Genomic DNA, 57671 nt, shown 5'->3' on the forward strand with positions numbered 1-57671 from the left:
GGGCGCCCACCCACCGGGGGGGGCCCCCCCGACGTGCTGTTTCCCGGGGATGTACGACGCCGGAACGCGCCTTGCGCCGTCCGGCACCCTTCGGCGGAGCGCCGGCGGGCGCGCGGCCCGCACCGCGCACGGCGCATAACACTGCCGTGCGCAGTGATCGCGCAGGGCCCGGCGCGGAACGGGACGGCTACTTGGCCACAGGCGCCGCGGGCATGCCGAACAGTCCGCCGGACTTCGAGGACTTGGGCTTGCGCACGTGCGTCCCCCAGGCATAGGCGAGCAGTGTCAGCCCCAGCTGCGCGGGGAAGGCGATCGCGGGCACGCCGCCGGAGATCAGGCAGATCAGGACCGGGAGCAGCGAGATCAGCGTCAGGTCCGGGCCCACCAGCAACGCCCGCACCGCCCCGGTGGGGATCGGGCCGGACGCCGTGGCGACGGCCGGCATGTTCCAGTCAGGTGCCGGGCGGAATGCCGCGCGCAGGGTGGCGGCGCCCAGCCCCGGCCCGGCGAGGACGGCCAGGACCAGCAGTGCCGGGGAACCAACTCCCAGCGCCAGCAGCAGCGCAAAGCACACAAGCGCCCAAACCGTCATGCCGATGGCCGGGATCGCGTAGTGCACCCGCCGCACAATCCGGGCCGGCAGGGGCATGAGCATGTCCACGGCCGGATTGCCGTTGGCAAAACGCGCGGTGGAGCCCAGCGACGTCGCGGCAAAGTGGGCGCAGAAATAAAGCACCACGGCAATCAGCACGGCGTTGCCCAGGAACTGCACCGCGGCCAGGCTGGCCGGAATCGCCGCGAGCACCAGCACGCGCAGCAGGGACATGGGGGAGCGCAGCGCCATGGTGGCGTGGGTGCTCAGCAGCGTCTTGACACTGCGGGAAAAGACCGTGCCGCTGTGGAAGACGAGGGGCAGCCTTACCATTGACGTCCCCGAGGAACGTCCGCCCCCCAAGGAACGCGAGAGTTCCGAGGCGTCCATGGACATCAGGGAACCGGCCACATAGGCCCCCGCGGCGGCGCCCTCCTTCAGCTTGGCGGTGGTGATCCGCTCCAGGTTCCAGTACACGGCACCCAGTAGGAACAAGGCGGCAGGCACCATGGCCAGCGGCCACAGGGCGCCGTCGGCCACCAGCAGCGGCCAGCTCGTGGGCAGGTATTCCAGCCACGCCGTCCGCGCGCCCGTGATGGCCCCTGTTCCCGCAGTGTTGTTGTAGAGGGCCGTGGCGACAAGGGTCAGCGGGGCCACCAGTGTCACGATTCCTGTCAGCACCTTCAACCAGGAGCCGGTGTTGGTGATCTGGCACCACGCGGCAATCCCGTACAGCAGCCACGCCAGGCCGATCCCACACAGCACCGCGAGGAATATCCGGCCGGGCGTGGGCGCCGACGCCATGCCGAGTGCCACCGGCACCACCACCACAACGGCCGCGGCCGCCGGCCAGATGAGGGACTTCAGGAAGCCGGGCTGGATGAAGCCGCGGCGCTTGACAGGCAACCCCAGCCACCAGGCGGTCTGCGGCAGGGTCATGGTGATGGGTCCCACGGTCATCTCGACGGCCAGCAGTGACGCCGCGAGAGTGAGCAGGACCGTGGCGCTGGCCTGGAGCAGGGTGACGGAGTGGAAGCCGGGAGCCACCACGGTGGCGGCGAGCGCTGACTCGTGTCCCACGCCGAGGCTGTTGCGCAGTCCCACGATGATGGCGCCGGCCATGGTGAGCAGGGTCAGCCCGCCCAGCACAAAGGTGTAGGCCTCGGAGACAAGCTCCATGACGCCGCCCTCGGTGCGGCTCAGGCCGGCACGAAAGGTGTACTGCCTGATTTCCCGGGCGCTGAAGCGGTCGCTGGTTTCCATGGCCACGGGACTAGTCAACGTGCGGGTTTTCGGAAGAGATCGCCACGGCGGCCTGACCCGGCGTCATGGCATGGATGGTTTCCGCAATGAAAAGGGCCTTGGTGGCCACCGTGGAGAGGAAGTCAGGGTCGTGGGTGACCACCAGCAGGGCCAGCCCGGCATCCACCTCGGCACGCAGGCGTTCGGCCAGCCGGTGCCGCATGCCGGTGTCCAGGCGCTGCTCCGGCTCGTCCAGCACCAGCAGGGAGCGCGGCCGCACAAAGGCCGAGGCCAGCAGCATGCGGCGGCGCTGGCCGGAGGAGAGATTGTAGGGCCGGGACTTGGCCAGCCTGCCCAGCCCGAAGAACTCCAGCTCCGCGGCAATCACGTCCTCGACGTCGTGCACACCGTGTCCGGCCGAAACTATCGCCAGATGCTCCTCCACGGTCAGGGCGGGGAAGAAGGCGTCGTCGTCGAACACCACCGCCACCTCGCGGCGGAATCCCAGGGTCCTGTCGTCGACCTCGTCGCCGTTGATCAGCGTGGTGCCGGAGACCGCCTCAAGCTGGCCCACCACCGTTTTCACGACGGTGGACTTGCCGGCGCCGTTGGGCCCCACCAGGGCCAGGGCTTGGCCGGAGTGGAGGCTGAAGCTGACCACGCCGCAGACTGCCTTGGTGCCGTAGCCGGCCTGCAGCTTTTCGGCACGGACCACGTCCTTGCGCCGTTCGGGACTTTTTGGGGAGGGTTTCTTAGGGTTGCTCATCAATTCGAAGTATAGGCTGGCCGTCCGGCCGTCAGCCCAACATTCAGCCTCAAGTTGAGGGTCAAGGCTCAAAATGGAAAGCCCGCAAATGTTCAAAACATGCCGCGCCCACCCGGTAACGTAGGGGGTGGCAGCGGCAGATATACAAGCGAATCAACACAGCGGCGAAAGTGTGGACTGACAGGTGAGCAACGAGCAGGGTGCAACGGCACTCGTGGGCGACGACGTTTTGGGACCCACCGGACGTCCCCTGACCGATTTCCCGGAGCCGCCGGTCCTCACCTCGCACGGCCCTGCCCGCGTCATCGCCATGGTGAACCAAAAGGGCGGGGTGGGCAAGACGACGTCGACCATCAACCTCGGCGCCGCCCTGGCCGAGGCCGGACGCCGGGTGCTGCTGGTGGACTTCGACCCCCAGGGCGCGCTGTCCGCGGGCCTCGGCACCAACCCGCATGAACTGGACATCACGGTCTACAACGTGTTGATGGACCGCAAGGTGGACATCCGCGACGCCATCCTGGCGACCGAGATAGAGAACGTCGACATCCTCCCGGCCAACATTGACCTCTCCGCCGCCGAGGTGCAGCTGGTCAATGAGGTGGCCCGCGAACAGGTCCTGGCCAGCGCGCTGCGCAAGGTTGAGGACGACTACGACGTGGTCCTGATCGACTGCCAGCCGTCCCTGGGACTGCTGACCGTCAACGCGCTCACGGCAGCCCATGGCGTGATCATCCCGCTGATCTGCGAATTCTTTGCCCTGCGCGCCGTGGCGCTGCTCGTGGAAACCATTGACAAGGTCACCGACCGGCTGAACCCGGGCCTGCAGGTGGACGGCGTCCTGGCCACCATGTACGACGCGCGGACCCTCCACGGGCGCGAAGTGCTGGCCCGCCTGGTGGAAGCCTTTGGCGACAAGGTCTTTGAAACGGTCATCAAGCGCACCATCAAGTTTGCAGACGCCTCGGTGGCGGCCGAGCCCATCACGTCGTTCGCGAGCAACCACCAGGGCGCCGACTCCTACCGCCGCCTGGCGAAAGAGCTGATCGCCCGTGGGGGGGCACCCTAAGCTGGCCAGCCACGAACTGGATCCCCGGGCAGGGGGCGCGGGGACTGCGGACGGCAGGGCTGCTGAAACATCGCGGGGCACGGCCCGGTTCGAGGTCCGGTTGGAGAATTTCACCGGCCCCTTTGACCTGCTCCTGGGCCTGATTTCCAAGCACGAGCTCGACATCACGGATGTGGCCATCGCCACCGTCACGGACGAGTTCATCGCCTACCTCCGGGCCCTGCAGGAGCTCGGCGGGGAGTGGGCGCTGGATGAGGCCAGCGAATTCCTGGTCCTCGCCGCCACCCTCCTGGACCTGAAGGCCGCCCGCCTGCTGCCGGCCGGCGAAGTGGAGAACGACGACGACCTGGCCCTTCTGGAGGCCCGTGACCTCCTGTTCGCGAGGCTTTTGCAGTACAAGGCGTTCAAGGAGGTGGCCTTCCTGCTGGGCGCGGAGCTGGACCGCGAGGCCCGGCGATATCCCCGCATGGTGGGCCTGGAGCCGCATTTTGCCGCGCTGCTGCCGGAGCTGGTCTGGCGCCACACGCCCGCGCAGTTCGCGGAGCTGGCCGCACGGGCCATGGAGGCGAAGGAGGCCGCCCCCACCGAAGTGGGGCTGGCGCACCTGCACATTGCCCCGGTCAGCGTCCGCGAACAGGCCGCAATCATCACGTCCCTGCTGACCGCCGGCATGCCGGATCCCGATGATCCGAAGGCCGACGGATGGACCGGGCGGCCCCTGTCCTTCCGCACCCTGAGTGCCGACGCCGGGAACAACCTGGTGGTGATCGCCCGGTTTCTGGCCCTGCTGGAGCTCTTTCGCGACGCGGTCATTTCCTTCGACCAGGCCAGTCCGCTGGGGGAGCTGCTGGTGCACTGGAGCGCCGGAGTCCGCCACACGCAGCTGACGGACAGCGACTTTGACGATGAGGACCACACCCGGTCAGACCATGGCCGGCAGGCGGCAGGAAAGGACGCGCCGTGAGCGATGAAGAGTTCCAGCCCGGGGCAGCGGCAGACGGCGACCTGGCCGCGGACCCGCACGCGGCGGAAGCCGCCGACGGCCCCGGCGGCGTCAGGGCGGCGCTTGAAGCCGTGCTGATGGTGGTGGACGAGCCCGTCCCGGAAGAGCGGCTGGCCGCCGTGGTGGGCCTGCCGACGGCCCGGGTGCGTGAGCTGCTGCACGAACTGGCCCGTGAGTACGACGGCTATACTAGGGACGGTGGCACCTTACCGGTGCGCGGCTTTGAACTGCGGCAACTTGCCGGGGGATGGCGTGTTTATTCACGGGCCGCATATTCCGGGATCGTGTCACAGTTTGTTGTGGACGGCCAAACGGCCAGGCTCACGCAGGCGGCCTTGGAGACCTTGGCGGTGATCGCTTACCGCCAGCCGGTCGCGCGGGCCCGTGTTTCCGCCATCCGTGGCGTGAACGTGGACTCGGTGGTGAGGACGCTGGCGCAGCGCGGCCTGATTGAGGAAGTGGGCACCGATCCGGTGTCAGGGGCATTCCTGTACCGCACCACAGCGTACTTTTTGGAACGGCTGGGGATTGGGAGCGTGGAAGAGTTGCCGCAAATTGCACAGCACCTGCCTGGCCTGGAAAATCTTCACGACTTTGATGACGCCAGCCTCTAGACCCGCCCCTGTCAAGCACGGCCCGTTCACTGACGGCCTGCCCATGCACCGCCCCTGAGCCGCTCAGGGCCACACGTACAGCAACGCAACTCAAGAAGCATTAAGGACATACCAATGACACCGTCGCCCCGTTCCGGGAGCTCGTCCGGGCAGAACCAGCCGCGAGGCGGAAATCCGCGCTCCGGCGGACCGCGCTCCGGCGCGCCCAAATCGGCCGGAGCCAAGTCCGGCGCGCCCAAATCGGCCGGTGCCAAGTCCGGCGCGCCCAAGGCCGGCGGCAAGTTCGGCGGCCCCAAGGGCGGCGGCTACAAAGGTGCCGGCGCGCCCAAGGCCGGCGGCAAGTTCGGCGGCCCCAAGGGCGGGGCCACCTCCGGCGCCGGCAAGTTCGGCGCCAGGGCCGCGGCCCGCGCCGGTTCCGGCACCCGCAAGCCGTCCCAGACGGGGGCCCGCCCGTTCAGGAACGACCAATACGGGCGCAACCTGGGACCGGTCAAGAACCGCCCCACAGAGCAGAACCGCCGCCCGGAGCGCACCACCGACGACGTCGACATCCACAACGCGGACGGCGTGCGCCTCCAGAAGGTCATGGCCATGGCCGGCGTGGCCTCCCGCCGCCTGTGCGAGGACATGATCCTCGAGGGCCGCGTGCAGGTCGACGGCGTCACCGTCACCCAGCTGGGCCTGCGCGTGGACCCGGAAACGGCCGACATCGCCGTGGACGGCATGACCATCCAAACCAACGAATCCATGATCTACATGGTTTTCAACAAGCCCAAGGGCGTTGTGTCCACCATGGACGACCCCGAAGGCCGCCCCTGCGTCAGCGACTTCCTGAAGAAGCGCCAGACCCGTGAACGGCTCTTCCACGTGGGCCGCCTTGACACGAACACCGAGGGCCTGCTGCTCCTGACCAACGACGGCGAGCTCTCCAACCGCCTCAGCCACCCCAAGTACGGGGTGCAGAAGACGTACCTGGTCCAGGTCCGCGGGCCGATGGCGCACGGCGTCGGCGCCCAGCTGAAGGACGGCGTCGAGCTGGAGGACGGCTGGGCGAAGGTCGACTCCTTCCGCCTGGTTGACTCCACTCCGGGCCACGTGCTGGCCGAGGTGGTGCTGCACTCCGGGAAGAACCGCATTGTGCGCCGCATGTTTGACGCCGTCGGCTACCCCGTGGAGCGCCTGGTCCGCGTCAAGTTCGGGCCCATCGCCCTGGGCGACCAGCGCCAGGGCAGCATCCGCATCCTGGGCCGCCACGAGGTGGGCCACCTGCTCGCAGAAGTGGGGATGTAGGCCGGGGATGAATCCGACGCATTTGACGGGCCCCATCCTGGTCCTGGGCAGCGGGCTGCTCGGGGCCAGCATCGGGCTGGGCCTGCGCGCCCACGGCATCGACGTGGTCGTCTCCGACCCGTCGCCGTCGGCGCAGGCCGTGGCCGTGGACATCGGCGCCGGCCGCGCCCTTGACGCGGCGCAGGACCTGAGCCCCGAGCTGGTGGTCGTGGCGGCACCGCCCGACGTCACCGCGTCCGTGGTGGCCGGCGCCCTCCAAAGGTATCCCTCCGCCGTCGTGGTTGACATCGCCAGCGTCAAGGTGGCCGTGGCCACGGAACTGGCGGAAATATTGGGCCCCGACCGCCAGGGCATGCTGGAGCGCTACGTGGGGACCCACCCCATGGCCGGGCGTGAGAAGTCCGGGCCGGTGGCCGCGCTCGGCGAGCTGTTCAACTCCATGCCCTGGGTGCTGTGCCCGTCCGACGTCAGCTCCAAGCATGCGGTGAAGGTGGCGCACGCCCTCGCGATCGACCTCAACGCCGTGGTGTTCCGCTTCACCCCCGACGAGCACGACGCCGCCGTGGCCCTGGTCAGCCACCTGCCGCAGGTCATGAGCTCGCTGGTGGCCAGCCGGCTGCAGGAAACGCCGCCGCACGCACTTTCGCTGGCCGGCAACGGCCTGCGCGACGTGACCCGGATCGCCGCGAGCGACCCCGCCCTGTGGGTGCAGATCCTCGGCGCCAACGCGCCCAAGCTGCTGGAGATCATGCAGGACGTCCGGGCGGACCTGGACCGGCTGATCAACACGCTGCGCGCGCCGACCGCGCCGGGCGCGAGGCTGGACCTCGCCCAGCTGATGGCGGAGGGGAACGCCGGGCAGACCCGCATCCCCGGCAAGCACGGCGGGCCGGCGCAGCAGTACACCTGGCTCACAGTGCTGGTCGACGACAAGCCCGGGCAGATCGCCAGGCTGCTGACGGAGATTGGCCACATCGGCGTCAACGTGGAAGACCTGCGCATGGACCATTCGGCCGGGCTGCAGGTGGGCATGGTGGAGATTTCGGTGCTGCCGTCCAAGCGCGCACGCTTGGTGGAGGACCTGACGGAGCGTGGATGGAAGGTAATTCTGTGACGGACATGTTTGTTACTTTTCCCGAACCGGTGATCCCGGAGCGGATCCGCCTGGGCAAGCCCCTGGTGGTGGCCGTGGACGGACCGTCCGGCTCCGGCAAGTCCAGCGTCAGCAAGGCGGTGGCGCGCCGGCTGGGCCTGGCCTTCCTGGACACCGGGGCGATGTACCGGGCGGTGACCTGGCACTGCCTGAACGGGCGGATCAACCTGGAGAACGCCGCGGCCGTGGAGGCCGCCGCCCGCACCCTCGACATTGAGCAGAACCTGACGCCGGACGGCGAGTTCGTCCGGGTGAACGGCATCAACGTCACGGAGGCCATCCGCCGGCCGGAAATCTCCCAGGCCGTCAGCGCCGTCGCGACCAACCTGGGCGCCCGCCGCGAACTGGTCCGCCGCCAGCAGGAGATCATCGACAAGTGCCACAGCCGCATCGTGGTCGAGGGCCGCGACATCACCACCGTCGTGGCGCCGCTGGCCGAGGCGCGCCTGATCCTCACCGCCAGCGAGGACGCGCGGATGCGCCGCCGCGGACTCCAGCTCGGCAGCACCCAGACACGGGCGCAGCTGCACGAACAGGTGGTGGGACGCGACGCGAAGGATGCCACCGTGGTCGACTTCCAGCGCGCCGCCGACGGCGTGTACACCGTGGACTCCTCCGACCTCGATTTTGCCGAAACCGTGGACGCCGTGGTCAACGTCGTGCGCCTCTCGGTGAACGAGGGCCCGGCAGCATGAAAGCGGTTGATGCGGACGGGGGCAGGCCGCTGCGGAGCGTGGCGGCCGCCCCTCCACGGTGGAAGACGTGGTGGAGCAGGCCGGTGGGGCGGGTGCTGGACCACGTGGTCTACCGCACCTCCGTGGCCGGGCGGGAAAACATCCCCGCCGACGGCCCCGTCATCTTTGCCGCCAACCACCTGAGCTTCCTGGACGGACCGGTCATGGTGGGCGCCGCCAGCCGGTACATGCACGTGATTGTCGCCCACGAAATGTTCAAGGGCTTCCTGGGCTGGGTCCTGGCCGCCTCCGGGCAGATCCCCGTGGACCGGGCGGGGGACCGCCGGGCGCTGCAGCTTGCCAAGGAGGTGCTGGACCGCGGCGGCTGCGTGGGTATCCTGCCCGAGGGCACCCGGGGGACCGGGGACGCCGCCCACGTCAACGGCGGGGTGGCGTGGCTGGCACTCAACTCGGGTGCCGCCGTCGTGCCTGTCGCCATCCTCGGCACCAGGGTGGGCCGCGAGCCGCGCAACACAATTCCCAGGCCGCGCCGCCATCTGCACGTGGTGTTTGGGGAGCCCCTGTCGATTGTGCGCGAGTCCGGGGTTTCCGGCCGTGTTTCAATGGACAGGGCAACCGAAAAGATCCAGCTCCGGCTGGCCGGGCACATACATGCCGCCAAGGCCGCCACGGGGCAGGATTTGCCTGCGGATGACCACCCACCTTCAAAGCACAAAGGACACCAACCATGAGCGACTCCACGTCCGCCACGCACCCCGGCGAGGGTGATCTTGGCCACCAGGACTACGTGCCCACGGGTGACGACCATGTTGCCGAGAGGCTGGCGGAAATCTCCGACGAGGACGCGGAGGCACGCGCCGCGGGACTGCTGGCCGGCCTGGCCAGCTACGAACTTGACGATGAGGACGCCGCCCTGCTGGCCGGCGGGTTCGACGACGGCACCTCCGAGGACGCCCTGCGCCAGAACCCCGTCCTGGCCATCGTGGGGCGCCCGAACGTGGGCAAGTCGACCCTCGTCAACCGCATCCTGGGCCGCCGCGAAGCCGTCGTGGAGGACACTCCCGGCGTGACCCGCGACCGCGTCCAGTACACGGCCCACTGGAACGGGCGCGACTTCACGCTGGTGGACACCGGCGGCTGGGAGCGGGACGCCCGCGGCATCCACCTGCGCGTGGCCGAGCAGGCCGAAATTGCCGTGGAGATGGCCGACGCCGTGCTGCTGGTGGTGGACGCCATGGTGGGCATCACCGCCTCCGACGAGGCCATTGTGCGCATGCTCCGCCGCATCAAAAAGCCCGTCATCCTGGTCGGCAACAAGGTGGACGACCTGGTCCAAGAGGCCGAGGCCGCCACACTGTGGGGCCTGGGACTGGGCGAGCCGTACCCCGTTTCCGCCGTCCACGGCCGCGGCGTGGCCGACATGCTGGACAAGGTGATGGACGTGCTCCCGGAATTCTCCGCCGTCGCCGGCGTGGAGCGCACGGGCGGCCCGCGCCGGATCGCGCTGATCGGGCGCCCCAACGTGGGCAAGTCCTCGCTGCTGAACAAGCTGGCCGGCACCGACCGCGTGGTGGTGGACAATGTTGCCGGGACCACGCGCGACCCCGTTGACGAGCTCATCGAGCTGGGCGGGCGGACCTGGCGGTTTGTTGACACGGCCGGCATCCGCCGCCGCCAGCACATGGCCCAGGGTGCCGACTTCTACGCCTCCCTGCGCACCCAGACGGCGTTGGAGAAGGCCGAAGTGGCCGTGGTGCTCCTGGCGGTGGACGAGATCCTCAGCGAGCAGGACGTGCGCATCCTGCAGCTCGCGATTGAATCCGGCCGCGCCCTGGTGCTGGCCTTCAACAAGTGGGACCTGCTGGACGACGAGCGCCGCAAGTACCTGGAACGCGAAATCGAGCAGGACCTGGCCCACGTGTACTGGGCGCCGCGGGTGAACATTTCCGCCAAGACCGGTTGGCACAAGGACAGGCTGGTGCCGGCCCTGGACCTGGCCCTGGAAAACTGGGACCGCCGCATCCCCACCGGACGCCTGAACGCGTTCCTGGGCGAGCTGGTCTCCGAGCACCCCCACCCCGTCCGCGGCGGGAAGCAGCCACGGATCCTTTTCGGCACGCAGGCCTCCAGCCGCCCGCCGAAATTCGTGCTGTTCACCACCGGCTTCCTGGACCCGGGGTACCGCCGCTTCATCACCCGGCGCCTGCGCGAGACGTTCGGCTTCGAGGGCACGCCCATCGAGGTCAGCATGCGCGTGCGTGAAAAGCGCAGCCGCAAGAAAAAATAGGACTGTCGTGGGGCCCGTCCCCGGTGGTTGAGCTTGTCGCCGGTGGTTGAGCCTGTCGCCGGTGGTTGAGCTTGTCGCCGGTGGTTGAGCTTGTCGAAACCCGGTGGTGGGGCCTGTCGAAACCCGGTGGTTGGGCCTGTCCCCGGTGGTTGATCTTGTCGAAACCCGGTGGCCGCGGTTGAGATCCCCGTCACGGCGGGAATGGTCACCCCGGCCGTTTTTATGGGGTAAGCTTTTTCAGGTGGTTCGGCCGCGGGAGATGGCTCCTGGAGGCGGAACTTTCGGGCTGTAGCGCAGCTTGGTAGCGCACTTGACTGGGGGTCAAGGGGTCGCAGGTTCAAATCCTGTCAGCCCGACCAACAAAGGCCGGAATTCCGCAGAAATGCGGGGTTCCGGCCTTTAGTCGTTTCTGGGCTAATTCGCTATTGGGGACATTCTGGGGACATGCAAAACGGTTGCTTTGTTCCTGAGCGCTTCCGCCCTGGCGGCTTCCAGCGCGTTGGACACCTCGTCCAGCCTGTCCGGCCATAGGTGCCCGTAGGTGTTGAGCGTTTCCGTGGCGTCCTTGTGGCCGAGCATCTGCTGCACGACCTTGACGTCCGCGCCGGCGGCTATGGCGGCGCTTGCTGCCTTGTGGCGTAGCTTGTGCGGTGTGATGCCCAGTGCGTCGAGGTCCGCGTCTTTGGCTGCAATGTTGAACTCGCGGGTACGCCAGTTGCCGTCGTCCATGGGCCCGCCCCGAGCTGCTTGGAACACGTAGGCGGCCGGCGGCTGGCCGGCGGTGACCTTTACCAGCTCGTCCACCAAGAACCGCGGCAGCGGCATGCTGCGCCGCTCGTGAGTTTTCGGGGTACCAAGTACCCGCTTGCCGGCCTTGTCGACGGTTCATGTTTGCAGGATCTGGGCGCGGGCCTGAACAAGTTCAGGTCCCCGACTGTGAGGGCTAGGGCTTCATCGATGCGCAGCCCTGTGTACGCCAAGAACTGGAACAGGGCCCGGTCCATTTCGGCGTCGGTGACGCCGTGCGCGGCCGTGGCCAGGTCGTCTACCTGCTCGTGGCTGAGGTACACGTGGTCGGCGGGTATGACGCGCGGCAGCTTGACGCCGGCGGCCGGGTTGCGGCCTATGCGGTCCGTCTCCACTGCCCAGCCCATGACGGCTGAGAACACGGTGTGCAGGTGGTCCACTGACGCCGGCGTGAGCGGCCTGCGCATGGTGCCGGCCCGGTGATACTGCGCCGGCTCTGTTCCGCGGATCTTGTATCGGGCAGGGGCGGTGCTGGCGGATAGGTGCGCTATCCAGCCGGCGACCTGGGCTTTGGTAATCGTCCCAATCTTGACGCTCTCCCATTTCGGCAGGACGTAGGAGCGCAGCTCCCGCTCGTATCGGCGGTAGGTTGCCGGCTTTATGTTCAGCCGGGTTGCCAGCCATTCGGCCGCGACGACGGCGACGAGTGTTTCGGCGTTCTCCGGCGGCCGATACGTGCGGGCACGCAGGTCGTTTTCAATCTTGGTTACGAACTGTTCCGCGTCTCCCTTGCGGCCGAACTGCTGGGACCGCCGGCGTTTGGTCCGGCCCTGTGCGTCCGGGACTATCGCTTCCCACCAATAGGCGCGCCAGCGCTTGCCCACGCCGTGCTTGGCTGTCTGCTGCTTGTCCGCGGTCAGCCACTCGTACTCAATCCACGCGCGCGCCACGGCTCCCGCTCTCACTGGTGGCGGTCGTCGGCGTACTCATGGCTGTGGCTCGCATTGCGTCTGTGCTGACTAACCATCCGTCCGGCGTGTCGCCAATGATGCGCGCCGCCTGTGCCGCGGCGTCCCCGACCGGCTTGCCGACCACGGGTTCCCTGTTGTCGTTGGTGACGGCTTCCAGTGCGTGCTACTGCGTTTGTGTTGTCCATTCTACCGCCTGCAGCTGGGACTCAACGGCCCCGAGAGTCCGCGCGTAAGCTGCCGGGTCTTTCGACGCGTATGCCCGGTTATCCCCTATGCGCTGCGGGAGTTCTTCCCGGGCGGCTTCCATCCGTCCCCAGTTGTCACGCAAGTTCGCAATCGTGCGCCGCGCGGAAGCGTAAGCGTGATCGGCAGCCGTCTGCACCTGCTGCGCGAAAACGCGACGGCCGGCCAGTACCTGATGGGCTCGCCCGGCGGCGACACGTCCCAGATGCTCTGGACCATACCCCGAGTCATCACCAACGCGGTGAGCGCCGGAACAGGCATCCTTGCCAACTGGGACATGGCCGAGGTCGTGGTCCACGACGACGGCGTCGACCTCCGTGTTGACGCCGGCGGCGAACTCTTCGACAAGAACCAGCTCAAGATGCGCGTCGAGGGCCGCTTCGGGCTCGCCGTCCAGCAGCCGACCGCGTTCGTCAAGGTCGCACTGGCCGGGGCATAAGCCCCATGCGTCAGCCTCACCCGCACCGTCACCAATTCCAGCGGGACGGGATGGATGGACGGCGGAGCCACTCATAGGCGCAAACGCTGACGAGCGCACACAGAAGCCCCCCGGGCACCAAGGGTTCTCCCACCGTAGGAGGGCCCTTGGTCGTCTCTGGGAATCAACTACGTCCCAAGCAGAAACACAGACTAGAAAAGCCCGTCCATCTTTCGATGGACGGGCTTCTCGTTCAGCTGCCTAGCGCAGGCGTATCCAGCGATTGCCTTGGCTGTCGTAAGCAACACGGTAAGGCTTTGTCCTTGGCAGATCAGCTATTACGAGAACAACTTCGCCGTCGTACGGACTGGCAGGGAGACAGCGTGGGTTGATCACTTCGACCCCTTGCCCTTCTGTGCCAAGACGCTTCCGGCAAGGCTCTTGGCCGCGCTGCTGCTACGCTTATTGGCCAAGACCCGGCTTGCCAGTGATGCAGTCTTCGATGATGACTGCTTGGAGTTCTTGCTCATAATGCCTACATCCAATCTGTTGGTAACGATCAGACGCGAGACAGCTACAAGTAGCCACACCATGCGTGCGGAGGTCTATGTAGGAAAATTGACACCGACACACACACGTGGATAGTCTTTGAACACAAATTGATCGTGGAAGATAAAATTTGTAATCCAATTAAGAGACGGCCAACCCATCTGGGGCTGGCTGTCTCTTTGACGTCGTCACATCTAACTCCCAGTATACAGTGAGCGCGACGCCTGTGCACTGGGAGAAGGGTGTCGAATTACAAGTATGTCATTTACCACCGTGTCGTCCACAGGCAATCGAACCTTCGTGTGTTAGAAACCGGTAGTTCTGCCCCCGCTATCCACAGCCTGTGGATTACTTGCACACAAAAAAACGGCGGCGTGTCGGCTCCGCTCGGCGTGTCGACCTAGCGGGTGCGGTGTTCAATGAGCGCCACATCCCTGTTTGCACGCAGATTATCAAAATCATTGGATTCGCCCAGCTGGAACGCAACGAGTCCCGCGTCAATTCGACGAACTGCGGACCGGCACGGACCGGGCGGGGGTGAATCTCGGCCACCGTCCGATTCGTGCCGGTAGGGGCGTCGCAATCACTGCCACCGGGGCCGGAATACCCGAGTGGCCGGAAGTGGCCTTCCCCCCTGCGCCTTGAGGGGGTCGCGTGTACGCACGTGCGCGACGGACAACTAGCAATAAAACGTAGACACTGGCCTGGATACGGCCGACGACTATCTCCTCTCAAGATGCCAGAGGGCCGCTGACGCGGTACAAGTGAGTTAGCGTGGGGAGGTGTCGCCCGGTGACAGCTTCTCTTGGGACATTTCCCCCGTTGTCAGCTGTACGGATACGGCGTGCCGGCTGCGTTGTTTCACTGGGGCCGTCAGGTACGTCATGCGGACCGACGCGTGGTCCTGCATTGTTTGCAGCGTCGCCGTTGGGTCATTCTCCGGTGGCGGGTCAATGTTGACCCTGATCTGTACAGCTTGGCCCGGCTCAATCCGAGAGAATGTTTGTATGCCGTCCCCCATGGCAATAATGGCGCAGCCGGTGCCCTTGGCCTGGGCGTGGATAGCAGCAGCGTCCCCTACATTAGTTAGCGTGACCGTGAAGGCGCCTGGCGCGCCTATAGTGTTGCGCTCCGGCAGCCACTCCACTTGGGGCCTGTCCTGGTGGTATCGCCAAATGACCCAGCCGCCTGTGCCTGCTGCTGCTGCAGCGAGTCCTGTTGTGATGATCCACCCTGTGAAGTTCTGCCACCATTGCATGCTGTGACTGTAAGCCGGTCAACGGCAAGCGCACCAGTGGTGGCAGGGCCGGTCGGACAGGGTTTGAGGGCTGGCGGATGTTCCTTTAGGGACATTTTGGGGACATGCCGACAGAATGGGCCGATATTTGGGCGCACCCTGAGGCTCAGGAAATGTTCTATTTAGCCGCGTGGTTCCGGCGTTTTTTGGCTCTATCGTATCTACGGCCATGTGCCGATATTTGGGCTTTTTGCGCCAAGGGGTCGCAGGTTCAAATCCTGTCAGCCCGACCGAAAACGTGAGGCAGTGTCCAGCTGGACACTGCCTCACGGTGTTTAAGGACCCGGTGGGCTCAGCTTCGGACCCGCCCGGCCTCCCCGGCCAGCTGGCCGGCGTCCAGGGCGAACAGGTCGCGGGAGCCGGCCGTGGCGGCACCCAACAGGCTGGCGCACTGCGGGAGCAGCTGCTCCGCGTGGAAACGTGCCAGCACCAGCTGGCTCTCGGCCAGCACCGGGTCGCCGGTGGCGGCCGCCGCCAGCGCCGCGCGCGCGAGCATCCACGCCCCGGCACAGAGCCCCCACATGCGCAGGTAGGGCGTCGAGCCGGAAAGGGCGGCGTCGGGATCGTCCCGCCCCGCGGCCAGCATCCAGCAGGTGGCCTCCTCAAGGGCGTCGAACTGCCGCCTGAGTTCCTTGCGGATGGTCTCGAAGTCCATGCCCGCGTTGCCCAGCTCGTCCTCGATTTCGCGCATGGCGGCCAGGAACTCCAGCATCGAGTCGCCGTCGCGCACGCCGAGCTTCCTGCCAACCAGGTCGGCGGCCTGGATGCCGTTGGTGCCCTCGTAGATGGCGGCGATGCGGATGTCGCGCAGGTGCTGGGCCGCCCCGGTTTCCTCGATGAAGCCCATGCCGCCGTGGATCTGCAGGGCCAGCGACGTCAGCTCGTTGCCGAGGTCGGTGCCGAAGGACTTGCAGATGGGCGTCAGGATTCCCACGATCTCGTCGGCGCGGGCCCGCGCCGCCGGATCAGGGTCGTTCGTGCTGCGGTCAACATAGGTGGCGTCGAGCAGCATGAGGTAGCGGAGGGCCGCAATGTGGGCCCGCTGGGTCATCAGCATCCGGCGCACATCCGGGAAGTCGATGATCGCTGAGCTGCCCCCCGCGGCACCGGTGGCGAGCCCCTGCCGGCGCTCCTGCGCGTACGCCAGCGACTGCTGGTAGGCGCGTTCGGCGACGGCCAGGCCCTGGACGCCGACGCCGAGCCGGGCGCTGTTCATCATGATGAACATGATGCGCATGCCGCGGCTCTCCTCGCCAATGAGGTATCCGGTGGCCCCTTCGTAGGACAGCACGCAGGTGGGGGAGGCATGGATGCCCAATTTGTGTTCCAGCGAGACCGTCTCGACCGTGTTACGCGCGCCCAGGGAGCCGTCGTCGTTGACAAGGTACTTGGGAACAATGAAGCAGGAGATGCCGCGGGTGCCATCGGCGGCGCCAGGCGTGCGGGCCAGCACCAGGTGGACAATTTGCTCCGCCATGTCGTGGTCGCCGTAGGTGATGAAGATTTTTTGGCCCGTGATGGAGTAGCTGCCGTCGTCCCGCCGCACGGCCCGGGTGGTCAGGGCCCCGACGTCCGATCCGGCCTGGGGCTCGGTGAGGTTCATGGTGCCGGTCCATTCTCCGGTCACCATCCTGGGCAGGTAGCGTTCCTTCAGCGTGTCCTCGCCGTAGTGCAGGATCGCTTCGATGGCTCCCTGGGTGAGGAGCGGGCACAGCGAGAATGCCATGTTGGCGCTGGTCATGAGTTCCTGGATCACCACGCCCACCGTCCGGGGGAATCCACCCCCGCCGTATTCCTCCGGCAGCGGTACGGAGCCCCACCCGGCCTCGACGTATTGGTGATATGCCTCCTTGAACCCGTCGGGCGTCACCACCGTGCCGTCAGGCTGGAGGCGGGATCCTTGGACATCGCCCTGGCGGTTGATGGGTGCCACGGCGGCGGCCATGAAGTCGCCGCACTGCTCAAGAAGCTCGACGACGGTGTCGAGGTCCGCGTGTTCGAAACCGGGCAGCTTGGCGATTTCCGGGTAGCCGACAACATGCTCAAGGGCGAAGGCAAGGTCGGCGAGGGGAGGCTGGTAGTGGTCCATGATCGCCAGCGTACCCCGGTGCGCCGGGCTTGCGGCGGTATTTTGTTACTTGTCAGTAGGATTTTTTTCAAGTGCCGGAGCCTGCCCCGTCCCCTCGGCGGATTCCTTGATGGCGGACAGGCGCTTGTCCCAGCCGTCGGCCAGCTCCCGGAGCCAGTCCGCGGAGCGGTCGAGCTCCGCGCGCCGGACCGAGTACAGCACCTGGCGCCCCGAACGCCGCCGCTCCAGCAACCCGGCACCGGTCAGGACGCGCAGGTGGCGGTCCACGGCCTGCCGGGACACCGGAAGCGACGGGGCCAGCGACGACGCGGATGCGGCACCGCCCCGGGCCAACATCATGATCAGCTGCTGCCGGTGGGGGTCGCCCAGGGCGGCGAACACCGGCGCCGTCGAGGCGGTGGTCATGACCGCAGGGCCCACTTCAGTGCCGCGTCCAGCTCAATCAGCCACCCCTCGGTGTTGCCTTCAATTTTCTTGCGGCGCTCCTCCCCGCTGACCCCCAGCGAATCGAAGCCGCTCTCCGAAACCCGCAGGGTCACGCCGGACGCTGCACTCTCGATCCAGAATTCGACCAGCGTGGTGGCGGCGCCGTCGTCATCGCCGAGCCAGCGGAAAGCCGCGTACCGCGGCTCGTCGAGTGCGACGGTCCTGACGCGAAAGATGCCGTGCACCGGGTGGGTGATGACGTTGACGTCGCTGTCGGGATCGAACGTGTGGTCCACCACCTCCCCGTCGTTGATCCACCAGCCGGGGCGGCGGATGAGCTCCCACACCCGCTCTGCGGTGGCGGCAATGCTGATCTCGCGTTCAATCCTGTCCGTGCTTGTTTCCATGACGTGCTCCTTGGCTTTTGATCTGCAATGAAAGTGTTGCACTTTGCGAAGCGAGGCGCAATGATTTTGTTGCAGATTGTGCCGGTCTTCGGATGCGCCCCGTCGGTCGAATTGGCGGGTGCCGGGGCGTAGGCTCGTTTCCATGAAGGGAAATGCGGTGGTCATAGGCGGGGGAGTGGGCGGATTGGCTGCGGCCCGGGCACTGAGGCTGCGGGGCTGGGAGGTTGCCGTGCGTGAGCGGTCCCCGGCCCTGCCCGCAACTGGCACGGCGCTGGGCATGTGGCCCGAGGCCCTGGCAGCCCTCGACGAGCTGGGCGTGGGGGAGAAGGTGCGCCGCGCTGCCGCCCGCGTGGCGGACGCCGGACGTGCCGGGCTGCGGACCCCGGCCGGGCGGACGCTGGTCGCGGTGAATGGTGCGGGCGGCTTGCACCTGGTCTCCCGGCCCGCACTGCTTGCCATCATGGCCGACGGCGTTGACATCGCCTTTGGCGACCCCGTCGCCGACCAGGGCGGCCTGGCCGGCGTCGATCTCGTGGTGGGTGCCGACGGCACCTTCAGCGGCATCCGGCGGGCGGTCTTCGGCGAGCGGTACGCCGCACGGACGCTCGGCGCGGTGGTCTGGCGCGGCACAGTGGACGGGACGGTGGGCAGCTACGGGGAAACGTGGGCGCCGGGTGCCATGTTCGGCATCACCCCGGCCGGCCCGGACTCCAGCAACTGGTACGCCTGCCTGGACGCGGGCGGTACGTTCATGCCCCCGCACCGGCAGCACCTGCAGGACGTGTTTGGCTCCTGGCGGTCCGGCGTCACGGAGGTGCTGGACCGGATCAGCGAGGATTCCATCCTGCACCACGAGCTTTTTGAAACGCCGCCGCTACCATCCTTTGCCGGCGGCAACACGGCCCTGGTGGGCGATGCAGCCCATGCGATGGCGCCGTTCCTGGGCCGCGGTGCCTGCGAGGCCCTGGTGGACGGCGCCACGCTGGGCCGCTGCCTGGGCGAGGCGGCCACCGTGGCAGAAGGGCTCGCGGCCTACGACCGCGAGCGGCGCGGGAGGACGCAGCGCATGGCCGCGATGTCCCGCCGGGTGGGCCGGGTGGCCATGATGCGCCGCGGATTCGTGGTCCGGAATGCGGCGCTGGGGGCGGCCGGCAGCGTCCTGCGTTTTGGCTCCGCCCTGCGGCGCAGCCGGCCCTGACGAGCCGGCCCTGACGAGCCGGCCCTGACCGGCTGTCCGGGGTGCCGGCGCACCGCGAAGCGAAGTCCCGGGTGAACATCCAGCGGGCCCCCGTTCCGGGCGGCCGGTCGTTGCGGCAGCGCGAGCAGCTGGACGCGTTCCGGGCCGTCCCGGCCGCCCAAGGTGGTCAACCGCCCCCTGACCGGCGGCTGCCGCACGGCGGTCGGCTCGAACGTGCCGCGCGGGCGGCACTCAGTCGTCCGGGGCCTGGCGGCCCGCCGGCGGCGTCCCTGCGGGCCCGGTGGCGGGGAGGGCCTGGCGGTTCCGGATCCGGGACGCGCCGAAGCCGATCGCCAGGGGTTCGATGTCCAGGGGGCGGCGGTCCCTGGATGCGGGCCGGCCCACCGATACGTGGGGCGTCCAATGGGGGTGGCGGTAGCCCAGGGCCCTGGAGCTGAGGATGAAGTCGTCAATGTTGTCCACGAGCAGTTCGTCCAGCAGCCTGTGGAGCGCCTGCACCAGCCCGACCTGAAAGTCCCGGACCTGTTCGGGAACCTCAACTTCAAGACCGCAGACGCTGCCTCCGCCAAGCACCGTCAGCCTCGCGGCGGTCCCGGAAAAGGCGTCAAGCACCGGGAGCGCCTGGAGCCACGCTGATGTGGTCCGTGTTACCGCCTCGGTACTGGTGGTGCCGCGGTTCCACTGGACAATGTCCCGGGCAAAATCTTCCAGAATGCCGATGTGCAGGAGCGTCATGTGCAGCCCTTGGCGTCGCCGCAGCACGTCAACGCGGGTGCCCAGGTTTTCATAGTCGGAGGGGCTGGCGCCTACACGGAGCACCGGCACCTCGACCGTGATGCGTGGGACGGGTTGCATGGAGTCCTCCTTGTGCCCGGGCCGCCGCCGGGCCCTTGCCTTGATTGTCCCGCCCCGGACGCGCGTCCGGGCAGTTGGCCGATGCAGGGGTTCCCTCGGAGCCCCTGTAGAGTTCCTGGTAGCCAATGCGCTTTTCTCAAAGTCAGCTGCGGCCAGGCCCGTGCAGCGATTCGCCGTCTCTGCACGGGCCGCCCCAATTTAACGCGGCAGGCGTCATCTCGTCCAGGCGGAAACGGCCCAGTAGCCCAGGGCCGCGGCCGCGACGCACACCAGCAAGGTGCCAAAGGCGTTCCCCAGCGATGCCGCGTAGCGGCGTTCGCCCAGCAGCCGCACGGTTTCATAGCTTGCCGTGCTGAAGGTGGTGTAGCCCCCCAGAAAGCCGGCACCGGCGATGAAGCTGGCGCCGGCCGGCAGCAGCGACACTGCCGCGAGTGCCGTCAGGGCCCCCAGTGCCAGCGAGCCCGTGGCGTTGATGGTGAACGTGGCCCAGGGAAAAACCGTCCGCAGCCGGCTGCGGATGAGCCCGTCGACAACAAAGCGGGCCGCCGCGCCGAGGCCCCCAGCCGCCGCCAGGGCCACGAAAACCAGCGGGGTCACCGGCCGCCCCCGTCCCCCGCCGCGTGGCCCGGGCCCGCGCCATGCAGGCCCGTCCCGCGGGGGGCGGCGTCCGCGGTTTCCGCCGCCGGAGGCTGCCTGGAGCCGGCAAGGATGCCGCACCAGGTGGCGAGGGCGCCGAAAAGCACCGTTCCGAGCGCGTACACGGCGGCCCACCCCAGCCCCGTCGCCGTGACCCCCCAGCCTGCCAGCGCGGCGGTACCCGCCGCCAGCGTGCTGTACGTGGTGAAGCCGCCGCAAAAGCCCGTGCCGAGGAGCAGCCGCAGCCTTGCCCGCCGGGTCCCCGGGCCTCCGGCGCGGGCCAGTCCCTCGTAGAGGAAGCCCAGCAGGAAGGCGCCGGCCATGTTGGCGAGGAAAACCGCCCAGGGGACGGGGCCGGCGTCGGGCATGGCCAGGACCAGTCCCTCGCGGGCGGCGGCGCCCAGAGTCCCGCCCAGGGCGACGAGTCCCAGGGACTGTGGACGCAGGAATGGTCGCGGTGCGGTTCGTGTCACGGGCGCCCGGCCCCCGGCGAACTGCTTCCGGGCCGCGGGTGGTGCGTGGGGACCACCACCACCGGGCGGTGTTGGCGGCGGGCCAGGCGGGTGGCCACGGAGTGGTTGAACAGTTCGCGCATGGTGGTGTGGGTGTCCCCGTGCGTGCCCACCACGATCAGCGCCGCATCGAGGGTGTTGGCGCAATGGCCCAGGGCGTCGGCCACCTCGCCAGCCAGCAGGAGCGTGCGCCAGGGGATGCCCAGCGGCGCGAGCTGACGGTCCAAGTCCGCGGTGAGCCCTGCCGGGAAGGCGTCCTCGGCGTCGTCGTCAAAGTCCGGGTCGACGGACGCGGTGGTCTCCGAACCGTCCGCCCCCTCGGAGACCATGTAGCGGCCCGGGTTGACGTGGGCGCAGACCAGCTCGCGTCCCAGGGACGCCGCCAGGATGGCCGCCTCATGGACCACGGCCGGGGACTGGCCAGGGTAGACACCGGCCAAAACGCATGCCGGCTGGGGCTCCTGTTCATCCATTTAGGCCTGCGGGGTGCCGTCGGGCGGGGTGCCCGGCCCCTCGCCGGAGGGCGGGTTCTGAGGGGTGGTGGCGGGGCGGACCCCGCCCAGGGGCGTGCCGGGGTTTGTCCGGGAGCCGGCTCGAGCCGACTTTTCAGCTGCCCGGCCGGCAGCGCGGGCCCTCTTCTCCGCGGCGCGGCCCGCATCGCGGGCGGCCCGGGCCTTCGCGGCGTCGTTCACCCTGACCAGCCTTTCGGCCGCCTTGATCTGGCGTATCTTCCTGCCGCGGCTGATCCAGGCACGGCCCAGGACGATCACACCCACCGCGCACACCACGCCGGCCACCATGAAGATCTGGCTCCAGGTGCCGAACCAGTTGGCACCCCCGGTCGTCCAGATGGAACGGGCGTCGGCGGCCGATCCGGTGGTGCCGTACAGCACGGCGAGCGTGAGCAGGTTGGGCAGGGTCAGCAGCACCGCCACCACCAGCAGCCCGATGCGCACCCACTTGTCCAGCTTCTTGTGGTGCGCCTGCCAGGCGACGGCCACGGGCACGAATGAGAACACGAAGCCGTAAAACATGCCCAGCGGTATGGCATTGCCCAGTTTTCCGCCGGTCTGGTCGCGGATGGACGTGGCCCAGGCCAGCGGCACCGTCACCGAGGCAATGAAGTACGCAACGACCAGGACAATCGCCGCAACCGCGCCAACGATGGTGCGCCGCAGCCACACCGGCATCCTTCGCTTGGCCATGGCGGCTCCCGGCTGCCCGGCGGAGCCGGGGGCGTCGTCCGGTCGGGGCGCAGTCGATTCGCTCATACCACGCATCATCCCACTCCACCATGGCCGCTGTCAGTGCAGACACCCCATCGCCGAAAGAAAAGGATCGAATCCACCTTCGACTTGTCAAGAAGGCTTCCACACTAAAGACTGGATGTGGCCAAGTGGAGCAACGCCCTTGGCCAGCCTTGGCCCAAGGCAGCTTTGTTCACATTCCTCGCCCCGCCGAGATGAACTTTTGAAAGGTGCGCTCCATGAGCAACATCCCAGCAGACCTGTCCTACACCGCCGAGCATGAATGGATCGGGGCGCCCAACGCCGAAGGCGTGGTCCGTGTTGGCATCACCGATTTTGCCCAGGACGCGCTGGGCGACGTGGTCTACGTCCAGATGCCCGACGCCGGAACCGACGTCACGGCCGACACCGTGGTTGGCGAAGTCGAATCGACCAAGAGCGTCAGCGACATCTACGCCCCGCTCACCGGCACCGTGACCGCTCGCAACGAAGCGCTCGACGCCGATCCCGCCCTGATCAACTCGGACCCCTACGGTGCCGGCTGGCTCGTGGAAATCACGCTGGCGGACGCCTCCACCCACGCAACGCTGCTCAGCGCCGCCGAATACCAGGAAAAGGTAGGCTAGACCCCAAGGAAGACATGCCGGCCCGGGCCGGCTGTCCCGGGGGCGGCCAGCCGGCGGCCCACGAACATTTCAGGACCATTTTTAGTGACAAACCTTGAGGAGGAGTACCAATGGTTGACACGGGTAACGACGCCGGAGTGAACGGTCAGGCGGATTCCCAGGAACAGCCGGGTGCTTCAGACACCACGTCCATCCAGCTCCCGCCCGTCAGGCGCGGGCCCATCCAGACGCCCGCCCTGGCAGCCGACGAGCAAAACGCGGTGAATTCGCTGCCGGCCGGTTCGGCGCTGCTGATCGCCCATGCAGGGCCCAATGCCGGGGCGCGCTTCTTGCTGGACAGCGCCGTCACCACGGTGGGAAGGCACCCGGATGCGGACATCTTCCTCGACGACGTCACGGTCTCACGCAGGCACGTGCAGTTCTTCAAGGTCGAAGGCGGCTTTGAAATCACCGACTCCGGGAGCCTGAACGGCACCTACGTGAACGGCGACCGCGTGGACTCGGTGCTGCTGCGCACCGGCAACGAGGTGCAGATCGGCAAGTTCCGGTTGACGTATTACTTCAGCACTGCAGACGCCACCGCGAATTCCTGAGGGCCCGGTGGCAAGTGTGAACCAGGGCGCCGGCAGGCGGCTGGTGGACGTGCAGTCCAGCAGCCGCCGGCCCGGCGCTGCCGTCATTTTCAACATCGGCGAGGTTCTGGCCCAGCTCACGGACGACTTTCCGTCCGTGTCGGCGTCGAAGATCAGGTTTTATGAGGAAAAGGGGCTCATCGCCCCGCAGCGTACGCCGGCGGGGTACCGCCAGTTCCGCGAACAGGATGTGGAGCGGCTGCGTTTTGTGCTCGCCCTCCAGCGCGACCATTACCTCCCGCTGAAGGTGATCCGGGAATATCTGGACGCCATCGACCATGGGGAGACGCCGGCAAACCTGCCGCCGGGTGTCTCGATTGCCCCCCGGATGGTCTCCGACGACCTGGCCGTGGAGCTGAAGGGACGTTCGCGCCGGCTGAGCGCGGAGCAGCTGCGCGCCGAAAGTGGCGCCAGCGCCGAACTGCTGGACGCCATGATCAGCTACGGCCTGGTGGCAATGCGCGGCGGCAGCTTTGACGACAACGCCCTGCGCGTGGCCAAGGCGTGCACCGACCTGGCCGCGCACGGCCTGGAACCGCGCCACCTGCGTCCCTTCCAGGCCGCGGCGGACCGCGAATTCGGCCTGGTCGAACGCGCCGTGGCACCCTTGTCCTCACGCCGGGACAGCACCTCGGTCGCGCGGGCCGCCGAGGCCGCACGCGAGATCGCCGGGCTGTGCCTGAGCCTGCACAGTGCGCTGGTGCAGTCACGGATTTCCTCCATGGAGGCGCCGTGATCGAGGTGGAGATTGTCGGTGTCCGCATCGAAATGCCGTCCAACCAGCCCCTGGTCCTGCTCAAGGAGCGCCTGGGCGAGCGCCACATTCCGATTTGGATCGGAGCCTCCGAGGCCACGGCCATCGCCCTGGCCGAACAGGGCGTGGTGCCGCCGCGCCCGCTGACCCACGATCTCCTGGTGGCCGTCGTGTCCGCCTTGGGCCACCGGGTGGTGCGCGCCAACTTGACCAAGGTCTTGGACGGCGTCTTCCACGCCGAGCTGCTGTTTGATGACGGCACCACAGTCGGCTCCCGGGCGTCCGACGCGATTGCAGTGGCGCAGCGCGCCGGCTGCGCCATCTGGGCCTCCGAGGCCCTGGTGGAGGAAGCAGGCGTCCTTATTGCAGATCACGACGAGCACGACTCCTCCGAAACGGTGGACGACGACGCCGAGGCCAAGGAGCGCGAAGTGCGCCAGTTCCGCGAGTTCCTCAACGATGTTGAGCCCGAGGACTTCGACAAGTAGCCGCCGCGTCAACGGCGCCCCGGGGCACAATGCCGAGGGTGCCTAAGGTTAAACCTGAGGCTGAAACTTTCGACACGGCAAAATAGTTATGATGACGTCTTTGACCTTGGTGCCGCACCGTTCTAACGTCGAAGTAATCAGTTCCCCATTGCAAGCTGTGTCGGGTGCAGTCACACTGGTGGTAAGGACCCCGCGTCCGTGCCATCCATGTTGCGCCCGGCCACCGGCCGGCGATATCCGTTCAGGGGACCGCGAACAGGAGGATCCACGTGAGTCCGAAGAGTGACGCCGGCGAACTCAACGCCGTTGTTGTCCCCGGCCCCGCCCTGACGGCCGGCGCCCAGGGACTGCTTTTCACCGAGGATCTGCCGGTGCTGGATGAGGATGCCGGCTACCGCGGCCCGATCGCATGCAAGGCGGCCGGGATCACGTACCGCCAGCTGGACTACTGGGCCCGCACCGGGCTGGTGGAGCCTGCCGTGCGCGGAGCGGCCGGATCCGGCTCGCAGCGCCTCTACGGCTTCCGCGACATCCTGGTCCTCAAGGTGGTCAAGCGCCTCCTGGACACCGGCGTGTCGCTGCAGCAGATCCGTTCCGCCGTGGACCACCTGCGCGAGCGCGGCGTGGAGGACCTGGCCCAGATCACGCTCATGAGCGACGGCGCCTCCGTGTACGAATGCACCTCCGCCGACGAGGTCATCGACCTGGTCCAGGGCGGCCAGGGCGTGTTCGGCATTGCCGTGGGCCGCGTGTGGCGCGAGGTCGAGGGCAGCCTGGCCGCCCTGCCAAGCGAGCACGCCCCGGTCCAGTCGTTCCCCGACGACGAGCTCAGCCGCCGCCGCGCGGAGCGCAAGATCTCCTGAGGAGGCTTCTGCGCCCGTTCCCCGTTTTCGCGCCCGTTAGACCGTAGACCGGGCGCGAAAACCGGGAACGGGCGCATTTTTTCTGGCCGCCCGCCAGCCGCGGTCTGCCAGCCGCGGTCTGTCAGCCGCGGTACAGCCGGCTTCGCGTGGCGCCCTGGGTCAGCACGGACTCCAGCAGCTTGTCGAACAGGGCCGAGGAGTTCTTGGCAGAATCACCGGGCCACTGGTGGATGGGGTGGGCCGCCCCCTGGATCTGCTGCCAGTTCGCCTGCTCCGGGATGGTGGGGGAGAGCAGCAGCTCGCCAAACATGGTCTTCATCTCGCCAAGCCGGTAGGCGTGCTCGTTGGAGCCGCTGCGCACGCGGTTGGCCACAATGCCGGCCGGCACCAGGGCCGGGGCAAACTCGCTGCGGAATAATTCGATGGCCCGCAGGGTGCGCTGCGTGCCCGCCACGGAAAACAGCCCGGGCTCGGCCACCAGCAACACCCTGCTGCTGGCCGTCCAGGCCATGCGCGTGAGCCCGTTCAGCGACGGCGGGCAGTCGATGAGCACCAGCTGGTAGGGCGCCTTGCCGTCCCGGTCCGCATTGGCCAGGATGGTGGACAGGCGGCGCAGGTCGCGCCGGCCCAGGTCCGGACGGTCGTAAATCCCGCTGAAGGCCGAGCCCATGGCGACGTCCAGCACCGGCAACGGCGCGCCGTCGTGCTTGTGGGCGGCAAGCCAGCCGGACGGGACCACATTGGCGGCCAGGTCCGCCTTGCGCGAGCCCTTGATCATGTGCCCTATGTCCAGCTGTCCCGCCGGGTGGACGCCGAGCCCAGTGGTGGCGTCTGCGTGGGGGTCAAGGTCAATCACCAGGGTGGGAATGCCGGCGGCCAGAGCTGCCGACGCCAGGCCGAGCGTGACCGACGTCTTGCCGACGCCGCCCTTGAGGCTGCTGATGCTCACTACTTGCACGGATGAACCATTACCTTTGCGTCGCGTTCAAAAACCATGGGCTGCCTGCGCGTGCCGGGGCATGTCGGGTGACACATAGAATGGCTGTGGAACGTTCGCGACTTGGAGAACCCATTGACAAACACCCCAGACAACCTGACCGGCAGCGCGCACCCAAACAGCTTGGTGTCGGCCCTTTTCAGTGACCGGCACATCGGGGTTGGTGCACAGCCCCACGTTCATCATATGTTGACGACCCTTGGATTTGGTTCTTTGGAGGAGCTTTCCGCGGCGGCGTTGCCCGATTCCATTTACACCACCCGGCCGCTGGCCCTCCAGGCCGCGGTTTCCGAGGAGGCCATGCTGGCGGAGCTGAAGGCCCTTGCCGCCAAGAACACGGTCAACAAGTCCTTCATCGGGCAGGGCTACTACGGCACGCACACCCCCGGCGTCATCCAGCGCAATGTCCTGGAGAGCCCGGCCTGGTACACGGCCTACACGCCGTACCAGCCGGAAATCTCCCAGGGCCGGCTCGAGGCGCTGCTGAACTTCCAGACCGTGGTTGCGGACCTGACAGGCATGGCCACGGCCAACGCCTCCATGCTTGACGAGGGCACCGCGGCTGCCGAGGCCGTCGCCCTGATGCGCCGGACCAACCGTTCCGCCACGCCCGACGCCGTCGTGGTGGTGGACGCCGACGTCTTCCCGCAAACCCTCGCCGTCATCAACACCCGCGCCAAGGCCATGGGCATCCCGGTGCTGGTCCACGACTTTGCCGACGACGGCGCCCTGCCGGATGTCGAGTTCTTCGGCCTCCTCCTGCAATATCCGGGCGATTCCGGACTGGTCCGCGACATCGCCCCGATCATCGCCGCCGCCAAGGAGCGCAAGGCGGTGGTGGCCGTTGCCGCCGACCTCCTGGCCCTGACCCTGCTGGAATCGCCCGGCGAACTGGGCGCCGACCTGGCTGTGGGGACCTCCCAGCGTTTTGGCGTGCCCATGGGCTTTGGCGGCCCGCACGCCGGCTACATGGCCGTGCGCCAGGGCCTGGAGCGTTCCCTGCCCGGACGCCTGGTGGGCGTGTCCAAGGACGCCGCCGGCAACCAGGCCTACCGGCTGGCCCTGCAGACCCGCGAGCAGCACATCCGCCGCGAAAAGGCGACCTCCAACATTTGCACCGCCCAGGTGCTGCTGGCCGTCATGGCCGGAATGTACGCCGTCTACCACGGACCCGCGGGCCTGCGGCGGATAGCCACCCGCGTCCACGCGCTGGCCCTGGCCGTTGCGGACGCCGCCGCGGCGGCGGGCCACACGGTGGTGCACGGCAATTTCTTCGACACCGTGAAGGTCCGGGTGGCCGCCGGCAGCGGCCACTCCGCCGCCGAGCTGGTTGCTGCCGCGCACACGGCCGGCTACCTGCTGCGCCAGGTGGACCACGACCACCTGCAGATCGCCGTGGACGAGACCACCACCGAGGCCGACGTCGTTGCTCTGGCGGGGCTGCTCGCCGGCCGGGCGCCCTCCGGCGCGCACGGCGCCGGGGGAGCCGTCCTGCCCGCGGAGGCCTCCGGCGTCGCGCTTCCCGCGCCGGCCCGGGCCACGGGCTACATGACCAACCAGGTGTTCCATGCCCACAACTCGGAAACGCAGATGCTGCGCTACCTGCGCCGCCTCTCCGACGCCGACTACGCGCTGGACCGCGGCATGATCCCCCTGGGCTCGTGCACCATGAAGCTGAACGCCACCGCCGAAATGGCGGCCGTCACGTGGCCCGAATTTGCCGGGCTGCACCCCTTCGCGCCGGCGTCGGACACCGTGGGCATCGTGGAAATGGCCACACAGCTCGAGGAATGGCTCGCCGAGATCACCGGCTACGACGCCGTCTCCGTCCAGCCGAACGCCGGCTCGCAGGGGGAATTCGCCGGGCTCATGGCCATCCGCGCCTACCATGTGGAAAACGGCAACCCGGACCGCGACGTGGTCCTGATCCCCACCTCCGCCCACGGCACCAACGCCGCCTCCGCCGTCATGGCCGGGCTCAAGGTGGTCCCGGTGGCCACGGACGGCTTCGGCAACATCGACGTCGACGACCTCAAGCGCCAGATCACCGTCCATGAACACCGCCTGGCCGCCATCATGGTCACCTACCCCTCCACGCACGGCGTGTTTGAAACGTCCATCAGCGCCATCTGCGCCATGGTGCACGACGCCGGCGGCCAGGTGTACGTCGACGGCGCCAACCTGAACGCCCTGGTGGGGCTGGCCCGGCCCGGCAAGTTTGGCGCCGACGTGTCCCACCTGAACCTGCACAAGACGTTCTGCATCCCGCACGGCGGCGGCGGGCCGGGCGTGGGCCCTGTGGGCGTGGGCGCGCACCTGGCCAAGCACCTGCCCGCCCGCGAGCTGGGCCTGGACTCCTCCGTGGGCCTGGTCTCCAGCGCACCCTACGGCTCGGCGTCGATCCTGCCGATCTCCTGGGCCTACATCCGCATGATGGGCCCGGACGGGCTGCGCCTGGCCACCCAGACCGCCATCCTGTCCGCGAACTACATTGCCCGGCGCCTCAGCGAGCACTACCCGGTGCTGTACACGGGTGCCCACGACCTCGTCGCCCACGAGTGCATCCTGGACCTGCGCGGCATCACCGCGGACTCCGGAGTCAGCGTGGACGACGTCGCCAAGCGCCTGATCGACTACGGCTTCCACGCCCCCACGATGTCCTTCCCCGTGGCCGGCACCCTGATGGTGGAGCCCACCGAATCCGAGGATCTGGCGGAAATCGACCGGTTCATCAACGCCATGATCTCCATCCGCAAGGAAATCGCGGCGGTGCAGGACGGGCTCTGGCCGGCCGGGGACAACCCGCTGGCCAACGCCCCGCACACGGCACAGGGCCTCACCCGGGACTGGGACCATCCCTACAGCCGGGAAGAGGCAGTCTTCCCTGCCGGCGTGGATCCCCGTGCCAAGTACTGGCCGCCGGTGAGCCGGATCGACCAGGCCTACGGCGACCGCCACCTGGTCTGCTCCTGCCCGTCCATCGAGGAGCTGGCCGAGGTTTTCTGAGCCCCCGGCCTCCCCGCTCGCCGGCGCGCCGTATTTGTTACGGCCGCCGGGCGTGAATTAGGACACATCATTTGGCGCCGCGGGGGCCACGGGGCGAAACTAACACCACTTTAGTTTTTTCTAAAGCAACGATTCAGGCGTACTACCGTACTGGCCAGCCGCCGGGTCATCCACGGCCACATTTTTCGAACCATCATTTCCACCAGCCCGCCTGCTGCCACAGCGGCCGGCGGGCCGCCATGCCAGCGTTTCACACAGGAGTGACATGTTTTCAAAGATTCTGGTTGCCAACCGCGGTGAAATTGCCATCCGTGCCTTCCGTGCCAGCTACGAGCTCGGTGCCAAGACGGTTGCCGTTTTCCCGCACGAGGACCGCAACTCCATCCACCGCCAGAAGGCGGACGAGGCATACCTGATCGGCGAGGAGGGGCACCCCGTCCGCGCCTACCTGGACGTGGCGGAGATCATCCGCGTTGCCAAGGAAGCCGGCGCGGACGCCATCTACCCCGGCTACGGGTTCCTGTCCGAGAACCCCGGGCTGGCCGCGGCCGCCGCCGCGGAAGGCATCACCTTTGTGGGACCGCCCGCCGCGGTGCTGGAAATGACGGGCAACAAGTTCCAGGCGCTCAAGGCCGCCCGCGCGGCAGGCATCCCCGTGCTCAAGTCCAGCGAGCCCAGCGCCGACCTGGACACCTTGATTGCCGCGGCCGAGGAAATCGGCTTCCCGGTCTTCGCCAAGGCCGTCGCCGGCGGCGGCGGGCGCGGCCTGCGCCGCGTGGACACCCGGGAGGAACTGCGCGAGGCCCTCAATGCGGCGATGCGCGAGGCCGACGCCGCCTTCGGGGACCCCACCATGTTCCTCGAGCAGGCCGTGCTGCGCCCGCGCCACATCGAGGTGCAGATCCTGGCCGACGCCGAAGGCAACGTCATCCACCTCTTCGAACGTGACTGTTCGCTCCAGCGCCGCCACCAAAAGGTGGTGGAGATCGCCCCGGCCCCCAATCTGGACGAGAACATCCGCAAGGCCCTGCACTCCGACGCCGTTAAGTTCGCCAAGGCCATGGGGTACGTCAACGCCGGAACCGTCGAGTTCCTCGTGGACACGGTGGGGGAGCGGGCCGGACAGCACGTGTTCATTGAAATGAACCCGCGCATCCAGGTGGAGCACACCGTCACCGAGGAAATCACCGACGTCGACCTGGTCCAGGCCCAGCTGCGCATCGCCGCCGGGGAGACCCTGGCGGACCTTGGCCTGAGCCAGGACAGCGTCCACGTCAAGGGCGCCGCCCTGCAGTGCAGGATCACCACGGAGGACCCGGCCAACGGCTTCCGCCCCGACGTCGGCAAGATCACCACCTACCGTTCCGCCGGCGGCGCCGGCATCAGGCTTGACGGCGGCACCATCTACGCGGGCGCCGAAATCAGCCCCCACTTCGACTCCATGCTGGTCAAGCTCACCTGCCGCGGCCGGGACTACAAGACGGCAGTGGCCCGCGCCCGCCGCGCACTGGCCGAGTTCCGCATCCGCGGCGTGTCCACCAACATCCCGTTCCTGCAGGCCGTGCTCGAGGACCCGGCCTTCAACGCCGGCGACGTCGCCACCTCCTTCATTGACGAGCGCCCGGAACTGCTCAATGCCCGCGTCTCCTCCGACCGCGGCACCAAGCTGCTGACCTGGCTGGCCGAGGTCACCGTCAACCAGCCCAACGGCGCGCTGATGGTCCACGACGACCCCGCCCGCAAGCTGCCGGCAGTGGACGTGGCGGCCGCCCCCGCGGGGTCGCGCCAGCAGCTGGCCGAGCTGGGTCCGGAAGGCTTTGCGGCAGCCCTGCGCGCCCAAACTGCCGTCGCCGTCACCGACACCACCTTCCGGGACGCCCACCAGTCCCTGCTGGCCACCCGCGTGCGCACCAGGGACCTGGAGGCCGCCGGCGCGGCCGTGTCCGTGCTGACGCCGCAGCTGCTCTCGGTGGAGGCCTGGGGCGGCGCCACCTACGACGTCGCCCTGCGGTTCCTGGGCGAGGACCCCTGGGAGCGCCTGTCCAAGCTGCGCGAGGCCCTGCCCAACATTTGCCTGCAGATGCTCCTGCGCGGGCGCAACACGGTCGGCTACACGCCGTACCCGGCCGAGGTCACCGACGCGTTTGTGCAGGAGGCGGCCGCCAGCGGCATCGACATCTTCCGCATCTTTGACGCCCTGAACGACGTCGACCAGATGGAGCCGGCCATCAAGGCCGTCCGCGCCACCGGAACCGCCGTGGCCGAGGTGGCCCTCTGCTACACGGGGGACCTGCTGGACCCCGCCGAGACCATCTACACGCTGGACTACTACCTGGAGCTGGCGCAGCGCATCGTCGACGCCGGCGCCCACATCCTGGCCATCAAGGACATGGCTGGCGTGCTCCGCCCCGCCGCGGCGGCCAGGCTGGTCACGGCCCTGCGCGAACGCTTTGACCTGCCGGTCCACCTGCACACCCACGACACCGCCGGCGGCCAGCTGGCCACCCTGACGGCCGCCGTCAATGCCGGGGTCGACGCCGTTGACGTCGCCTCCGCCTCCCTGGCGGGCACCACCAGCCAGCCGTCCGCCTCGGCCCTGGTCGCCGCGCTGGCCCACACCGAGCGCGACACGGGCATCGACCTGGCCGCCATCAGCTCGCTGGAGCCGTACTGGGAGGCCGTCCGCCGCGTGTACGCACCGTTTGAGTCCGGCCTCGCCGGCCCCACCGGCCGCGTGTACCAGCACGAGATCCCCGGCGGCCAGCTCTCCAACCTGCGCCAGCAGGCCATCGCCCTGGGCCTCGGCGAACGTTTCGAGGAAATCGAGGACATGTACACGGCCGCCGACAGGATCCTGGGGCACCTGGTCAAGGTCACGCCGTCGTCCAAGGTGGTGGGCGACCTGGCCCTGCACCTCGTGGGCATCAAGGCCGACCCCGCCGATTTCGAGGCAAACCCGCAGAACTATGACATCCCGGACTCCGTGGTGGGATTCCTGGGCGGCGAGCTGGGCACGCCCCCCGGCGGCTGGCCCGAGCCGTTCCGCACCAAGGCGCTGCAGGGGCGCACCGTCGTTGAGCGCGTGGGCACGCTCAGCGCCCAGGACAGCCAGGAGCTGGCCGCGGACAGCGACACCCGCCGCGCGGCCCTGAACCGGCTGCTCTTTGCCGGGCCCGCCAAGGACTTCGCCAAGGTCCGGGAGACGTACGGCGACGTCTCGGTGCTGGACACGCGCGACTACCTATACGGGCTCCAGCGCGGGCAGGAGCACGTCATGGCCCTGGGCAAGGGGGTGCGCCTCATCGCCTCCCTGGAGACCATTTCGGAGCCGGATGAAAAGGGCATGCGCACCGTCACCTGCAAGCTCAACGGCCAAAGCCGCCCGGTGGTGGTGCGGGACACCAGCGTCGAAAGCACCGTCAAGGCAGCGGAGAAGGCGGACGAGTCCGTGGCCGGGCAGGTTGCCGCACCGTTCGCCGGCGCCGTCAGCCTCAAGGTTGCCGTGGGCGACACCGTCGAGGCCGGCGCCACCGTGGCCACCATTGAGGCCATGAAGATGGAAGCCTCCATTACGACGCCGGTGGGCGGCACTGTCTCCCGGCTCGCCGTGGGCGGGGTGGCCCAGGTGCAGGGCGGGGACCTGCTGGTGGTGGTTGAGGGCTGAGCCGGCCTGCCCGCCCCGCACTCAGGGACAATGCCCTGCGCTACACTAAAATGCAATGAGCACCGCCACCGCGGCCGGAAAAATCCCTTTCCGGCCGCGGCGGCATTTCTAGTGGGCAGTGGAGACATGGCGAACAAGAACAGCAAGCCGGAACAGACCGGCGAGCCGGGGACACCCGAAGGCGGCGCCGCGGAGGCGACTGAAACCGCCGCGGAGGAGGCTGAAACCGCCGCGGAGGAGGCTGAAACCGCCGTGGCTCCGGCGGGCGCGGCGCCGGCCCTGCCGGAGGTTGGGCTGGAGCTGTCCGCGGCGACCGGCGACCCCGCATCCACTGGCGCCGTGCAGACCATTGCCCCGGTGACTGCAGCTGCCCCGGTGACTGCAGCTGCCCCGGTGACTGCAGCGAAGGTCCCGGCGCAGCCGGCGTCAGCGCCGCCGGCGGCGGTGGCCACGGCCGCCACGGACATGCCGCAGTCCACCGTGGCGCCCACAGCCGCGGCGGCAGCTGCGGGGGCTACAGCGCTTGATGACCCTGCACCCATGTATGTGGAGGACTACGCCGCGGCGTTTGGGGCGCCGGCGGAGGCGGCGGCCGCACCCCATCATGGTGCCAGTCCGCGCCGGCAGCGTGAGGACGGCCCGGAGCCGGCCGCGGCCCTGACCAGCGACAGACTGCTCAACAAGGTTGCCGCCCCTCCCGTCGGCGGCTGGCGTCTCTGGCTGTACAAGGCCACCTTCGGCACGGTCAATGTGGGGGACTCGGACAAGGTCCGCCTGGAGCGGGCACAGGACAACCTGATTGCCTCGCGGCTGGGGGAGCGCACGCGCTTTGTCCCCGTGCTTTCGCGCAAGGGCGGCGTGGGGAAAACCACAGTCACAACCCTGCTCGGCATGGTGCTTGCCGACACCCGCGAGGACCGCGTCATTGCCATGGATGCCAACCCGGACCGCGGCACGCTCTCCGACCGCTCGCCCGGCAGTGCCGACTTCACGGCCCGGAACCTGGTCAAGGACCGCTTCAACGTCACCACGTTCTCGCAATTGTCGAGCTATGTTGCCCGCGACGGGTCCCGCCTTGACGTGCTGGCCAGCGACACGGACCCCGCCGTGGCGCAGGCCTTCGACGACTCCGACTACCGGGCCGTCACCGACATCCTCAGCAAGTACTATTCCATCGTCCTCACCGATTCCGGCACAGGCATGGTCCACTCGGTCATGAAGGGCACCCTGGAGAAGGCCGACGCCGTGGTGCTGGTTTCCGGGGGCAGCGTTGACGAGGCGCGCCTGGCGTCGGAGACGTTGTCCTGGCTCGAGGCCCACGGCCGGAACGACCTTGTGGCCAATGCCACGGTGGTGGTCAACATGTCCGGCGGGCAGACCCAGGTGGACATCGCCCAGATCGAGGAACACTTCAGGTCCCGAGTACGCAATGTCCTGCGCATTCCGTATGACAAGCACCTGGCGGAGGGCTCGCGGGTGGAGCTGGCGAAGCTGCGCCCCGCCACGCGGCTGGCCGTCAAGGAGCTCGCCGCGGTGGTGGTTTCGGAGCTGACGCGCCCCTAGCCAGACTTCCGGCAGCGTTCGGGGCGGGCTTGGTGGGGGTCCGCGGCCAACACCCCTCCGGTCCCGCGGGTTTGAGGCGTCCTTCACGCTTTGTCGCGCCGGGAACGCAGCGGTAACGCGGCCAGTTCATACCGGTGCCCGGTTCACAGCGCGTCACCCGAGGCCGGACGTTAGCGCAATACCCGGCGCGCCGGCTGCCCCGCCAGGCGGCGCCGCAATTTCGGCGCCACCGCCAGGATCCGTGCTGGATTTTCGCGGTCTCGCGCACCGTTGCGAAGACAGCCGGCTGTTGCTCGCTCCCGCCTCCACCGTCATCGTGTTCGGGGCCGTGGTGGTGTGGATCGTCATTGTCCTGCCCGGATTGGCTGTGCCCTGGCTCGCGCCCGTCGTCCCCGCCGCGCTCGTAGTGGACGTCACCATCTGGCTCGGTTACATCGTCCAGACAGTGCGGGCAAGCCTGGGCTGCCGGCGCCGGGTGGACGTGTATGTGGCGGAGAAGGCGTCCGGCACGGTGTCCATGTTCAACGTCATGGGGACCCGATTCCTCCTGGTGGACGGCGGCCCGGTTGCGGACCTTCAGGAGGCGCGGCGGCGGCCCAGGCGTACTTCGACACGCTGGATCCGCCCACCCGCCGGCGGCTGGTGACGGAACTGTCGTGTTCATCCGTTTCCGGCGGCCCAGCCTAACGTGTACTTCCCGCGGTATGAAGCTGTCCAGGCCCTTGAGCAGTCCTTTTCCTGCGTGACCAACGGAACGCAGCTCCCGCCAGGCACCTGCCAGGCCACCATTCAGGGCCGTGGCATCCTCGTCCGGGGGAACACGACCACCGGCCGGTACGGCTGCTGCTCGACCGGTGCCGGGGAAAGCGTCCACCTCTCCACCGACTTCCAGCTGGGCATTTTGGGTCAGCTCTCCGATTCCTCGATGTCGTTCGGTGACTTGCACAGCTGGCGGATCACAGACGCCCGGTTGCGACAGCGGTCAACGCGGGCCGGCAACACGAGCCGGGGCGGCAGCCTCAGCGGCGGCACCAAAACGGCGCTCCCCAGGAAGATGCCCGTTCTAGTCGACCTTCCTGGCCGCGTAAATGTCCTCGACCACGGCGTCATAGTCCTTCAGGACCTGGGCCCGCTTGACCTTCATGGACGGGGTCAGGTGGCCGGAGGATTCGGTGAAGTCGGTGTCGACAATCCGGAAGGACTTGATCGCCTCGGCGTGGGAAACGGACTTGTTGGCTGTGTCAATGACGCGCTGTACGGCGTCGATGACGGCCGGTTCCTTGGCCGCCTCGGCGACGGTGATGCCCTCGGGCAGGCCGTTGTGGCGCCCCCACTGCGGCAGGGCTTCCTCATCCAGGGTCACGATGGCGGCGATGAACGGGCGGTTGTCCCCGATGACCAGGCACTGGGAGACAATGGCGTCGGCGCGGATCTGGTCCTCCAGGAGGGCCGGGACCACATTCTTGCCGCTGGCGGTGACGATGATTTCCTTCTTGCGGCCGGTGATCTTCAAGAAGCCCTGCGCGTCCAGCTCCCCAATGTCCCCCGTGCGGAGCCAGCCGTCCACAAACGCCTCCTCGGTGAGGTCGTCGCGGCCAAAGTATCCCTTCATGACGCACACGCCCCGGGCCAGGATCTCGCCGTCGTCGGCGATCCTGACGGCGTTGCCGGGCAAGGGCGCGCCGACGGTTCCGATCTTGATGCGTTCGGGGCGGTTGACCGTGATGGGCGCGGTGGTCTCGGTCAGGCCATAGCCCTCCAGGATCTGCAGGCCGATGCCCTGGAAGAAGTGGCCCAGGCGCTCACCGAGGGGGCCGCCGCCGGACACCGCATGGCGGACGTCGCCGCCCATGGCCGCGCGGAGCTTGCCGTAAACCAGTCTGTCGAACAGGGCGTGCCTGGCCCGCAGCGCCAGCGGGACCCTTCCGCCCTGGCTGGCGCGCGAGAAGTCGATGGCCGTCCGGGCGGCCGCGGCGAAGATCTTGCCCTTGCCGTCGCCCTCGGCCTTGAGCGCCGCGGAGTTGTAGACCTTTTCAAAGACTCGGGGCACGGCCAGGATGAAGGTGGGCTTGAAGCTTTGCAGGTCCTCGAGCAGGTGCTTGATGTCCGGGGTGTGGCCCACCTTGGCGCCGGCGGCGACGGCGAGTACCGAGATGTACCGGGCGAAGACGTGCGCCATGGGCAGGAACATGACTGTCTGGGAACCCGGCGGGATAACGTCCCTGCCCAGCACGGCCAGCGCATTCTCGCTGAGTTCCACAAAGTTGTGGTGGGTCAGCATGCAGCCCTTGGGCCGGCCCGTGGTGCCGGAGGTGTAGATGATCGTGGCCACGTCGTCGAGGCCGTTGGAGGTGCGGTGGACTTCCAGGACGTCGTCGGCAACCTCCCGGCCGGCGTCGCGCAGTACATCCAGGCCGTCGCCTTCCATCCGCCAGACGTCCTTGAGCGCGGCCAGACCCTCGTTGCGCGCTGCCTGTCGGACCACGTTCTCATGGGCTGCCGTCTCTGCGATCACGGCCACCGCCTGGGAGTCGCCCAGGTTCCAGGCCACCTGCGACGGCGAGGACGTCTCGTAGATCGGCACGGAGACGGCGCCGGCAAACCAAATGGCGAAATCGACCAGGGCCCATTCGTAGCGGGTGCGGGCCATGATGCCCACCCGGTCGCCCACCTGGATGCCGGAGGCGATCAGGCCCTTGGCAAGGGCGCAGACGTCGGCATGGAATTCCCTGGCCGAGATGTCCACCCATACGTTGTCGGCATTGCGGCGCGAGAAGAGGGCCGGATTGGTGTCCAGCCGTGCCTGGCGCAGCACAAAGTCGGTGGTGTTCATGGTCCTTGGGCTGACCACTTGGGCCGGGACGGAAATCTCGCGCACTTTGGCTCCTTAAATATGACAGTCCAAGTATGGCTTGGCCTTACTCTATCCGGCACACGCCACTGCCGGGCGGCCGCATAAGTTACTCACCAGTAACTTTATGTTGTTTGGATCACACATTCAATTCGGCGGTGCCACAGCGGTTGGTGGCTAGACTCTTGGAATGCAGCAACCTCGCCCCGTCTTCCGGCCCCCCCTGCGATTTCCAGGACGGGCGCCCATCGGCGGAAGCCTGGCGCTGGGCATCGACATTGGGGGGACCAAGGTGGCGGCCGGCGTGGTGGATGGCCTGGGCAACATTCGCGAGGAACTCCGCCGGGAAACGCCAGGCCGCGACCCGCGGGCAGTTGAGGCCGTCATTGTTGAACTGGTGCGTGAACTCGGGACCCGGCACGAACTGCGCAGCGTGGGCATCGGCGCTGCCGGCTGGATGGACCTCGACGGCGGCACCGTGGTCTTCAGCCCGCACCTTGCCTGGCGCAACGAGCCGCTGCGCCAAAACCTTGAAGGCCTCCTGAACCGGCCGGTGACCCTGGCCAACGACGCCGATGCCGCGGCCTGGGCGGAATGGCGCTTTGGCGCCGGCCGCGGCCAGGACCGCCTCGTCTGCCTGACGTTGGGCACCGGGATCGGTGGCGCACTGGTGGTGGACGGGCGCGTGGAGCGCGGCAGCTTCGGCATGGCAGGTGAGTTTGGCCACCAGATCATCATGCCGGGCGGGCACCGCTGTGAATGCGGCAACCGCGGCTGTTGGGAGCAGTATGCCTCCGGCAATGCGCTGGGCAGGGAGGCGCGGGAACTGGCCCGGGCAAAGTCGCCGATGGCCACCGAACTGCTGGCCGCCGTCGACGGCATCGCTGAAGACATCACCGGCAGTGTGGTGACCGAGCTGGCCCTGGCGGGTGAGGCGACGTCCCGGGAACTCGTGGAAGAGGTGGGGGACTGGCTGGGCCTGGGCATCGCGAACCTGGCCGCGGCGCTCGACCCGGCACTCTTCGTTGTGGGAGGGGGGCTGTCCGCCGCCGGCGACCTCCTGCTGGCACCGGCCCGGCGTGCCTACGCCAAGAACCTCACCGGGCGCGGGTTCCGCCAGGAGGCTGTCATAGTGGGCGCCCAGCTGGGGCCGGCTGCCGGGCTGATCGGCGCCGCCGACCTGTCGCGGGTGCGCCAGTCCGACCGCCTTGGCGTGCGCCGGCGCCGCAAGCGGCTGCGCTGACTACACGACGGCGCCGTCGCCGCCGTCGTGGTCGCGGTTCTTGGGCAGCCGGTAGATCAGGTACGCCGTGCCGGCCAGGAAGGCCAAAATCACGCCGAGGACGCCCACCAGCGGCATGCCGCGCCAGAAGATGGCGGCCAGCACCAGCAACATGGGTCCTCCGGCCGCGCCGATCCACGAGAGCATGATGGCCGGATCGGCGCCCGCCAGGCTGGGCAGCTCTCCGGGCACAAATTCCTCGTCCAGGTCCTCAGCCTCATAGTCTCGGGGACCGCCCGCTGCGGCCCCGCCGGCGTCTTGATCGCCGGTGAAAGCCGGTTCCCCGGGCGCCGGAGAGAGTTGTTGGCGCCACACACCGAGCGGATCGAAGTCGCCCACGCCCCTGGCCCGGCCATCGCCGCCCACCGCGGCAGGGCCCGGTTCCGAGGCGCCGGGCGCGGCACCTCCGGCGGGAGCGGGTGCGCCGGCGTCGGCCGCCGCATCCATGAAGCTGTCATCCGGCTCCTGGAGGCGCGCCACCAGCTCGCGCCACACCGCCTCATCGCTGTCGCCGGCGGCCGGCGTGTCGTGGCCGTGGTCAGATTGCACCTGCATGCCTCCGAAAGAAGTCGCGGGACTGGGAAAATATCTGCTCCGCGTCGTTGTCCATGGTCGCCACGTGGTAGCTGTTCATCAGCGGCACCACCTCGAACTCTGCCGCGCCGATGCGGGCCTTCAGCAGGTCCATGCTGGACTCCGGCACCACGTGGTCCACCGAGGAACGGAAGACGAGGGTGGGCGCCACCACGCTCGGCAGCAGCGCGATGGTGTCCGTGAGCAGCTTGCCCAGCTCATGGACGGCGGCAACGGGCGTGCGCGCATACGCACCTTCAGTGATCCCCGGCGCCTTGATGTCGTCGCCGATGGCCGGCGTGCTTTTGAGCACGTGTTTGAGCAGGCCGGAATATTTGGCCCGCGGGTCCCCAAACGTGAACACGGGATTGACGACGGCGACCCCACCCACCGGGTGCCTGGCCGCCACCCGCAGCGCCAGCGCGCCGCCCATGGACAGGCCGGCGACAAACACGGTGTCGCAACGGGAGGAAAGTTCCAGGTAGGCGGCCTCAAAGTCGCGGTACCAGTGTTCCCACGGGGTGCGCGACAGGTCCTGCCACGTGGTGCCGTGGCCCGCCAGCAGCGGCATGTTGACGCAGAAGCCGGCATCGGCCAGGAAGTCGGACCAGGCCCGCATGCTGACGGTGGAGCCGGTGAAGCCGTGGCAGACCGCCACCCCGACCCGCGCCAAACTGCCATGTCCGTCCGAGCGGAACGATTGCGCCGTCGCCATGGGGCCTCCGTCAAGTCAAGTGCCATGAGTATATGCACCAAGGCTGTGCAGACACCAAAGGCGCTGCACACGCGCGTGACCGCCTGTGCCGCCTCTCTCACTAGACTACTGTTGTTACGGTCGATGCGGGTGCTCGCACTGACCACGCCTGGCTGACCCCGGCCCCGCCGGAGAGGAACTTTACAGTGATTTATTGGGTGCTCAAGAAGATCTTCCTCGGACCGGTCCTCAAAATCCTGTTCCGCCCCTGGACCAAAGGACTGGACAACCTGCCCGCCGACGGGCCGGCAGTTTTGGCGAGCAACCACCTGTCCTTTTCGGACTCCATCTTCATGCCGCTGATGGTGCCCCGGCCCGTGGTTTTCCTGGCCAAGAGCGACTACTTCACCGGGCGCGGCCTCAAGGGGCGGCTCACGGCCGCCTTCTTCAAGCTGACCAACCAGCTGCCCATGGACCGCTCCGGCGGCAAGGCGTCCGCCAACTCGCTGCAGACCGGCGTCGAGGTCCTTAACGGAGGCGGCCTGCTGGGCATCTACCCGGAGGGCACGCGCAGTCCCGACGGCCGGCTTTACCGTGGCAAGGTGGGCGTGGCGAAGCTGGTGCTCACCGCGAACGTGCCCGTGATCCCGGTGGCCATGATCGGCACCGACAGGGTCCAGCCGATCGGCAAGCGCATCCCCAACATCCGCCGCCTGGGCATCATTTTTGGCGAACCCCTGGATTTTAGCCGCTACCAGGGCCTGCAGGACGACCGCTTCGTCCAGCGATCGGTGACGGACGAGATCATGTACGAACTCATGCGCCTTTCCGGGCAGGAATACGTTGACTCGTACGCCAGCACGGTCAAGGAAAAGATTGCGGCCGAAAAGGCCGGCAAGGCTGCCGGCGCCAAGGCCGGGAAGGCGCCGGAATCCCCGGACGGCTCCGATGCCGCCAAGAAGGCGGCCGATGCGGTGCGGGTTGACCCGACCACCGCGGTGCCACCCGGAACGGTGACCGTCATCGGAGCGAAGGTGGAGCCGAAACGCCCCTGCCTCGAGCCCGGTGACGGCACGGAGGAGGACGGTGCCGTGGCGGACGCAACGGCCTCTGACGGCATGGCCTTGGACGGCCCGGCGGCGGACGACCCGGCAGAGGTCAAGGCCGTGCCGGACGAGGCGCCGCCGGAAGCGGCGCAACCGTAGCTGGCAGCGGGTCCCGGATGCCGCCGTCGCAGGCCGTCGCAGGCAAGGGGTCCTGGGCAAGTGGTCCTAGGCAAGGGAGGCAGGCGCGGACCATCTCATGACGCGGACGCGTTGCCGCCGCGGCGGCGCGGAGGGATACTCTTAAGGCGTGACTGACCTTACCTCCCCCGCAGCGACCGCACCCGTCGCCGGCATGTCCATTCCCGGTGCCGCCGTGTACCCCGGCCTCGACGATTGGCGCGATCTTCCCATCGCCCAGCAGCCCACCTGGGCCGATCCCGATGTCTTTTCCACCAGCGTGAAGGAACTTTCCACCCTTCCGCCGCTGGTCTTCGCCGGCGAGGTTGACGTGCTGCGCTCCCGCCTGGCCCAGGCTGCGCAGGGCAAGGCGTTCCTGCTCCAGGGGGGCGACTGCGCCGAGACCTTTGAGGCGGCCACCGCGGACAGGATCAGTGCACGCGTCAAGACCATTCTCCAGATGGCCGTGGTGCTCACCTACGGCGCGCAGCTGCCCGTGATCAAGATGGGCCGCATGGCCGGGCAGTTTGCCAAGCCGCGCTCCTCCAACGACGAAACCCGCGACGGCGTGACACTGCCGGCGTACCGTGGCGACATAGTCAACGGCTTCGAGTTCACGCCGGAGTCGCGCAAGCACGACGCCTCCCGCATGCTCAAGGCGTACCACACCTCCGCCTCCACGCTTAACCTGATCCGCGCATTCACCCAGGGCGGCTTCGCGGACCTGCGACTGGTCCACGAATGGAACCGCGGCTTCACCTCCAACCCGGCGCACAGCCGCTACGAGAAGCTGGCCAAGGACATAGACCGGGCCATCAAGTTCATGGCCTCCTGCGGTGCGGACTTCGAGGCCCTGAAGACGGTTGAATTCTTCGCCAGCCACGAGGCCCTGCTGCTCGACTACGAACGCGCGCTCACCCGCATCGACTCCCGTACAGGGACGCCGTACGACACCTCCGCACACTTCCTGTGGATCGGTGAACGCACCCGCGAGCTGGATCAGGCGCACGTGGACTTCCTCTCCCGGGTCCGGAACCCGATCGGTGTGAAGCTCGGCCCCACCACCAGTGCCGACGACGCGCTGCGCCTGATCGAGAAGCTGGACCCGAACCGCGAGCCCGGCCGGCTGACGTTCATCACCCGCATGGGTGCCTCCAACATCCGTGAGAAGCTGCCGAACCTGGTCGAAAAGGTCACGGCCTCCGGCGCGCAGGTGCTGTGGGTGACCGACCCCATGCACGGCAACACCGTCACCTCGCCCAACGGCTACAAGACCCGCAACTTCGACGACGTCATCGACGAGGTCCGCGGCTTCTTCGAGGTCCACCAGGCCCTCGGCACGTTCCCGGGCGGCCTGCACGTGGAGATGACCGGCGACGACGTCGCCGAATGCCTCGGCGGCGCGGACCCCATCGACCAGGAAGCCTTCCTGACCGGCTATGAGTCCGTCTGCGACCCCCGCCTGAACCACAAGCAGTCGCTGGAAATGGCGTTCCTCGTGGCAGGGGCGCTCGGCCAGAACAAGTAGAACACCGCCGGCGGCGGCCCGACGTTTTTCCGTCCGGCTTTCCGGCCCTCGGCCGCGGGCGGCCTCCGGGCCTCCCTGACGCCGGACTACAAAAAACGCCGGATCCGCCGCCGGGCTAGACCACCGTCAATGTGATTTCGGAACCTTTGGGCAGCAATCCAGACTTGTCCTGGTCAGCCACGCGTCCCAGCACGGGGAAGCCAAATGTATATTTCACTGTAACCTTGAAGCCCAGGTCCCGCAATGCACTTTCCGCGACGCTGGCTTTTTGGTCGATGAAGCTTGGTGCTTCAACCATGACCGGGCCCTTGGAGATTGTCAGGGTGACGGTGCCGCCGGCCGTGAGCGTTCCGCCGTCGGGCGATTGGGACACCACGGAGCCGGCGGGGACCTTGGCGCTGTTGACCTGTTCGGGTGCGATGGCGGCCACCAGGCCCAGGCCCTCTAAGGCGGCCTCGGCGTCGGCGGAGGTCTTGCCCACGACGGAGGGCACGGCAATGGGCCTGGGCCCCTTGGACACCACGACGTCCACCTTCGTGTTGCCACGGAATTCCGTGCCGGCGTCGGGGTGCTGGCCAATCACTGTGCCGGCCTTCGCCTTTTCGTCAAAGGCCTCCGTCACGGCGCCCACCGCCAGGTGCCCGCCCGTCAGGGCGGACTTGGCGTCCGCCAGCGTCCTGCCGGCCAGGGCGGGAACAGGGTAGAGGACCGGGCCCTTGGAGACCAGGATCGTCACGCCTTGAAACTTGCGCTGTTCGGTGCCTCCGGTGGGATCGGTGTCCACCACCAGCCCGGCGGCCGTCTTCTCGTTGAAGACCTCGGACGTTGCGGCCCGTTCAAAACCCTGGGCCAGGATCATCGCCTGCGCCTGCGCCACGGTCTTGTTGTGGACCTCGGGCACCGTGGCGAGTGCGCCGGGACCCAGCGCCAGGAACCAGCCGGCCGCTGCGACCAGCAGGCCAAGCACCAGGATGGCCAGGATCCACAGGGCTGCTCGGCGCCTCGGGTGCGCGCTGCCCAGGGTCGCCACCGGCTGGGAGGCCGCCCTGGCGCGTTCCCTGGCGGCCGCCCGGGCCTCCCGCTTGGACGGCGCCGCCGGGCCGGAAGCCATGATTCCGTGGTCGACGCCGGCACCCGGCCCGGCCGCCGCCGTCCCGTAGGGCGCGTCGTGGGGCTCGGCGCGGCCGGCGTCGTCCACGTACAGCCGGCGCACGGGAGGCAGCACACTGGTGTGCTGGGAGGGCGGCGGGGTGATGACCGAGGTGGCGTAGTCGGCTGCGCCGGCGTTGCCGAGCGCCTCCGTCAGGTTTCCGGGGTACCCGCCGTCGTTCCCGAATGAGGCAGTCAGCGCCTGCGTCTCCGCCGCCTGCGGGGGGCGGGACCCTCCGCGGCTTCCGCCGGCGTCGAGTTCCTCCGGCGTCAGGGTGCGCCGGATGTGGCGCAGGTCCTCCAGGAGCGAGGCGCCGTTGGCCGGACGGTTGTCCGGGTCCTTCTCCGTCATGTAGCGGACCAGCTCGTCCATTTCCGCCGGGAGGCCCGGCACGGCCGCGGACGGAGCCGGGACGTTGTCGCGCACGTGCTGCATGGCCACGGCGACGGGGACCTGGCCGCGGAACGGCTGCTGGCCGGTCAGGAGCTCATAGAGCATAATGCCGGCGGAATAGATGTCGCTGCGCGCGTCGCCGCCTTCGCCGTTGACCAGCTCGGGGGCGATGTATCCGAGGGTGCCCAGCAGCGTCCCGGTGTTTGTCGTGGTGGTGACGGCGCGGGAGAGGCCAAAGTCGCCAATCTTCACCCAGCCGGTGTGTGAGACCAGCACGTTTTCGGGCTTGACGTCGCGGTGCACCAGCCCGGCGGCATGCGCGGCCGCCAGGCCTTCCACAATGGGGTCCAGCAGGTCCAGGGCCTGGCGGGGCGTCAACGGGGCGCGGGAATTGACAACGTCACGCAGGGTGTGGCCGTCAATGTATTCAAGCACCAGGTAGGCGTGTTGCGCGCCAACGCCGTGGTCGTGGATCTGCACCACGTGCGGGTGGGAAAGGCTGGCGGCGCTCCAGGCCTCGCGTTGGAGGCGTTCAATGAAGGCGTGGTCGGTGGCCAGGTGCGGGTGCAGGATCTTTAGCGCGATGTTGCGGTTGAGGCGGGTGTCCTTGGCCAGGTAGACGGTGGACATGCCGCCGCGCGCCACCTTGGACAAAACCAGGTAGCGGTCATCGACTGTGGACCCGATCAAGGGGTCGTGGGGCACGTCTTGCACCCTTCAAGCTTATGGGGTGAATCAAAATTGGGCCGCCGGCGACACTCGCCGGCGGCCCCCTGCCTTGCCCTGCGGGCGCTGATTTAGCGGAACAGCTTCCTGTTTGCCTTGATGCTGGCCACGTAGTTCTTGGTGTCCGGGAACATGCCGTGGACGCTGACGGAGTATTGGCCCTGGTAGTAGCCAGCTATGGCCAGGTCCTCGGTCTTGGCGCCCTTGAGGAGGGCGCGGATGATGGCCACGCCGGCCGTGACGTTGTCCTGCGGGTTGAGCAGGTTCAGCTTGCGGCCCACCATCCCGGAGGCCCAGTCGCCGGCGTCGGGGATGACCTGCATGGTGCCAATGGCGTTGGCGGGGGAGACCACCTGGTGGTTGAATCCGGATTCCTGTTGCGCGAACGCCATGGCCAGCGACGGGTCGACGCCCATGCTGGCGGCCGTCCGTGCCACCATTTCCTTCATCTGTGCGCGGGTGGGTGCCGGTGCGGCGAGCAGGGCGCGCAGGTTCTTGTTCGCGTCGGCCACCACCGCATCTGGGTACGTGTAGTGCAGGAACGTGTTGGGGACGCCGGGTGCCGCGGGCTTGATCGGGGTGATCGAATTGGATGCCGCGCTGACGCCCGGGATGGTCAGGGTCTTGCCGGCATAGATGGTCCCGTTGACGGAGATCCTGTTCGCCGAGGCGAGGGCCTGCAGCCCCACGCCGTGCTTCGCCGCAATGCCCGAGAGCGTGTCGCCTGACTTGATGACGTACTTGCTCCCGGATGCGGGCTTGGTGCTGGAAGCCTTGGCCGGGGCGGGAGCCGGGGCGTTCGATGTTCCCAGCTTGATGACCTGGCCGGGGTAGATGATGGTTGCTGTGTTCATGCCGTTGGCGGCCAGCACGGACGCCGTGGAAAGGCCGTGCCTGGACGCGATGGCCGAGAGCGTGTCACCGGACTTGACGACGTACGTGCTCGAGGACGCGGGCCTGGCGCTGGCGGCCTTGGCCGGTGCCGGTGCGGCGGCCCGGGCTGCGGTCCTGCCCAGCTTGATGACCTGGCCGGGGAAGATGACGGAGGAGTTGTTCAAGCCGTTGGCGGCCAGCACGGACGCCGTGGAAAGGCCGTGCCTTGCGGCAATGGCGCCAATGGTGTCGCCGGACTTGACGGTGTACCTGGCAGTGGAAGTGCCGGCGGTTGCCTTTGCCCGAGCCGATGGCGCGGCGGCCGTGCTGCCCGTGGTGAGCTTGATCTGCTGTCCCGGATAGATGATGCTCGTGGCGCTGAGCTTGTTCAGGGCCAGGACGGCGCTGGTGGACAGGCCGTGGCGTGCGGCGATGGCCGAGATGGTGTCCCCGGCCGCAACCTTGTAGGTCTTTGCGACAGGTGCCAGCGGCGCAATGCGCGAGGGAAGGGAACCGGCCACCACGGAAGAGGGGATTCCTGCCGTCTTTGGGCTCGCCAGGACAGCCGCGGCAAGACCGCCGTGGGTGAGCGCGGAGGGAAGGACCTTGGGACCTGCCGGAGCCGGTGCCGCGGCGGCTGGCTGTGCAAGCGCAAGCGAAGAAAGCATGACGACGGGAATGGCCGCCGTGGCAACAGCCGCCAATTGCTTGCCGCCGGCGGGCGCGAGCCGGGAGGGACGTTGGGAAGTCATGGGTGCGATCCTCTGGTTTCCGGGACGGATGGTGCTCATGATGATGGTGTTACTTGTGTGACTAATGTGAATTTACACCAAAACCGCGCAACTGGCAGCGCCCGGGATGCAATCCGTCCAAACCACAGCAGTGTAATTTACTGGCCGGTAAGCCGGGGCACCCGTGCCGGTGTGCAGAGCGCGCCTTCCTGTGGGAACCTTGGACACGTGAGTAATGTAGAAAAAGTAGTCAGTGAATGGTTGCCGCTGCCGGATGTCGCAGCCAAGCTGGACGTGTCCATCACCAAAGTCCATGCCCTTGTCAAGGACGGCTCACTGCTGGCCGCCCGGGTGGGGGAACGCTCCATCCGCGCCGTGCCGGCAGAATTCTTCAGCGGCGACCACATCGTGGAGAGCCTGCGCGGCACCATCACCGTCCTGCATGACGCGGGCTTCGACGACGAGGAAGCCATCACCTGGCTGTTCACCACGGATGAATCGCTGCCGGGCCGCCCGATCGACGCCCTCCACGAGGGCCGCAAGACTGAAATTCGCCGCCGGGCCGCCGCGCTGGGCTGGTAGGAACGCGCTCGGCCGGTGGGAAGCGGGACCGCGGGGTCCCGCTAGGACGTGCGGGACACGGCGCTGCGGCCCAGCGCCGACAGTGCCTCTGAAATGGCACCGTCAATGGGGAGCTGCGCCAAGGCGGTGAAGGCTGCGGTGCTGAGGTCGGCGATCATGGCCTCCGTGCCCGTCAGGGCCCCCGACTTGACCATGATTGAACACAGGCTGTCGATGTCGGCGTCGCTGAGGTCCTGCCGACCCAGATGCGTGTCAACAAATTCCCGATCCGCCTCGCCGGCCGCGGCGATCGTCAGGCCGACAAGCACCGTGCGCTTCCCCTCGCGGAGGTCGTCACCGGCCGGCTTGCCGGTCTGTGCCGGATCACCAAAGACGCCCAGGACGTCATCGCGCAGCTGGAAGGCCTCGCCCAGGGGCAGTGCGAAGGCGCTGTAGCCGGCCAGGAGTTCCGGGGAGGCCCCGGCCAGCGCACCGCCCAGCACCAGGGGATGTTCGGAGGAGTACTTTGCACTCTTGAACCGGATGATGGCCGCCGCCCGGGCGACGGCGGTGCTGTGCGGCTTGGTGGGTCCGGAGACTTCCTCGAGGATGTCAAGGTACTGCCCGGCCATGACCTCGGTGCGCATCAGGTTGAATATGGCGCGGGCACGGCTTGCGGAACCCGAACCGATGGACGCAAACATCTCCTCGCTAAAGGACAGGCACAGATCCCCGGTGAGGATGGCGGCCGCGTGCCCAAACCGTTCCCGGTCCAGGGCCCAGCCGCGGCCGGCGTGCAGGCTGCCGAACTGCCGGTGCACGCTCGGGCCGCCGCGGCGGGTGTCCGAGCGGTCAATGATGTCGTCGTGGATGAGGGCCGCTGCCTGGAACAGCTCCAGGGCAGCCCCGGCCTTGATGATTTCCTCGGCGCCGGGAGCGCCGCCGGCGCCGCGCCAGCCCCAGTAGCACAGGATTGCCCGCATTCGCTTTCCGCCCGTGACGAGCGACGCGATGGAATCGACCAGCACCAGGGCGTCGGGGGAGATGCCCGCCAGCAGCGTGCCCTTTTCGGCCAGGAATTCCTGCAGCGTCAGCGCCACCGCTGCGACAAACGCCTCCTGCTCAGCGGCCGTTGATTCCATGGGCGTGGTGGCAGATGCGGTCATGCGGGGTGGGTCCTTGCTGTGGGTGGTGGGGTGCCGGCGCCCACTATGGCGCCCGCGGCGATTTGTCCATGGGTGCGGTGGAACAGGCCTATTTGAGTGATGCCGGGAGTACGCTGGCCCCGACTGTCACCGTTGACGTGGTCCCCGTCTGCACGATGGCCACGTTCACACTTTCCTGTCCGGAGGCGCGCACAAAGGTTTTCGAGGGGGTGCCGTCAACCGAATTGCCCGGCAGCGCCGTGAACTTCTGGCCCTCGTACACCTTGGTGTAGTAGGCCAGCACGTCGGCTGGCTTGGCCGTCACGGTCTCGGTGAGGGATGCCACCGATATGGGTGTGGTCCGCTGCAGGCTGGATGCCTGGACCTCCGCACCCTTCATCAGGGGGATGAGCTTGACGGGGAATCCTGCCACCAGTTCCTTGGTGGCGGTTTCCGCGGTTGGCGTGGCAGAGGAGGCACCTGCGGTGGCGGACCCTGCCGGAGAGGAGGACGACGCCATTGATGCCGCAGGCGCCCCGACGCTGGAGGATGCGGCCGGCGTCGCCGGGCTGCCGGAGCAGCCCGTGAGCGCCATGGCCGCGGCAAGGACTGCCCCCGCGGGAAGCGCCCACCGCAACCGCCTGCCTGGGCGCAAGGGGGCAATATTGCTGCTGGTCATCACTTGTTTTCCTTAGCTGCCGGTGGCGGTGCAATGGCTCCTGTCCAGTTTACCCAATCGCGGCAGCCCGCCCGGCCGTGGCCTCCCACCGCTCGCAAGCTCGCGGCGGGCCCCTCGGCCACTAACGCTTAGTGGCCTCCCACCGCTCGCAAGCTCGCGGCGGGCCCCCCGGCCACTAACGCTTAGTGGCCTCCCACCGCTCGCAAGCTCGCGGCGGGCCCCTCGGCCACTAAGCTTGATCCGGTGGAACAGCATCCCCGCCGCATCCCGGAACGCCCCCGCCGGCCGGACAGCAGCCGCGCCGAGGCGGAACTGCGCCGCGGGCAGGAGGGCCGGGTCCTGGACCAGGCCGGATGCACCATCATGCACGTGGACATGGACGCCTTCTTCGTCTCCGTGGAACTTCGCGAGCGGCCGGAACTAAAGGGCCGCCAGGTCATTGTCGGCTTTCCGGAGGGGCGCTCGGTGGTGCTCTCGGCGTCGTACGAGGCCAGGGCGCTCGGGGTGCGCTCCGCCCTTCCCATGGCCACGGCCATGCGCATGGCCCCGTCCGCCGTCGTCATTGAACCGCGGCACGGCATCTACCACGAGGTCTCCACCCAGGTGATGGCATTGTTCAACTCCATCACGGACAAGGTGGAGCCGCTCAGCGTGGACGAGGCCTTCCTTGACATCTCCGGGGCCCTGCGGCGTCTGGGCGAGCCCCTGCACATCGGCGCCATGGTGCGCCGGCAGGTGGAGTCGCAGCTGGGAATCACGGCCTCGGTGGGGATAGCCGCCTCCAAGTTCGTGGCCAAGATCGCCTCCACGCGCTGCAAGCCGAATGGCATGCTTCTCATTGAGAAGGACCGCACCGTGGAGTACCTGCACACGCTTCCCGTCCAGGCGCTCTGGGGCGTTGGCGCCAAAACCCTTGAGGCACTCCAGCGGCTGGGCATCTTCACCGTCGCCGATGTCGCCGCCACCCCGGTGGCCGTGCTGAAAAAGACGCTTGGTGCCGGCGGCGTCGCGCTCCACAACCTGGCCTGGGGCATCGACCCACGGCCTGTCGCGCCGGTTCGCGTGGAAAAAAGCATTGGCGCGGAGGAGACGTTTGCCGTTGACACGTTCGACGACGACGTCCTCACCAAGGAACTGCTGCGGCTCTCGCACCGCGTGGCGGGGCGCCTGAGGGAGGCGGGGCTGGCCGGGCGGACCCTGGCGCTGAAGATCAAGTACGCCGACTTTTCCGCCGTCAGCCGTTCCAAGGCGATGCCCGCGGGCATCGACAGCGCCGGGCAGATCTACGCCGGGGCCACGGAACTGCTGCGCGCCCTTGGCACGCGGCCGCAAAGCGTGAGGCTGGTGGGTGTCCGGGTGGAATCCCTGGAGCCGGCCAGCTCGGCACCGCTGCAGCTTGCCCTCGATCCGCGGGAGGACAATGGACGTAGCGCCGAGATGGTGGGGGATGCCATCGCAGCGAAGTTTGGCGCGGCCGGAATTGTGCCCGCCAGGCTGCTCAAAACCGTCCGCACCAACCTGGATCAGAACAGCCGGGAAACTTTTTGACAGGCCGCCCGGGAGGTGCCCTGCCCGGGTTTCAGTTCCGCCAAAACACGCCTATTGTTAGTAGTAGGAGTCAGCCATTAATGACTTCAAAACTCGTTGGTGCCCTGCGGGATCCGGTTCAAAAGACCGGTTCGCGTCCCACAGGGAACTAATGCGGGCATAGAAGGCGTTAACGAGTTAAGACGTCCATGGCCCTGACATGAAGGAGGTCGTCATGCCCCTCTCGGAGCACGAGCAAAGACTGCTTGACCAACTGGAGCAGCAGTTGCACGCCGAGGATCCAAAGTTCGCCCACACCCTGGCTTCGGATCCGGCGCGTTCATTGTCGACACGGCACATTGTGATCGGGGTCCTGGTCACGATTGCCGGCATCATGGTGTTGCTTGGCGGCGTGGCCCTCAAGATAATCGTGGTGGGGATCCTCGGCTTCCTCATTATGGGCGCCGGCGTGTACATCGCCATTTCCCGACCCAAGTTCAAGGGCAGCCCCACGGCAGGCGCCAAGTCCGCGACAAAGCAAAAGAGCGGCTTCATGAACAGCCTCGAGGAACGCTGGGAAGAGCGCCGCAAGGACCAGTAGCCGCCAGCGCCCGGAGCCGCCCCGTGCGCGGGGCGTGACGTCACAGCTGGCCAAGGGGGCCGGAACCGGCACACACGGCCCCCCGAGCATCCGGACGAGCATGGAAGTGCCGACAACGCCCGCAGTGCGGGCTTTTTTTGTGCCCGAAAAGTCCCCCTCCACTTCCCGCCACCCGGCACCCTCCACTTCCCGCCACCCGGTCCAATTCGCTCCCTGGCAGGCCGGACTGGGGTGAAAAGGGGACACTCCTTGGGCTGCCACGGCGGTCCGTGGCCCGCGGGGCGAAATTTCCCTCCACCGCGCACCAGCGCTCGGATCCCAGCACTGGTGCGGAACATTCCGTGCGACACGCCCACTTTGGGACCTTCTGGCGTTGACGGTGGAGCATTGTGGAGTAAGGTGGAGCGCGTAAGAGGGTAATGGTGGAAGGTTGTTCCAGCGGCTCGATGGGGAAGGTGGTGGGGATGTTTCTCGGAACACACTCGCCGCGCCTTGACGAAAAGGGCCGGATCATCCTTCCAGCCAAGTTCCGGGAGGAACTGGCCGGTGGACTTGTCCTGACCAAGGGGCAGGAAAACTGCATCTACGTCTTCAGTGCCAGGGAGTTTGAAAAGGTCCATGCGGACATGGTCGGCGCGCCAATGCAAAACCGGCAGGCCAGGGACTATATCCGCGTCTTTCTCTCCGGTGCGTCCGACGAGGTGCCGGACAAGCAGGGGCGTGTGACCATTCCGGCCACCCTCCGCGCGTATGCGGGTCTCGAGCGGGAGCTGGTGGTCATTGGTGCCGGCAACCGCGCTGAAATCTGGGACGCGGGCGCTTGGAGCAGCTACCTCGAGGCACAGGAGAAGGCTTTCTCGGAAATCGACGAGGACGCCATCCCCGGTAACACCCAGCAATAACGAACCACCATGGGAATGACCCCGTTGTGAGCGGAAAATGGCCGGATCTTGGATGAGATCTCCACCCGCCCGGCAGTGTCCATCCTGGCTCACCTTCCCCGGAGCCAGGCAGGACAGCGCTCGGCGCGGAGGGGGATCTGGTCCAAGAACCACAACCGGCGCCCCTGACCTGGCGCCGAACCCCAAGAAGCAGTGCGGACCCATCGAGAGCCATGAGAAACGGAGGCGTGATGACGTCGGAAAATCCCGCGCCACCCACGTCCGCCCGCCACACCCCCGTTTTGAAGGACCGTTGCATCAACCTGCTGGCCCCCGCCTTCGAGACTGCCCGCCAGGCCGGCCGCACCCCGGTCGTCGTCGACGCCACGCTCGGCATGGGAGGCCACAGCGAGGCCATGCTGCAGCGATTTGACGACCTCCACGTGGTTGGCATCGACCGGGACACCGAGGCGCTGGCCCTCGCGGGGGAAAGGCTTTCGCCCTTTGCCCCCCGGACCGACCTGGTCCACGCCGTTTACGACGAGATTGCGTCCGTCCTGGAGGATTTGGGCATCCCCGCCATCGACGGCGTCCTCATGGATCTTGGCGTGTCCTCCCTCCAGCTGGATGAACGGGAGCGTGGCTTCGCCTACTCCTTTGACGCACCCCTGGACATGCGCATGGACACAAGCCGCGGACAGACGGCGGCCGACGTGGTCAACAGCTATTCAGAAGAGGACCTGGTGCGCATCATCCGCACCTGGGGCGAGGAAAAGTTTGCCGGCCGCATAGCCAACCGCATCGTTGCGGCGCGCAACAAGGCGCCCCTGACCCATACCGGAGAGCTGGTGGAGATCATCCGCAACGTGGTCCCGTCCGGGGCGGCCCGGACCGGCGGGCACCCCGCCAAGCGGACGTTCCAGGCACTTCGCATCGAGGTCAACGAGGAACTTGACGTGCTGGAACGCGCGGTCCCCGCCGCCGTTGACGCCCTGGCCCTGCACGGGCGGGCCGTGGTCATGTCCTACCACTCGCTGGAGGACAAGGTCGTCAAGGCCGTCTTTGCCGCCGGATCGCGCTCCAGCGCCCCGGCCGGGTTCCCCGTCGAACTCGAGGAACACAAGGCGACGCTGAAACGGCTGACCAAGGGAACGGAAGTTCCCACCGAGCAGGAAATTTCTGAAAACCCCCGGGCCGCCTCCGCGCGGCTGCGGGCAGTGGAAAAAGTGAGAATCAGGAGCGCCGCATGAGCCAGGCCGCAGCACGCATGGTCACCCCGACAGTGGGCAACACTGCCCGCGCACTGTCCCTGGACGAGCTGCATCCCGCAACGCGTCCGCCCACGGAGCGGAAGTCCCCGCATGCCCGGACGCCGCTGTCGCTGGTGGTGTCCGCACCGCGGCGGAGCCGCACGCCCGTGGTGGTGTCGCTGTTCCTGTTGGTGGTGGGAGCCCTGGCCGCCGTGCTGATGATGAGCGTGTCCGTCTCCCAGGGCCAGTACCAGCTGGTGGATCTGAAGAACCAGCAAACGGCACTGGAAAAGTCCAACCAGGCGCTGCAGCTGGACCTCTCGGCCCAGGAGGCACCCCAGAGCCTGGTGGCGCGTGCCACCGGCATGGGCATGGTCCCGGCAGGCGCCACGGGCCAGATCGACCTCCAGACCAGGAAGGTGACCGGGAACCCGCTGCCGGCCACCGCCGCGACCAAGGGCCTGGTGATACTCCCGCCAGCCGACATTAACAAGCCTGAAGCGCAGCCCGCCAAGGCCGCGTCCGCAGCCCAGGACGGCGGAACCGCTGCCAAGGCGGCGGCCCGGGCCGCCAAGGCGAAGGCGGGGGCATCTTCCGGCACGGCAGCGGCGGCGCCGGCCGCCGTGACACCGAATTTGAACGGCGGCACCATCCCCGCCCCGGCGCAGAAGGCCAGCTAAGGTTTTAGGAAAGCACACGGCGGACCCTGGCGTCCGCGCAGGCTAGACGGCAAGGAAAAGCAGTGGCACAAGACTCCACCAACACGGCACGGGGTGCAACTGCACACCAATTGAACAAGGTCGGCCGCGGCCGCATGCGCATTGGCTTCATCGCGATGATCGTGTTCCTGCTGGTCATCGCCGGCAAGCTGGTGATGATCCAGGGCCTGGATGTCGGAAAGATGGCCGAGGCCGCCGAAACCCAGCGGACGGTGAAACAGGTGCTGCCTGCCGTGCGCGGAAAAATCGTGGACGCCAACGGCAAGGTGCTGGCCGAGAGCATCCTGCGCTATGACATTACCGTCAACCAGGTCAACAGCGCCCTGTACCCGGAGTACAAGCACTACGACCAGGCCACGCAAAAAACGCTGACGTACACCCGCGCGGAGGGACTCCAGCAGCTGGCCGACGTCCTCTCGCTCCCCATCGACCAGGTGCAGAAGGCAGCCACCGGGACCAAGGTCTTCAACTACATCGTCAGGGACGTCAGCCCGGCGGTCGAAGGCAAGGTCGCGGCGCTGGGCGTGCCGGGCATCTATTCGCAGGCACAGACCAAGCGTGTCTACCCGATGGGCTCGGTGGGCGGGCCGATCGTCGGTTTCGTGGGCTCCGACGGCAAGGGCCTGGCCGGGATCGAGCAGACCATGAACGCCAAGCTCACCGGCACTGACGGCTCGCGCACCTATCAGGCCGGCAAGAACGGCATCATCATTCCCACGGCCCCCGTCGAGACCGTTCCCGCCGTCGACGGCCAGACGGTCAAGCTCACCATCAACGAGGACATCCAGTACTACGCCCAGCAGGCGGCGCAGCAGCAGAAGGAACAGTACAGCGCCGACTGGGCCAGCATCACCGTGCTGGAGGTCAAGACCGGCAAGGTCATCGCCATTGCGGACAGCGATTCCTATGACCCCAACAATCCGGGTGCCTCCAAGACCGCGGACGTCGGCTCCAGGACCGTGAGCGACGTGGTGGAACCGGGATCCACCGAAAAGATCGTCACCACCTCGGGCGTCATGGAAAAGGGCCTCTACAACCCGATGAGCCACTTCCTGGTGCCGCCGTCGCTCACCATCGGCGGCCAAACCTTTGACGACGCGTTCGTCCACGGCACCGAAAAACGCACCCTGGCGGGCATCATTGCCGACTCCATGAACACCGGCACTGTCATGGCGGGCTCCAAAATGACCAAGAAGGAGCGTTACGACTGGCTGCACAAGTTCGGGGTGGGGCAGAGGACCGGGATCGACCTTCCCGGTGAAAGCCCCGGAATCCTCGTCCCCTGGCAGCAGTGGGACGGTCGCCAGGAGTACACGGTGCTGTTCGGCCAGGGCGTGGCCCAGACGCCCCTGCAGTCAGCCTTCATCTACCAGACAGTGGCGAATGACGGCATGCGGCTCAAACCCCAGATCATCGACTCCACGACGGCCGCCGACGGCACGGTGGACACCGTCAGGCAGGCCCCCGGCATCAAGGTGATCTCCCCCAAGACCGCGGCGGAGGACCGGCTCATGCTGGAGGGCGTGGCCACCATGTCCCACTACAACGCCATTAACATTCCGGGCTACCGGGTGGGCGGCAAGACCGGGACGTCGGAGGCGCCGGCGGCGAACGGCGTCGGCTTTGACGGGTACACGTCGTCGTTCATTGGCATGGCGCCCATGGAGGACCCGCAGTACGTGGTGGCAATCACGGTCCAGCGGCCCAAGGGGAGCATCTACGGCGTGACGCAGGGGGCTACATTTAATCAGGTGATGGGACAGGTCCTGCGCACCTACAACGTGCCGCCGTCCACAACGCCTCCCGCCATGCCGCCGAAGTTCTACAAGTAATGCCGGCGGCCCGGACCGACATGAGAGACAGGCATTTGGTGGAAAAGAAAGCTGCCCCTGTGCGTCCCGCGCACCACGGCTCCGTGCCGCTTGGGCGGATCGCGGACGTCGCGGGCGCCCACGCCGGTACCGGTGCACAGGTGGCCGTGACCGGGGCCAGCCTGGACTCCCGCAGCATCCTGCCCGGGGACCTCTACATTGCCGTGCCGGGGGCGCACGCCCACGGCGCCGACTTTGCCGCCTCCGCCGTGTCCTCGGGCGCCGTGGCGGTGTTGACGGACGACGCCGGCGCGCGTCTTCTCGCAGACACCCTCCCCGTGCCCGTGCTCGCCTGCCCGGATCCCCGCGGGGCCGCCGGGGCGGTGGCGGCCCTTGTGTATGGCACGGGGGAGCGGGACGCAGCGGCCATGCCGCTTTTTGCCGTGACAGGAACCAACGGCAAGACCACCACCACCTACTTCCTCAATTCACTGCTGCGCGCGCTCGGAAAGACCACCGGGCTCATTGGGACCATTGAAATCCTGGCCGGCGACGAACCCATCCCCAGCAAGCTCACCACGCCGGAATCAACGGACGTCCACGCCCTTTTGGCGGCCATGGCCGAGCGGGGGCTGGGGGCCGCTTCCATGGAAGTGTCCTCGCATGCGCTGGCCTTTGGCCGCGTGGATTCGGTGGTCTTTGACGTGGCCGGCTTCACCAACCTCACCCAGGACCACCTCGACCTGCACGGCGGCATGGACGGCTACTATGCCACCAAGGCCCAGCTGTTCACCCCCGCACGAGCGAAGCGCGCAGTGGTCACCGTGGACGACACCTGGGGCCGGCGCATGGCCGCCGAGGCATCGGTTCCCGTGCAAACGCTGTCCACCACGCCGTCCGCCGCCCGCACGTCAGGCGAGGCCCGGGCAGACTGGCGGGTGTCCGAGATCCACCGGGACGGCATTGGCTCGCGCTTCCGACTCGACGGCCCGCATGACACCAGCTTCTCGGTGCGCACGGGGCTGCCCGGGGACTTCAACGCCTCCAACGCGGCCCTGGCGCTGGTGATGGTCGCGGAGCAGCTGCTGGCCGCCGCCGAGGGCAGCGGGACGGCCCGCAGGGCAGCCCTGCCCGCCGTCCAGGCCGCCCTGCAGCACGCCCTGGACGCGCACGACCCCTTCACGCTGGCCGTCCCGGGACGCATGCAGCTGGTGGGTACCGCACCGGTGGCCGTAGTGGACTTTGCCCACAATCCGGACGCCCTGGAACGGGCCCTGCTGGCGGTCCGCTCCCCGGAACCAGCCGCCCGGGTCATTGTGGTGTTCGGCGCCACCGGGCAGCGCGACGCCACCAAGCGCCCCGTCATGGGAGCCGTGGCCGTGGCGGGTGCCGATGTGGTGATCATCACCGACGACGACCCCCATGACGAGGACCCGGCCGCCATTCGCGCGGAGGTGCTCAAGGGCGCCCTGGCGGCCAATGAGGGGCGCACGCCGCGGCGGCTGATTGAAGAGCTTGACCGGCGGGCCGGCGCGATATTCCGCGCCGTGGAGCTTGCCGGCCCGGGAGACACCATC

General features: G+C 67.9%; 49 protein-coding genes, 1 tRNA gene and 1 pseudogene (1 of these 51 running past the window's edge). 31 read left to right on the forward strand and 20 right to left on the reverse strand.

Annotated elements, in window-relative coordinates:
- Positions 1-187: 187 nt before the first annotated feature.
- Positions 188-1855, reverse strand: coding sequence for a DUF6297 family protein (locus tag G6034_RS10565; RefSeq protein WP_246295661.1), 1668 nt, complete (start codon positions 1853-1855; stop codon positions 188-190).
- A 10-nt stretch (positions 1856-1865) separates the two neighbouring features.
- Entirely contained in the window at positions 1866-2600 is a 735-nt protein-coding gene (locus G6034_RS10570; RefSeq protein WP_176635081.1) for an ABC transporter ATP-binding protein, read from the reverse strand.
- A gap of 184 nt (positions 2601-2784) precedes the next feature.
- On the opposite strand from G6034_RS10570, the gene G6034_RS10575 reads away from it, so the two are divergent.
- The 9 genes from G6034_RS10575 to G6034_RS10615 all read left to right on the forward strand — a co-directional run bounded on the left by G6034_RS10575 (position 2785) and on the right by G6034_RS10615 (position 11067).
- A complete protein-coding gene (locus G6034_RS10575) occupies positions 2785-3666 on the forward strand; it encodes an AAA family ATPase (RefSeq protein ID WP_176635082.1) in 882 nt (293 codons plus the stop codon).
- Positions 3650-4630 carry a segregation and condensation protein A gene (locus G6034_RS10580; RefSeq protein WP_425485508.1) on the forward strand — a complete coding sequence of 327 codons (981 nt, stop codon included), beginning with the start codon at positions 3650-3652 and terminating at the stop codon, positions 4628-4630. The genes G6034_RS10575 and G6034_RS10580 overlap by 17 nt, the downstream gene beginning before the upstream one ends.
- Positions 4627-5283, forward strand: a complete 657-nt coding sequence (gene scpB, locus G6034_RS10585; protein WP_176635083.1) for an SMC-Scp complex subunit ScpB — start codon at positions 4627-4629, stop codon at positions 5281-5283. Before G6034_RS10580 ends, scpB begins: the two co-directional genes overlap by 4 nt.
- 114 nt (positions 5284-5397) lie before the next feature.
- Positions 5398-6573 (forward strand): pseudouridine synthase, encoded by a 1176-nt coding sequence (locus tag G6034_RS10590; protein ID WP_176635084.1) that lies wholly within the window; start codon positions 5398-5400, stop codon positions 6571-6573.
- Between the two features lie 7 nt (positions 6574-6580).
- Positions 6581-7687 carry a prephenate dehydrogenase gene (locus tag G6034_RS10595; RefSeq protein WP_176635085.1) on the forward strand — a complete coding sequence of 369 codons (1107 nt, stop codon included), beginning with the start codon at positions 6581-6583 and terminating at the stop codon, positions 7685-7687.
- A 5-nt stretch (positions 7688-7692) separates the two neighbouring features.
- Entirely contained in the window at positions 7693-8421 is a 729-nt protein-coding gene (gene cmk, locus G6034_RS10600) for a (d)CMP kinase (protein WP_176635086.1), read from the forward strand.
- Complete coding sequence (locus G6034_RS10605) at positions 8418-9152, forward strand: lysophospholipid acyltransferase family protein (protein ID WP_176635087.1); 735 nt, start codon at positions 8418-8420, stop codon at positions 9150-9152. The genes cmk and G6034_RS10605 overlap by 4 nt, the downstream gene beginning before the upstream one ends.
- A complete protein-coding gene (gene der / locus G6034_RS10610) occupies positions 9149-10708 on the forward strand; it encodes a ribosome biogenesis GTPase Der (protein WP_176635088.1) in 1560 nt (519 codons plus the stop codon). The genes G6034_RS10605 and der overlap by 4 nt, the downstream gene beginning before the upstream one ends.
- 282 nt (positions 10709-10990) lie before the next feature.
- Positions 10991-11067, forward strand: a tRNA-Pro gene (locus G6034_RS10615).
- 55 nt (positions 11068-11122) lie between these two features.
- Here G6034_RS10615 and G6034_RS20120 read toward each other — a convergent pair.
- Both G6034_RS20120 and G6034_RS20125 read right to left on the reverse strand, forming a co-directional pair.
- Positions 11123-11512 carry a tyrosine-type recombinase/integrase gene (locus tag G6034_RS20120; RefSeq protein WP_343038012.1) on the reverse strand — a complete coding sequence of 130 codons (390 nt, stop codon included), beginning with the start codon at positions 11510-11512 and terminating at the stop codon, positions 11123-11125.
- Complete coding sequence (locus G6034_RS20125) at positions 11497-12420, reverse strand: tyrosine-type recombinase/integrase (protein ID WP_218063811.1); 924 nt, start codon at positions 12418-12420, stop codon at positions 11497-11499. Before G6034_RS20125 ends, G6034_RS20120 begins: the two co-directional genes overlap by 16 nt.
- 367 nt (positions 12421-12787) lie before the next feature.
- Here G6034_RS20125 and G6034_RS20300 point away from each other — a divergent pair, with 367 nt between their 5' ends.
- Positions 12788-13108: a phage major capsid protein gene (locus G6034_RS20300; RefSeq protein ID WP_176635091.1), complete on the forward strand. Its 321-nt coding sequence runs from the start codon at positions 12788-12790 to the stop codon at positions 13106-13108.
- 2117 nt (positions 13109-15225) lie between these two features.
- On the opposite strand, the gene G6034_RS10635 is transcribed toward G6034_RS20300, so the two are convergent.
- From G6034_RS10635 to G6034_RS10645, 3 genes are read right to left on the reverse strand one after another with little or no spacing between them, the layout of a single operon-like run.
- Positions 15226-17022 (reverse strand): acyl-CoA dehydrogenase, encoded by a 1797-nt coding sequence (locus tag G6034_RS10635; protein ID WP_176635092.1) that lies wholly within the window; start codon positions 17020-17022, stop codon positions 15226-15228.
- Positions 17023-17067: 45 nt separating this feature from the next.
- Entirely contained in the window at positions 17068-17427 is a 360-nt protein-coding gene (locus G6034_RS10640; RefSeq protein ID WP_176635093.1) for an ArsR/SmtB family transcription factor, read from the reverse strand.
- Positions 17424-17855, reverse strand: coding sequence for an SRPBCC family protein (locus G6034_RS10645; RefSeq protein WP_176635094.1), 432 nt, complete (start codon positions 17853-17855; stop codon positions 17424-17426). Before G6034_RS10645 ends, G6034_RS10640 begins: the two co-directional genes overlap by 4 nt.
- A gap of 142 nt (positions 17856-17997) precedes the next feature.
- On the opposite strand from G6034_RS10645, the gene G6034_RS10650 reads away from it, so the two are divergent.
- Complete coding sequence (locus G6034_RS10650; RefSeq protein ID WP_176635095.1) at positions 17998-19053, forward strand: FAD-dependent monooxygenase; 1056 nt, start codon at positions 17998-18000, stop codon at positions 19051-19053.
- Between the two features lie 231 nt (positions 19054-19284).
- Here G6034_RS10650 and G6034_RS10655 read toward each other — a convergent pair whose 3' ends face one another.
- From G6034_RS10655 to G6034_RS10675, 5 genes are all read right to left on the reverse strand, one after another.
- Positions 19285-19908, reverse strand: a complete 624-nt coding sequence (locus G6034_RS10655; RefSeq protein WP_176635096.1) for a hypothetical protein — start codon at positions 19906-19908, stop codon at positions 19285-19287.
- A 213-nt stretch (positions 19909-20121) separates the two neighbouring features.
- Positions 20122-20505, reverse strand: coding sequence for a fluoride efflux transporter CrcB (gene crcB, locus G6034_RS10660; RefSeq protein WP_176635097.1), 384 nt, complete (start codon positions 20503-20505; stop codon positions 20122-20124).
- Complete coding sequence (locus G6034_RS10665) at positions 20502-21017, reverse strand: CrcB family protein (RefSeq protein WP_176635098.1); 516 nt, start codon at positions 21015-21017, stop codon at positions 20502-20504. Before G6034_RS10665 ends, crcB begins: the two co-directional genes overlap by 4 nt.
- Positions 21014-21529 carry a universal stress protein gene (locus G6034_RS10670; RefSeq protein ID WP_176635099.1) on the reverse strand — a complete coding sequence of 172 codons (516 nt, stop codon included), beginning with the start codon at positions 21527-21529 and terminating at the stop codon, positions 21014-21016. Before G6034_RS10670 ends, G6034_RS10665 begins: the two co-directional genes overlap by 4 nt.
- Complete coding sequence (locus G6034_RS10675) at positions 21530-22327, reverse strand: hypothetical protein (protein WP_176635100.1); 798 nt, start codon at positions 22325-22327, stop codon at positions 21530-21532.
- A gap of 215 nt (positions 22328-22542) precedes the next feature.
- Between G6034_RS10675 and gcvH the strand changes: the two genes are divergently transcribed.
- The 5 genes from gcvH to G6034_RS10700 all read left to right on the forward strand — a co-directional run bounded on the left by gcvH (position 22543) and on the right by G6034_RS10700 (position 25666).
- On the forward strand, positions 22543-22929 hold the full coding sequence (gene gcvH / locus G6034_RS10680; RefSeq protein WP_176635101.1) for a glycine cleavage system protein GcvH: 387 nt from the start codon (positions 22543-22545) through the stop codon (positions 22927-22929).
- 110 nt (positions 22930-23039) lie between these two features.
- Positions 23040-23522 carry an FHA domain-containing protein gene (locus G6034_RS10685; RefSeq protein ID WP_176635102.1) on the forward strand — a complete coding sequence of 161 codons (483 nt, stop codon included), beginning with the start codon at positions 23040-23042 and terminating at the stop codon, positions 23520-23522.
- Positions 23523-23571: 49 nt separating this feature from the next.
- Positions 23572-24297, forward strand: a complete 726-nt coding sequence (ftsR, locus tag G6034_RS10690) for a transcriptional regulator FtsR (protein WP_343038020.1) — start codon at positions 23572-23574, stop codon at positions 24295-24297.
- A complete protein-coding gene (locus G6034_RS10695; RefSeq protein ID WP_176635104.1) occupies positions 24294-24803 on the forward strand; it encodes a bifunctional nuclease domain-containing protein in 510 nt (169 codons plus the stop codon). The genes ftsR and G6034_RS10695 overlap by 4 nt, the downstream gene beginning before the upstream one ends.
- Positions 24804-25072: 269 nt before the next feature.
- The gene (locus G6034_RS10700; RefSeq protein ID WP_176635105.1) at positions 25073-25666 is read left to right on the forward strand and encodes a MerR family transcriptional regulator; all 594 of its coding nucleotides are present in this window, start codon (positions 25073-25075) and stop codon (positions 25664-25666) included.
- 121 nt (positions 25667-25787) lie between these two features.
- Here the strand turns inward: G6034_RS10700 and G6034_RS10705 are convergent, their stop codons facing one another.
- Positions 25788-26624 carry an AAA family ATPase gene (locus G6034_RS10705; RefSeq protein ID WP_176635106.1) on the reverse strand — a complete coding sequence of 279 codons (837 nt, stop codon included), beginning with the start codon at positions 26622-26624 and terminating at the stop codon, positions 25788-25790.
- Positions 26625-26789: 165 nt separating this feature from the next.
- On the opposite strand from G6034_RS10705, the gene gcvP reads away from it, so the two are divergent.
- From gcvP to G6034_RS10725, 4 genes are all read left to right on the forward strand, one after another.
- A complete protein-coding gene (gcvP, locus tag G6034_RS10710) occupies positions 26790-29669 on the forward strand; it encodes an aminomethyl-transferring glycine dehydrogenase (RefSeq protein WP_425485512.1) in 2880 nt (959 codons plus the stop codon).
- A 265-nt stretch (positions 29670-29934) separates the two neighbouring features.
- On the forward strand, positions 29935-33333 hold the full coding sequence (locus G6034_RS10715; RefSeq protein WP_176635108.1) for a pyruvate carboxylase: 3399 nt from the start codon (positions 29935-29937) through the stop codon (positions 33331-33333).
- Between the two features lie 126 nt (positions 33334-33459).
- On the forward strand, positions 33460-34896 hold the full coding sequence (locus tag G6034_RS10720) for a MinD/ParA family ATP-binding protein (RefSeq protein WP_176635109.1): 1437 nt from the start codon (positions 33460-33462) through the stop codon (positions 34894-34896).
- 241 nt (positions 34897-35137) lie between these two features.
- Positions 35138-35542, forward strand: coding sequence for a hypothetical protein (locus tag G6034_RS10725; RefSeq protein WP_176635110.1), 405 nt, complete (start codon positions 35138-35140; stop codon positions 35540-35542).
- Positions 35543-35959: 417 nt separating this feature from the next.
- Here the strand turns inward: G6034_RS10725 and G6034_RS10730 are convergent, their stop codons facing one another.
- Positions 35960-37774 carry an AMP-binding protein gene (locus tag G6034_RS10730; protein WP_176635111.1) on the reverse strand — a complete coding sequence of 605 codons (1815 nt, stop codon included), beginning with the start codon at positions 37772-37774 and terminating at the stop codon, positions 35960-35962.
- Positions 37775-37937: 163 nt separating this feature from the next.
- On the opposite strand from G6034_RS10730, the gene G6034_RS10735 reads away from it, so the two are divergent.
- A complete protein-coding gene (locus tag G6034_RS10735) occupies positions 37938-38990 on the forward strand; it encodes an ROK family glucokinase (protein ID WP_176635112.1) in 1053 nt (350 codons plus the stop codon).
- On the opposite strand, the gene G6034_RS10740 is transcribed toward G6034_RS10735, so the two are convergent.
- Positions 38991-39584 carry a hypothetical protein gene (locus G6034_RS10740; protein WP_176635113.1) on the reverse strand — a complete coding sequence of 198 codons (594 nt, stop codon included), beginning with the start codon at positions 39582-39584 and terminating at the stop codon, positions 38991-38993.
- Complete coding sequence (locus G6034_RS10745) at positions 39568-40317, reverse strand: alpha/beta hydrolase (RefSeq protein WP_176635114.1); 750 nt, start codon at positions 40315-40317, stop codon at positions 39568-39570. Before G6034_RS10745 ends, G6034_RS10740 begins: the two co-directional genes overlap by 17 nt.
- Before the next feature lie 185 nt (positions 40318-40502).
- Between G6034_RS10745 and G6034_RS10750 the strand changes: the two are divergent.
- Positions 40503-41282, forward strand: a pseudogene (locus tag G6034_RS10750) (lysophospholipid acyltransferase family protein); the annotation flags it as partial.
- A 412-nt stretch (positions 41283-41694) separates the two neighbouring features.
- Complete coding sequence (locus tag G6034_RS10755; protein WP_218063822.1) at positions 41695-43047, forward strand: class II 3-deoxy-7-phosphoheptulonate synthase; 1353 nt, start codon at positions 41695-41697, stop codon at positions 43045-43047.
- A 115-nt stretch (positions 43048-43162) separates the two neighbouring features.
- Here the strand turns inward: G6034_RS10755 and G6034_RS10760 are convergent, their stop codons facing one another.
- Complete coding sequence (locus G6034_RS10760) at positions 43163-45295, reverse strand: Stk1 family PASTA domain-containing Ser/Thr kinase (protein WP_343038014.1); 2133 nt, start codon at positions 45293-45295, stop codon at positions 43163-43165.
- Between the two features lie 92 nt (positions 45296-45387).
- On the reverse strand, positions 45388-46941 hold the full coding sequence (locus G6034_RS10765) for a LysM peptidoglycan-binding domain-containing protein (protein WP_246295654.1): 1554 nt from the start codon (positions 46939-46941) through the stop codon (positions 45388-45390).
- A gap of 207 nt (positions 46942-47148) precedes the next feature.
- Between G6034_RS10765 and G6034_RS10770 the strand changes: the two genes are divergently transcribed.
- Positions 47149-47502: an Rv2175c family DNA-binding protein gene (locus G6034_RS10770; RefSeq protein WP_176635117.1), complete on the forward strand. Its 354-nt coding sequence runs from the start codon at positions 47149-47151 to the stop codon at positions 47500-47502.
- A 41-nt stretch (positions 47503-47543) separates the two neighbouring features.
- Here the strand turns inward: G6034_RS10770 and G6034_RS10775 are convergent, their stop codons facing one another.
- On the reverse strand, positions 47544-48647 hold the full coding sequence (locus G6034_RS10775; RefSeq protein ID WP_246295656.1) for a polyprenyl synthetase family protein: 1104 nt from the start codon (positions 48645-48647) through the stop codon (positions 47544-47546).
- A gap of 88 nt (positions 48648-48735) precedes the next feature.
- Positions 48736-49305, reverse strand: a complete 570-nt coding sequence (locus G6034_RS19815) for a hypothetical protein (RefSeq protein ID WP_246295658.1) — start codon at positions 49303-49305, stop codon at positions 48736-48738.
- Between the two features lie 312 nt (positions 49306-49617).
- Here G6034_RS19815 and dinB point away from each other — a divergent pair, with 312 nt between their 5' ends.
- The 7 genes from dinB to G6034_RS10815 all read left to right on the forward strand — a co-directional run.
- Complete coding sequence (gene dinB / locus G6034_RS10785) at positions 49618-50853, forward strand: DNA polymerase IV (protein ID WP_425485513.1); 1236 nt, start codon at positions 49618-49620, stop codon at positions 50851-50853.
- 214 nt (positions 50854-51067) lie between these two features.
- Positions 51068-51433 (forward strand): DUF3040 domain-containing protein, encoded by a 366-nt coding sequence (locus G6034_RS10790; protein WP_176635118.1) that lies wholly within the window; start codon positions 51068-51070, stop codon positions 51431-51433.
- A 464-nt stretch (positions 51434-51897) separates the two neighbouring features.
- Positions 51898-52335: a division/cell wall cluster transcriptional repressor MraZ gene (gene mraZ, locus G6034_RS10795; RefSeq protein ID WP_176635119.1), complete on the forward strand. Its 438-nt coding sequence runs from the start codon at positions 51898-51900 to the stop codon at positions 52333-52335.
- A gap of 230 nt (positions 52336-52565) precedes the next feature.
- Positions 52566-53564, forward strand: coding sequence for a 16S rRNA (cytosine(1402)-N(4))-methyltransferase RsmH (rsmH, locus tag G6034_RS10800; protein WP_176635120.1), 999 nt, complete (start codon positions 52566-52568; stop codon positions 53562-53564).
- Complete coding sequence (ftsL, locus tag G6034_RS10805; RefSeq protein ID WP_246295659.1) at positions 53561-54244, forward strand: cell division protein FtsL; 684 nt, start codon at positions 53561-53563, stop codon at positions 54242-54244. Before rsmH ends, ftsL begins: the two co-directional genes overlap by 4 nt.
- A 62-nt stretch (positions 54245-54306) precedes the next feature.
- Positions 54307-56115, forward strand: coding sequence for a peptidoglycan D,D-transpeptidase FtsI family protein (locus G6034_RS10810; RefSeq protein WP_343038015.1), 1809 nt, complete (start codon positions 54307-54309; stop codon positions 56113-56115).
- Positions 56116-56135: 20 nt separating this feature from the next.
- On the forward strand, positions 56136-57671 hold the 5' portion of the coding sequence (locus tag G6034_RS10815) for a Mur ligase family protein (protein WP_425485510.1). It continues 138 nt past the right edge of the window; 1536 of the gene's 1674 nt are visible here — the first part of the coding sequence; it begins with the start codon at positions 56136-56138; the stop codon falls past the right edge of the window.

The organism is Arthrobacter wenxiniae, from assembly GCF_013376105.1.
Taxonomy (GTDB): Bacteria; Actinomycetota; Actinomycetes; order Actinomycetales; family Micrococcaceae; genus Specibacter; species Specibacter wenxiniae.

Bases quoted from the DNA above. Each gene is read 5' to 3' on its own strand.
- G6034_RS10565 (WP_246295661.1), bottom strand. From the start codon at position 1,855: ATGGAAACCAGCGACCGCTTCAGCGCCCGGGAAATCAGGCAGTACACC.
- G6034_RS10570 (WP_176635081.1), bottom strand. From the start codon at position 2,600: ATGAGCAACCCTAAGAAACCCTCCCCAAAAAGTCCCGAACGGCGCAAG.
- G6034_RS10590 (WP_176635084.1), top strand. From the start codon at position 5,398: ATGACACCGTCGCCCCGTTCCGGGAGCTCGTCCGGGCAGAACCAGCCG.
- G6034_RS10595 (WP_176635085.1), top strand. From the start codon at position 6,581: ATGAATCCGACGCATTTGACGGGCCCCATCCTGGTCCTGGGCAGCGGG.
- cmk (WP_176635086.1), top strand. From the start codon at position 7,693: ATGTTTGTTACTTTTCCCGAACCGGTGATCCCGGAGCGGATCCGCCTG.
- G6034_RS10605 (WP_176635087.1), top strand. From the start codon at position 8,418: ATGAAAGCGGTTGATGCGGACGGGGGCAGGCCGCTGCGGAGCGTGGCG.
- der (WP_176635088.1), top strand. From the start codon at position 9,149: ATGAGCGACTCCACGTCCGCCACGCACCCCGGCGAGGGTGATCTTGGC.
- G6034_RS10635 (WP_176635092.1), bottom strand. From the start codon at position 17,022: ATGGACCACTACCAGCCTCCCCTCGCCGACCTTGCCTTCGCCCTTGAG.
- G6034_RS10640 (WP_176635093.1), bottom strand. From the start codon at position 17,427: ATGACCACCGCCTCGACGGCGCCGGTGTTCGCCGCCCTGGGCGACCCC.
- G6034_RS10645 (WP_176635094.1), bottom strand. From the start codon at position 17,855: ATGGAAACAAGCACGGACAGGATTGAACGCGAGATCAGCATTGCCGCC.
- G6034_RS10650 (WP_176635095.1), top strand. From the start codon at position 17,998: ATGAAGGGAAATGCGGTGGTCATAGGCGGGGGAGTGGGCGGATTGGCT.
- G6034_RS10655 (WP_176635096.1), bottom strand. From the start codon at position 19,908: ATGCAACCCGTCCCACGCATCACGGTCGAGGTGCCGGTGCTCCGTGTA.
- G6034_RS10670 (WP_176635099.1), bottom strand. From the start codon at position 21,529: ATGGATGAACAGGAGCCCCAGCCGGCATGCGTTTTGGCCGGTGTCTAC.
- G6034_RS10675 (WP_176635100.1), bottom strand. From the start codon at position 22,327: ATGAGCGAATCGACTGCGCCCCGACCGGACGACGCCCCCGGCTCCGCC.
- gcvH (WP_176635101.1), top strand. From the start codon at position 22,543: ATGAGCAACATCCCAGCAGACCTGTCCTACACCGCCGAGCATGAATGG.
- G6034_RS10685 (WP_176635102.1), top strand. From the start codon at position 23,040: ATGGTTGACACGGGTAACGACGCCGGAGTGAACGGTCAGGCGGATTCC.
- G6034_RS10715 (WP_176635108.1), top strand. From the start codon at position 29,935: ATGTTTTCAAAGATTCTGGTTGCCAACCGCGGTGAAATTGCCATCCGT.
- G6034_RS10720 (WP_176635109.1), top strand. From the start codon at position 33,460: ATGGCGAACAAGAACAGCAAGCCGGAACAGACCGGCGAGCCGGGGACA.
- G6034_RS10735 (WP_176635112.1), top strand. From the start codon at position 37,938: ATGCAGCAACCTCGCCCCGTCTTCCGGCCCCCCCTGCGATTTCCAGGA.
- G6034_RS10740 (WP_176635113.1), bottom strand. From the start codon at position 39,584: ATGCAGGTGCAATCTGACCACGGCCACGACACGCCGGCCGCCGGCGAC.
- G6034_RS10745 (WP_176635114.1), bottom strand. From the start codon at position 40,317: ATGGCGACGGCGCAATCGTTCCGCTCGGACGGACATGGCAGTTTGGCG.
- G6034_RS10755 (WP_218063822.1), top strand. From the start codon at position 41,695: ATGTCCATTCCCGGTGCCGCCGTGTACCCCGGCCTCGACGATTGGCGC.
- G6034_RS10765 (WP_246295654.1), bottom strand. From the start codon at position 46,941: ATGACTTCCCAACGTCCCTCCCGGCTCGCGCCCGCCGGCGGCAAGCAA.
- G6034_RS10775 (WP_246295656.1), bottom strand. From the start codon at position 48,647: ATGACCGCATCTGCCACCACGCCCATGGAATCAACGGCCGCTGAGCAG.
- G6034_RS19815 (WP_246295658.1), bottom strand. From the start codon at position 49,305: ATGACCAGCAGCAATATTGCCCCCTTGCGCCCAGGCAGGCGGTTGCGG.
- G6034_RS10790 (WP_176635118.1), top strand. From the start codon at position 51,068: ATGCCCCTCTCGGAGCACGAGCAAAGACTGCTTGACCAACTGGAGCAG.
- mraZ (WP_176635119.1), top strand. From the start codon at position 51,898: ATGTTTCTCGGAACACACTCGCCGCGCCTTGACGAAAAGGGCCGGATC.
- rsmH (WP_176635120.1), top strand. From the start codon at position 52,566: ATGACGTCGGAAAATCCCGCGCCACCCACGTCCGCCCGCCACACCCCC.
- ftsL (WP_246295659.1), top strand. From the start codon at position 53,561: ATGAGCCAGGCCGCAGCACGCATGGTCACCCCGACAGTGGGCAACACT.